This window comes from Clostridium sp. UBA7339 (genome assembly GCF_002470865.1).
In the GTDB taxonomy this organism is placed as follows: domain Bacteria; phylum Bacillota; class Clostridia; order Clostridiales; family Clostridiaceae; genus Clostridium_J; species Clostridium_J sulfidigenes.
The window spans coordinates 57,672-115,342 of the sequence record NZ_DKPI01000006.1; the positions used below are offsets into that span (position 1 = coordinate 57,672).

A 57,671-nucleotide genomic window follows, 5' to 3' on the forward strand; every position below is an offset into this window, starting at 1 on the left:
TTAATCTTTTGATCTATTTTTCCTTATAAATAACTGGATTGCCTTCAAAACTTACATCCACATATCCCTTCATCTCTCCAAGGGTCCCACTTTCTATTATGCTAAACCCCCTAGCAACTTTGCTATTAACTTTATCAACAGTTCCAAGTTTCATGTGTAAATTATTTACGTATAATTTTAAGTCTACAAAGTCATTAACTTCCAATTTTATTATGTTATATTTTTCAAACAAACTATTTTCTTTTATAAATTTATGAATATTGCAAATTGCCTTTATTTTATCTTCGTCTATATTTTTAATCTGTTCGCCTATTTTTAAACATGTTTCATCAATTCCTTCAATCTTTAAAGCTTCTATACCTTCGATAGATTCCTTTTTTTCCAAAACCACACCCTTATCATCAATCACATAGAAACCTCCTGATATTTCTGTGTAGAAAGCAATCTTTCTCTCATTGATAGCAATAGAGAGTTTGTTAGGGTATTTTCTAATAATGGTTGCTTCTAATATGTAAGGGTTTTTCTCTAACTCTTTTTCTATTTTTTTTGTTTTTATCTTGAATATATTGGTACCCTTTTGAAGCTTTGTAGTTGTTTTAACACCGTCTTCAGATAAATTTACCAACCCACTAACTAAAATCTCTGATAAATTAAAAGTAGGTAAAGTTAAAGCCAAAGTTATTAAAATAGAAATCATTACTACAAGTAGTAACATGGTCTTTTTTAATTTAATTATTTTTTTCTTTCGCTTTAATATCTCTTCTTTATTATCTATTATATAATTACCATAACTCTGTTTAGTTTTTTTTGCCACATCTTCACCACCAAATTACAATATATGAACATGAAAGTAAATTAATACACCTTCTATCATACCATTTTTATATTACAAATTCATTACAAAAATATTAAATATTATGGCTCTGTTGAAAATTACAGTGATAGAATATACATGCTATGAGAATATTGGTGGACGTCCCTTAAAGTTCGTGCTGAAACAAGGCTTTGTGCCCCTAAAAAAATATAGGCGTAGCCTCATATTTTGACTCTATGTATTTAAAAAGAAACATATAATTACTAAGATACTTAGTTGAAACACCTTTATAGGGCCTCATAAAACTTTTTACCTTGCTATGAAGGTTATTAATTCTTTGGATATTATATGAACCTACTCTGCGAGAACCCGTAGGGATTGCTATATGTTTTGATTTACTATAGGAAGATAGTGTGCTTGTAACAAAACAGTGAATCTGTTACAAGCACACTATCTTTTTTATTACTCTTCCTAGTACTCTTAAAAGATCACTACTTTCTGGACGTCCCATACAGCTAGGCTCAATATTAAAACATCATTCATTGTTTTACTTATTTCTAAAATTAGTTTTAATCTTTCATTTTCTTTTACTTCTCTAGCTAACGCTAACACTTCGTGATAATTTGGCGAACTCATTATCAATCCTCCATAATTAATGTTCCTATAAATCGTCTCCATGATTTATCACTTTAATCAACAACAGAGCCAAAATAATAGGACTGAAGATGCTTTCTATTCTTCAGTCCTATTATTTCTATGAAGTTTTTTTATTGTTCTGCCGAGTTATATTAAGAAGTATTCCCATAAATAGCATATTAATTACTAAGGAAGACCCTCCATAGCTTATGAATGGTAGAGGAACCCCTGTTACTGGCATAGAGCCTGTAACAACAGCAATATTGATTAAGCTTTGAATAACTACTACAGAAGTTATTCCTGTAGCTAATAGGGAACCGTACATATCCTTTGCCTTAGATGCTGCAATAACTCCCCTCCATAGAAACAGTATAAACAATATAATTATAAAGGCACAGCCTATAAAACCTAGTTCTTCACCTATAACTGACAATATAAAATCATTATGAGGTTCAGGAATATAAAAACACTTTTGTCTTGATTGACCTATTCCAACACCAATAAGTCCTCCAGAACCTAATGCTAAGAGAGATTGTACCAATTGATATCCATCTCCTTGAGAATCACTCCAAGGATTAGTAAAACTTAAAAGTCTTCTAAGTCTATATTCCTCTGTTAAAATAAAAACAGCACCTAAAACTCCTACAGTTCCTATTAGTCCTCCCATATGAATAACTTTAGTTCCAGCTACAAATAACATTATAAGACTAACCACCATGGTGACTGTGGCAATACTAAGATTCTTTTCAAGAAGAATCATTCCTGCTATAAAACCTGCAAATAAAAGGTTAGGCACTACGCCCTTCCAAAACTTTTTTATATTTTGGGGATTGCTTGATATATATTTTGCTACAAAAAGCACTACCACGTACTTTGCAATCTCCGATGGTTGAAAGGATAGAGGTCCAAGTCTAATCCACCGCTGAGCTCCCTTTACTGGTGGAAATAAAAACACTAAGCAAAGGGCTATAAATGTAAAGATTATTAAAATTCTTGTATACTTTTTATACTTATGGTAATCGATATTCAATGTGATCATCATTCCAATAAGTCCAAGTCCAGCCCACTGAAGCTGTTTCCATAAAAAGAATTCTGCATCATCATATTTAAAGGCTGAAAAATATGAACTAGCACTATATACCATGACAACTCCCACTGTAACTAACATAATAATTACAGCAAAAAGTAGAAAGTCCACATCTCCCAATTTCATTTTGGGTTTTTTCATATTAAATTCCTCCTACGCCATTTTAATAAGTTAGTGCAAGGAATCCTATTAAACATAGTATAACTGTTATGATGGAAAATACTGCTACTATCTTACTTTCATGCCATCCCTTTAATTCAAAGTGATGATGTAGAGGTGCCATCTTAAATACTCTCTTTCCAGTAAGTTTAAAGGAAGCAACCTGAATAATTACTGAAAGAGTTTCTAATAAATAAACTCCACCTACAATTATTACTATAAGCTCTAGCTTTAATATCATAGCAATAGCTGCAACAGCTCCTCCAAGAGCTAATGAACCACCATCTCCCATGAAAATTTGTGCTGGATACGAGTTGTACTTTAAGAATCCAAGAATAGCTCCAGCTAGAATTCCACAGAAAATTGCTAAAGTATAATATGCCATGCCAAAACTTACAAGAGCAAAGAAAGTCATAATTAAAAGGGTAATAGAACTACAAAGCCCATCTAATCCATCTGTAAGATTAACCGCATTAGTTACTGCTGCAAAGTATACTACTATAAAAGGTATAAATAGCACTTTTAAATCCCAAGTTACTGTACCTAGGAAAGGTATCATAATATCCGTTCCTATTTTATCCTTAGCATAATATCCAAAGACTATAGATACTATTACCAAAAGCAACATTTTTTGATAACTTTTTAAGCCTTCATTCTTCTTCTTGATTATCTTTAGACCATCATCTAAAAATCCTATAGCTCCAAAGGCGATAAGGGCATAAAGAGCAAGCATTGCTTCATCATGAGGATTTCTAACCATTAATATCATAGTAATACAAGTAGAAATAATAAATATTATTCCTCCCATCGTTGGAGTTCCCTGTTTTTTTAAATGACTTTGTGGTCCATCTTCTCTAATGTTTTGGCCAAATTTCAACTTGTGTAATCCTGGTATTATAAATGGTGCTATTGCAAAAGATATTATAAATGCTACTAAAATAGAATATATTAACTTATTCATATTCCATCCCTCCCTATATATTTTTCTTTTGTAATTCTTTAATTATATTTTCAAATTTCATAGATCTAGATGCCTTTATTAATAAAATATCATCACTTTTAATAGTTTTCTTTAATTCTGCTATTAGCTCCTCCATGGAATTAAAATCCATAAAATTTTCACTGCCATAGCCCTTTTTAAAGTTCTCATTAAACTCTCCTAGGGTAAATAATAAATCTATGCCCCTTGCCTTTGCATAAGCTCCTACCTGCTCATGAGCTCTAGCAGAATCCTCACCTAGTTCCTTCATGGTTCCAAGTACAGCAATTTTTCTTCCATTATATTGTTTTAAGACCTCTAGAGCAGCCTCCATAGAATCTGGACTTGCATTATAAGCATCATTTATTATAGTATAGTTATCTAAATTTAAAACATCCAATCTCATAGATGTAGCCTGTAAATTTTCTATTCCTCCTTGGATTTCTTCATAGGTAACCTTAAGCTCTCTAGCTACAGCTATTGCCAATAATGAATTAAGCACATTATGTTTTCCTGGTACTGGTACTTTTATAGTAGCATTTACATCCTCACCATTTTCCTTAACACCAAACTCTATACTGTCCTTATTTATAATTATTCTACAACCTTTAAAATTATAATCACTATCTATACCAATTTTTACAATTTTATATTTATCTGTGTAATAATTGTGAAGCATATCATTATCTCCATTTATAATTAACACATTTTCTTCTGTAAAATTATTTGCTATTTCTAGTTTAGCTTTTAAAATATTTTCTCTAGTCTTTAAGTTTTCTAGGTGAGATGTACCTATGTTAGTTATGACCCCTATAGATGGTTTTGCTACTTTTGCCAAGGTATCAATTTCTCCCAAATCACTCATACCCATCTCTAAAATTGCAACCTGGTAAGTTTTATCTAATTTAAATATCATCAAAGGAAGTCCAATATCATTATTAAAATTCCCTTGGGTTTTAAACACCCTATATTTTTTGCTAAGAGCTGCTGCCATTAAATCCTTTGTGGATGTCTTACCAGTAGAACCAGTAATTCCTACCACATTTATATCTAAAGTACTAATATAGTAGGATGCTAAATCAAGAAGGGCCCTCTTAGTATCCTTAACTAAAATTATAGATAAATCTTTTTCATCTAAATCTTCATATTGTTCTTTTTCATGTACTATACAAAGTTTAGCTCCACTATCTATAGCCCCCTTTACAAATTTATGACCATCAAAGTTTTCTCCCTTGATTGCTATAAAAATATCTCCCAAAGAGACATTTCTACTATCTATGGTTACATTAGAAAACTCTTCTGTAGCTCCACTAATTAATATTTCTCCGGATATAGCCTCAGCTATTTCCTTTAACCTTATAGTTTCCATCTAAAGCTCCAACTCCTCTATCAATTCTAATACAACTTCCTTTTCATCAAAATGAATAGTTTCATTTTTAAGGATTTGGTAAGTTTCATGTCCTTTTCCTGCAATTACTATAATATCATCTTTTTCCCCGAGGAGTAAGGCTGTTTTTATGGCTTCTCTTCTATTTTCAATAAGTTTATAGTTAGATTTCTCAACCCCAGCCTTAATATCTTCTAATATCATATAAGGATCTTCGCTTCTTGGATTATCAGAGGTTATTATGGCTATATCACTGAGTTCTGTTCCTATTTCACCCATGATAGGTCTTTTGGTTCTATCTCTATCACCACCACACCCAAAGATACAAATCAACTTTCCTTTAGTAAGTTCTCTAAGATTTTCTAAGATATTTTTTAAGCTATCTGGAGTATGAGAATAATCTCTAATTACTTGAAAACCTAAGTTCATCCCTAAAGTTAAGTTCTCACATCTTCCAGGCACAGTAACCTTAGAAAGTCCTTCAACAATAGTATCCATATCTATACCTTCATCTAAGGCAGCTCCAATACAACCTAGTGCATTGTAAACATTATATCTACCTGGTATAGGCAACTGAACTTTATATGTTTTTTCATTTCCTTTTAAATTAAATATAATTCCCGTAGATTCTAAATTAATGTCTGTTCCCCTTAAATCACTTTCTTTTTCAATAGAATAAGTTGTTACCCTTGAATTTATTTTTTCAAGAAGCTTAATTCCATAACTATCATCTACATTTACCACAGAATGTTTACAAATTTTAAACAACTTGCTTTTTGCATTGAAGTAGTTTTCAAAGGTTTTATGGAAATCTAAATGGTCTTGAGTTAGATTTGTAAATATCCCTTGTGAAAATTCAATCCCATAAACTCTATCTAAGTCTAAAGAGTGAGATGAAACTTCCATAACACAATAATCTATATCACTGTCTACCATATCCTTAAAAAGCTTTTGCAATTCCAAAGATTCTGGAGTAGTTTTTTCTGTATGAATCTCCTTATCCCCTATATAGTTAGCTATGGTACCTATTAGCCCAACTTTATACCCCTTTGCCTCTAATATTCCCTTTAACATAAAGGCAGAAGTAGTCTTGCCATTGGTACCAGTTATACCTATTATTTTCATCTTTTTGCTTGGATTATCATAAAAGTTTGAAGCTGCTATAGCTAATGCCCTTCTACCATTTTCAACTTTTATAAACGTTATTCCTTCAACAAGAGTCACATCTTTTTCAACCACTACAGCTTTAGCACCATTTTCTATAGCCTTTGATATAAAATTGTGTCCATCTACATTAAATCCTCCTATTGCAAAAAACATATCTTCACATTTTATCTTTCTACTATCATATTGAGGATCATTAATTTCTATACTCTCATCTCCACTTAACACTGTATAGGTTGATCCCTTTAATATCTCTTCTATTTTCATCTTGCTCACATCCTTAAAATACTTTTCTTTCTAATTAAAACATTGTCCAAAATTTAATTTTTATACCTTATAGCATATAAAATCCGGTAGCACAAGTCAACCTGTAACTACCGGATAATCTAATCTACTAAGGTGCCAAGATGGAAGGTTACCGTGGTTCCTTTTTTAATTTCTTGGTTTCCTGCAACACTTTGTTCTACCACTAGACCTTCACCTATAAATTCACTCTTTAATCCTAAATCATTGAAAAGCTTTATGATACTTTCCTTTGTAAATCCCTTTAAATCAGGAATTATAACTGTATCTGCGCTTCCATTACTGCCTCCTGCATATAGGATTATCTCTTTACCTTCCTTAAGAGTAAACCCTGGTTTTGGATTTATATCTGTTATAGTGCCTCCACTACCTTCTACTCTAATAGTTAACCCTGCATCAGTTATTACTTTTTTAGCATCTGCAACTGATAGTCCCCTAACCTCAGGAACAATTACATCTGCTTTTAAACTTTCATCAACTTCCATATAGCTTCCATTAGGCTTCATTTCTGTATAATTAAACAAATCATTAAATAACTTTTGTCCAACTGGGGCAGCAATTTGTCCCGCATAGTACCAAGATGGATTTGGTTCATCAATAGATACAAATACTGTATACTTTGGATTATCAGCAGGAGCCATCCCTGCAAAGGATGATAGATACTTACCATTTGCATATCCACCATTAACAGTGTCTACCTTTTGTGCTGTACCAGTTTTACCAGCAATTCTATATCCATCAATTTTAGCCTTTGATCCTCCACCTGCACCAACTACTTGTTCTAAATGAGATCTCATTTCAGTCATAGCCTCTGGAGTAAAACGTTGTTGCTTTTCTATCTTATAGGTTTCATCAACTACTAGCTCTTTTTTATCATCATAATGATTTATTTCCTTCATTAAATGAGGTGTTATCAAATATCCACCATTGGCAATTGCATTGAAAGCTCTCATAAATTGAACTCCTGTAGTTGTATTGCTTTGTCCAAAGGATATAGTAGCTAAGTCTGTTACAGATATATCTTTTGTGGCTTTAACTATACCAGCTGATTCACCAGGTAAATCAATTCCGGTTTTATGTCCTAACCCAAACTTTTCAATATATTCGTTAAGATTTGCAGCACCTAATCTTTCTCCTAAAACCATAAATCCAACATTACAAGAATTTTTTAATATTTCTTCAAAGGTTTGAGGACCATGACCTGAAGTCTTCCAACAGTGAATATTTCTTCCCCCAATATTAAGGGAGCCTCCACAATTAAAAGCCTCTCCCTCTGTAAGAATCCCTTTTTCTATGGCCGCCGTGGCTGTAACTACCTTAAAAATAGAACCAGGTTCATAGGCATCACTGACTAATCTATTTCTCCACATCTGCTGAATGTCATCATCTGATGTTCCCCCAACCCACGGATTATTAGGATCATAATCTGGCTTATTTGCTAAAGCCAATATTTCTCCTGTATTAGGATCCATAACCATAATTGATACTGCTTTAGCCTCATTATCTGCCAAGGCCTCTTCAGCTAACTTTTCTGCAAAGTTTTGTATATTTTCATCAATGGTAGTAACTACGTTTCTTCCATCAATAGGTTCTGTAAATTCTGAGATTGTATATGGTAATCCCTCACTCTTTTGGTCAATTTCAGCAACTTTAATTCCTGGAACTCCAGATAGATACTTATTATAATACAGTTCTAACCCTGTGAGTCCTTCTCCATCTGAATTAGTATGACCTAATATATGGGCAGCAAAATTACCATTTGGATAATACCTTTTCGTATCAGGTGATATTACTATACCATTTATGTTATTATTTTTACAAAACTCTCTTATGGCATCTGTTGCATCCTTTTCTATTCTTCTCTTTAATATTGCAGAGCCTCTAGGTTTTCCATTGGGAAGAGGATTAGTTAATATGTGTAACACGTCAGCCTGTTCTTCTCCAATTATTCCACTTAGAGTTGTTGCAACTTGTTCCATGGTCATTCCATTATTTTCTATATCTTTTCTTAAAGTGTTCAAATCTAAGTCCGCTCTATAAACATTAGCACTTATTGCTAGCTCATTACCATTTCTATCTAATATCTTACCTCTTTTAGCATTTATCCTAACATCACTGGTCCATTGCTGTTTCGCCAAAGACTTATAGGTTGATTCTTCAACAAACATAACATAACCTAATCTTATACTTAATCCTAGGAAAACTAAGAAGGCTAATAGCATAGCTAACATCATTCTCTTTTTCATTAACACCTTATCAACAAAATATTTCTTTGCCACCTACAATTACCTCACTAACTAATTAAATAATAAGTTTTTAATTTTATTTAATAAACTAACCCCTTTTTCTTCATTAGTGCTACTTGTAGCTATCTCTTTAATTGCATCAATATCACAATAGATTGCATTAGTACTCTTTGGTTCAATCATTTTTAATTCTTTAGTGGCAACTTCTTCTATGTAGGAAAAATTGTTAAACTTAAGTAGTTTTATTCTCAAATCTTCACTCTCTTCTGTTAGCGTTTGTATCTGCTCTTGAAGAACTATTATTTCCTTTTGATTATTATATATAGCACTGTATCTAGATACAATAATAGCCCCAACTAGTCCTACTGCTACTATACTTCCATTAAGCTTTAAAAATTTTGCTATCTTTTGCTTTCTAACTTTTCTTAATTCTTCTTTACTAGGGCCTTGTTTAGTAGGAGTTTTTACCCTTTCTCTAGGTAACGGATTTACCTGAGAAGCTAAAGCTGTATTCCCACTTACCGTATTTTTTCTATTTTCTACTACCATTTTACTACCCCCATCTAGTTTTTAGAACTAAATCTTTTTACATCCCCTTAACTTGGCGCTTTTACTTCTTGAATTATTAGCAAGTTCTTCCTTAGTGGCTTCTATAGGCTTTTTGTTAATCAATTTAATTATTGGCTTTTTCCCACAAACACACATAGGAAGATCCTTAGGACATTTACATGGATCCACTAAATCTCTAAACTTATTTTTTACAATTCTATCTTCTAAAGAATGGAATGTAATTATTGCCATAACTCCATCCTTATTTAAAGCTTCTATGCCATCTCCTATGGCTCTATCTAAAATACTCAATTCGCTGTTTACTTCTATTCTAATACCTTGAAATGTTCTTTTAGCAGGGTGTCCACCCTCCCTTTTAAACTTGGCAGGTATGCATTCATCTATAATTTTTACAAGTTCAAGGGTAGTTTCAACAGGTTTTACTTTTCTTTTTTCTACTATCCTGCTCGCAATTCTTCTTGAAAACTTCTCCTCCCCAAAATCTCTAAGAATTCTAAAGAGTTCATCCTCACTATATTCATTCACTACATTATAGGCTGAAAAAGCTTCTTCCCTATTCATTCTCATATCTAAGGCCGCTTCCTTCATATAACTAAAGCCTCTTTCACCTTGATCCAACTGATAAGATGAAACTCCTAAATCCATGAGTATACCATCAACTTTTTCTATTCCTAAAGACTCCAATATGTCCTTAATATTATAAAAATTATTGTGTACATAGGTAATGTTATTAAAATCCTTTAGCTTTTCCTTTGCAGCCTTAAGAGCATCTAAATCTTGGTCTATTCCTATTAATCTTCCCTTTGGTGAAAGTTTCTTTAAAATTTCCTTTGAATGACCTGCTCCACCTAAAGTACAATCAACATATATACCATCTTCTTTAATATCTAACATTTCTATGCATTCTTCTAACATTACTGAAAAGTGTTTAAATTCCATTATATATTCTCCTTTGTTTCGTCTATGGTTTATAAAATATAAACTATAGAATCCATTTATACACTTTTCATTGTACCATAAATAATTCTATAAGTTTACATAAATTCCTTTTAAATATTCCCTAAATGAAAAACTTTTTTTAAACAAATTTATAGATATATATAAAGAATCTCCAACTAATTTCAAATATATTACATTTATATAATATAGTTCCTTATTTTTCTACGGTTTTTTCTCTATTACTCTATATAACTTGTAGAATTATTGAAATTCCCTTTTCTGTAGAGTATAATTTAAAAGAATGAAATTTTTAAGTAATAAGCCACATGGTTTACATAGAAAGGACGAGTATTATATGAAATTAGGAATAGTAGGTTTACCTAACGTAGGAAAAAGTACATTATTTAATGCCATTACAAAAGCAGGAGCAGAGTCTGCTAACTATCCCTTTTGTACTATAGAGCCAAATGTAGGAGTTGTTAGTGTACCTGACAACCGTCTTGATGTATTACAAAAATTATATAATTCTAAAAAACAAGTGCATACTGCCATAGAATTCTATGACATAGCAGGATTAGTTAAAGGAGCAAGTAAAGGTGAAGGACTTGGAAACAAGTTTTTATCTCATATAAGAGAAGTAGCTTCAATTGTTCATACTGTTAGATGTTTTAAAGATGATAATGTTGTTCATGTAGAAGGATCTGTATCACCTATAAGAGATATTGAAACTATTAATTTAGAATTAATTTTTTCTGATTTAGAAGTCCTAGAAAGAAGAATGGAAAAGTCTATAAAACTAGTACGCTCAGGGGATAAGACTGCAAAGGTTGAATATGCAATTATGGAAAAAATTAAAAAACATTTAGAAGACAATATGCCAGTTAGAACTTTAGAGTTTACAGATGAAGAAGATGAATTTGTTAAATCTCTTTTCTTAATAACTTCTAAACCTGTATTATATGCATGCAATGTAAGTGAAGAAGACTTAATGGAGTGTGGCGGAGAAAACGAAATGGTAAAAGAAGTAGAAGCCTATGCTGCTAAGGAGAAATCTGAAATTATCATAGTATGTGCTAAATTAGAAGAAGAATTATCTACATTAGATGATGAAGAAAAGAAAGACTTACTTTCAGAGTATGGTCTTGAAGAATCAGGTCTTGATAAACTAATCCATGCAAGTTATAAACTTCTTGGACTAATGAGCTACTTAACTGCTGGTGTTCAAGAGGTAAGAGCTTGGACAATTAAAATAGGTACAAAGGCACCTGCTGCTGCCGGTAAAATTCATACCGACATTGAACGTGGATTTATCCGTGCTGAGGTAATTTCCTTTGATAAGTTAGTTGAATGTGGTTCTGAAGCTGCAGCTAAAGAAAAAGGCTTCTACAGACTTGAAGGAAAAGAATATATAATGCAAGATGGAGATGTAGTAAACTTTAGATTTAATGTATAATTATTCTAAAATTAAATTCTTTATATAATTTGAAAATGTATGAGTGAAATTAACTCATACATTTTTTATATAATGTATTATTCAATTATAAACTTTGAAATCTCAAATTTTAAAGTTTCAGATAATTCATTTAAATTTTGAGTATATCTTGAAATTTCATCCATATTAGCAGTAATTTCTTCTGTAGAAGCTGATATTTCTTCTGTGGCTGAAGCAGTGCTTTCTGAAATTGATGTAACATTTTCTATTTCTTTTACTACATTAATTTTTTCATATTGAATATTCTCAATAGATTTTTTAATTTCACTTATCTTACTTGATAACTCAAGTACACTTCCAGATATGTTTTCAAAAATTTGTGAGGTTTCACTTACCATTTTTCCTTCTTCATCTACCACTTGTTGAGAGTTATTTATAGCAGATACAGCTAACATAGATTTTTCTTCTATCGCTTTAATCATAACATTTATTCTATCAGTTGAACTCTTTGATTGATCTGCTAATCTTCTTATTTCATTAGCTACTACAGCAAATCCCTTACCTGCCTCGCCAGATCTAGCTGCCTCTATAGATGCATTCAAAGATAATAAATTAGTTTGTTCTGTTATATCAGAAATTGTTTTAGATATAAGATTTATTTGATCCATACTTTCATTTACTTCTTTCACTATATTTCCAACAACTTCAAAAGTATCTTTTATTTTCGTTGAACTGTTTATTAGCTCTGAAACTATTTTGCTTCCTTCAATACTATAATTCTTTGTATCTTTAGATATACTATCAATTTCTGTAGAGGAGTTTTCTATATTATCAATTCCTTGGGCTAAATCCTCCATATGGCTTGCACATTGAATAGTACTTTCAGCTTGATTAGATGCACCTGAAGCTATTTCATCCATGGCTATATGCGTTTGTGAAAGGGCAGTAGTAGTTTCATTAGACATTATAGCTAAATCAGCTGCAGTTTTTAATACCACCTGAGATGACTTGTCCACATTTTTCATTAACAGTGCAATTGATTCCATCATATTGTTAAAGTAATCTCCTAATTCTTTAAAGTCATCTTTGGACTTAATTTCTACTTTACCTGTAAAATCTCCTTTGGCAGCTTTAGATATTACGTTCTTAACCTTTTTCATATTTTTAGCGATGCCTTCTCCTAAAATTACGCTTATAATTATTGCAACTATTCCTATTACAATTATCCCTATTATTAAAAAGCTTCTAACTGCATTAGTATCTTTTAATAATTCTATTTCCGGTATAAATGCCACTAATTTTATGTTTTCTAAGGAATTCAAATTATAAACTACAAAATTTCTTTTTCCATTATTACTTAATTCTATAAAACCTGAATTATCATCTACTACAGATTTAAGTTCCTCATCTACCTCTATTAAATTTTTACCTATTAAGCCTTCATCTGTATGAGATATAATATCCCCATTACTACTACATACAACTACAACCCCTTCATCACCTATTTTTATGTTAGATATACTTGAACTAAAAACATCTAAAGATAAATCTAATCCAACAACTCCAACAACCTGTCCATCCTTTACCACTGTCCTAGCCAGTGTAACCGTAGTTTTTTGATCTTCAGCACTAGTATATGGAGATGTAATTATATAGGAGTCCTTATTTGCTGTAGCTAAAGTATACCATTCCTTCTCCTTATGATTATATCCATCTGGAAGATTAATTTTGTGGGAAGTATAAAAATCACCATTCTCTGTTCCATAAAACACTGTACTAATATTAGAATCTGATACTTCTACATTATTCATATGACTTATTATATCTTTAATGCTTTCACTACTATTGTCCAACTCAATAAACTTACTGTTAAGTGTTAGTGAATTTATTTGATTCGCTACTGTATTAAAATAATTTTCTATCCCTCTATTCACCTCTACCAGTGTTTGACCAGTGGAGTACTTTAAGTTATCCTTAAGTAAACTATAACATTCATTATAAACCAATAAGGCTATAAAAATTAAAGGGATAATAGATACTCCTAGCAACGAAATTATAAGTTTACTCTTTAAGCTGTTTAAATTCTTTTTCATATACCCATCCCCATTCAAAATTTATTAATATAAAGTTTTTCAAACTTTATATTTTAATTTTCGAAACATTCATAAAATTCTTTATATAGAATAATTATACTAATATACAATTATTAATTAGGTATGTAGTTGATTGAAGTTATAAAACTAAAATGGATGTTTCGAAGAGCAAAACCTATATAATTAAACTTCTCTTCCAAAGGCAATCGCTCTATTTTAAATAACTTAATTAAATATAAATGGAGGGTATTATTACAACTCATCACCTTAAAAGTTGCATAATACTCTCCACTTTACACTTATTGTATATTTATTCCCTCAATATTGAAAATATATGATATGCTAATACATTCCCATAAAACTAGCTAGTTATATAACAATATACCTATATTACTATTTCACTATATACCTATATACCTATATTAATTTTTACATATATAAATAGTTATATATGAATATAGTTAACTATTTGTTCTATTCATGGGGGTTTCAAGGAATTTGCACCATTCCTTTACCATCATTTCTTCTCATATTCTATACACTGCTTACTTATTAACTCCATTATATTATCCATAGTAATTTCTTCAGCATCAAATATTAACTCCATGGCATCTTCCACAGTTTCTATAGTATATATTTTAAATTCACCTTCAAAAATTGCTCTCTCAACTTCTCTTGAAAGTACTAAATCATCTTTATTAGATAGAGGAATAACAACTCCCTTTCCTTCCGTATCATCCATGATTTTACACACTTCGAAGAATCCTTCAATTTTTTCATTTACACCACCTATAGGCTGTACTTGACCAAATTGATTTATGGATCCAGTAATTGAAATATTTTGTTTGATAGGAATCTTGCAAAGAGCAGATATTATAGCTAATGCTTCAGCTACTGATGCACTATCACCATCTATAACTCCATATAACTGCTCAAAGCTAAGATTGAAATCTACTGGTAGAGTTTTATATCCTCCATTGATATTATTAATATATCCTTTTAAAATATTAATTCCCTTAGTATGAATTTTACCACTTAGGTTGGATTCCCTTTGAGCATCAATGATTTTTCCTTCTCCCTTAAAACAGGTACAGGTTATTTTAACAGGTTTACCAAAACTTGTATATCCCGTATCAATGACAGAAAGCCCGTTAATTTGCCCCACCTTGCTTCCCGAAACATCTATTAACAATCTTTTTTCATCATATAACTCTAGATATTCTCTTTCTATAGGTTCTTTCCTATAAGCAATGTTCTCTATATTATCTCCATCAATAAACTCCCTTGCCTCTTCTGCTGCTTTATAATTAGCTTGTATTATAAGGTTTGATAATTCATCATGGTCAAAATGTATCTTATTTTTATTTTCTGCCTTTCTAGATAAAAATTTTGCAATTTCTCTTATGCCACTAGATGTTATAGGTTTAATATTATTTTCCTTAGACAATCTATTTATTTCTTTTATTAATACAGTTTTAACCTTATTCTCAGCCTTCAATACTCCTCTATAATCAGCCCTCGTCTTAAATATTGTTCTGAATTCTTTATCATAGTTATACAATGCGTCATAAATATCATAATCCCCAATTATTATTACTTTAGTATTAATTGGCATAGGTACTGGTTTTAAACTACTTAAAGTAAATAGTTCTATATATCCTCTGTTGTAATCCAAGTCTACTTTTTCTGATATTATAGCTCTTTTCAAATAATAATAAGACTGAGAATTACTAAGTAGACTACTGGCTCTAAGAATTAGGCATCCCCCATTAGCTCTTAAATAACTACCTGCTCTTATGGATTTTACAGTAGATACATATATATTATTATGATTTTCATAATCTATAGATCCAAAAAGGTTAGATACACTAGGATCTTCTTCAAAGATTACTGGTGGATATTCAATATCTGAATTATCAACAATTACATTTACATCATATTTATATATAATGTCTCTTATAGCTTCTTCATCATCCTCGTAGCTTATAGAATAGTTTTCCTCAAGTTCACCCTTAATCTCAGTAATTAAGTAATGAATATAAGCCTTAGCCTCACTATCATCATTAAATTCTTCTTCTATTATTACATTTAACTCTTCCATTTCTTCTTTAAAAAAGTTATCCATTATCTCTCTAATTCTATTTATTTCATCATTTTTCATATTTCTTAACTTTTCTAATATGTCATTAGCATTTATCTTTAACTCATCCACTTTATTTAATATTTCAAATTTTTCTTCTTCCTTAAGATTATCGAATTCATCCTCTGTCATTTCTTTTCCATCAACTAGGGGTATAAATGTAAATCCATCCCCACTAGTTTTTATATCAAAACCATATTCTTTAGAAAGTTTAATTAAATCTCCAACTATTTTGCTACGCCTATCTTTAATAGTACTAATAAGGTGCTCTTTTTCTTTATTATCTATACCATTATAAAATTTAAATATACTTTCTGCATAAAATTCTTGAATTTTGTCTACTACCTTTTTAAGCTTATTTCCATATCCATTGTTAACAAACAAAGGAACAGGTTCCTTTACATTTCCTTTTATAACATAACATATATCCTTTGGTGGCTTTCCATCCGTCAATATATGTTTTACATAGCTAATAATATGTTTTACTCTATCCTTGCAAAATTCATCAACTAAGTAAATATTATATCCTTCCCCATTTAAAAGAAGTGAGGTTTTTATTTTATTATATGCATCCTTATATTGTGGCAATATAAATTCGCCTTCTATTTCTCTATCTTCAACAATTTCAAAATCGTACAAAACTTCACTGGGTTTTAAAACTCTTTTCATACTGTCCTCCCAAATAAAATCATTTAGTATATTAATATTCTTATAAAAGGACTTTTGGAACAAAAACATAAAAATTCATATTATAATTTTAAAAAATTCATGATATATTTTTAAAAATTAAACATAAACTTGTTATAACAACTTAATTATTATATAATAATGATATTGTGTAATATTATACACTTGAATACAGTCAGATATTATACGTAGTTATTTATTCTTCATGTAAAGGAGTTATTCATATGGGATTCAAAGACAAATTATCACAAAGTTATTCTAATGCTTTTATAAATAGATATGGTGATAGAATAACACAAGTTCAAGGAAGGGCTTTATCTGTTAAAACAGAGGAGAAATCTTTTCTTGGAATTTTAAATACTATTATTGTTACTATTGTAGTGAAACAAGACAGTGCTAGAACTATAGCAACTTGTGTTTATAAGAAAAAGAGATGGTTTAAAAAGCCAGAATTCATTCCTGTATCTCAAGGCCATTCTTTATTAATCCAAGGTTTAAAACCTGATTATTCTAAAAAGAAAAAGAAGAAAAAGAAAGTTAAGGACTACATAAGCATAATGAACGTTATGAACCTTACTAATAAGAGAGACTTAGTTCCTGTTGAAGGTGGTCAAAAGAAGATACAGAGAGTAAGACAAGATAGAAGATTTAAATAAGTAATGAAGCTCCCTTGGCTGGGGCGCAATTGGAAAACTTAACTTTTTAGTTAGCACAGGATACTATTTGTATCCTGTGTTTTTTGACATACCTATAAAAAAGATGTACAATTCTAAATTGGTAGTACCAATTTAGAAAGGGATGTTTATATGAAGTATTTTCGTCAATTTGGAATTATTTTGGCAGTAACTTTTATTGGAGAAATATTAAAATATATTATTCCATTACCTATTCCTGCTAGTATATATGGTTTAATTCTCATGCTTATAATTTTAAAAACAAAAATAATTTCCCTTGAACAAGTGAAGGAAACTGGAACTTTTTTAATAGAAATTATGCCTCTTATGTTTATACCAGCAGCAGTTGGTTTATTAGTTTCTTGGGATGTACTAAAGAATATTTGGATTCCTGTTATTATAATAACTATTTTAACCACAGTTATTGTAATGATAGTGACAGGTAAGGTTACCCAGTTTATGATTAAGCTAGAGAGGATGAATAGAAATTGAAGGATTTATTATGTAATTCAGCATTTTTCGGAGTAGTGGTCAGTATTCTAGGCTATGAAATAGGGTTGTTTTTAAAAAAGAAATTTAATAATGGGATCTTTAATCCCTTACTTATTTCAATTCTTTTTGTAATGGCAGCTTTAGTTATTTTTAAAGTAGATTTTGAAAGTTACAATAATGGAGCAAAATATTTAAGCTATTTACTAACTCCTGCTACAGTATGTCTAGCAATCCCTCTATATGAGCAACTGGATTTATTAAAAAACAATTTTAAAGCTATTATAATAGGAATTTTTTCAGGAGTAGCAGCCAGTCTTATAAGTGTATTTTTATTCGCCTTGCTTTTTCAGTTTACCCATGAACAGTATGTAACCTTGCTTCCAAAGTCCATTACCACAGCTATAGGAATGGGAATTTCAGAAGAGCTAAATGGAATTGTTACAATTACAGTAGCTGTCATTATTGTAACTGGTATTATTGGTAATATCCTTGCTGAAGTTATTTGTAAGGTATTTCATATCCATGAACCAATTGCTAAAGGAATTGCCATAGGAACCTCTTCCCATGCCATAGGAACTTCAAAGGCAATGGAAATTGGAGAAATAGAAGGTGCTATGAGTGGTCTTGCAATAGCAGTGGCAGGTTTATTCACAGTAATTGGTGCCTCCATATTTGCTAATCTTTTGTAATTGTTGGGCTCTGCTTAAAATTACAGCAATATATTTGTACAAGCTATAAGCATATAAATAGCCAAGGCATCTACAGTGATATGCTTCCCTTATGGTAGACAGTTTAAATAATAAAATTGTCTATTATAAGGATGAGAATATCAGAAAGTACCATGGCTATTTTTCACTTAAAATATTCTTAAGTTCTGTTTCCTACAAAAGTAGCAATGCTATTAATAAAGGATATTATTCCTGAGAAAAATACAATGATTGCCCACTGTCCAATACCTATAGACATGGTATGGAATATACCTTGTAACATAGGAACATATATTACTAATAAAAGTGCTGTCACTGAAATAATAACAGAACCCAATAAATACATATTGGTAAATGGATTGATTTCAAAGAGAGAATACTTTTCACTTCTACATTCAAATACGTGAATTAACTGTGAGCAAATTAAAGTTCCAAGGGCTAAAGTTCTACATACTCCTAATCCATATCCATAATACTTACCCGCTAAGAATGCAAGAACTGTACAAACACCAATTAATGCACCTCTAATTAATATCTTTTCTTTTAATCCCCTTGCAAAAACACTTTCGCCTTTTTTTCTTGGCTTTTCATACATTATATTTTTATTTGGTGGGTCTACTCCAAGAGCTATAGCTGGAAGTCCATCAGTAACTAAATTTACAAATAAAATTTGAATTGGAAGCAGTGGTACTTCTAAATAAAACAATGAAGCTAAGAACATAGTCAATACTTCACCTAAGTTACAGGATAATAGATATCTTATAAATTTTCTAATATTATCATATATAACTCTACCTTCTTCTACTGCAGTTACAATAGTAGCAAAGTTGTCATCTAACAATATCATAGATGCCGCTTCCTTAGTTACATCTGTTCCTGAAATTCCCATAGCTATTCCAATGTCAGCTTCTTTAATAGCAGGGGCATCATTAACTCCATCCCCAGTCATAGCTACAATATTACCTCTACTTTTAAAAGCTTTTACTATTCTTAATTTATGTTTAGGGCTAACCCTTGCAAATATTCTATAATCGTCTATGGATTTTTCAAGTTCTTTATCATTTATTCTATCAAGTTCAGCTCCTGTAATTACTTCCTTGCTTTCATTACATATATTTAGATCTTTCCCTATGGCAAAGGCTGTATTTTTGTGGTCACCTGTAATCATAACCGGTCTTATTCCTGCAACTCTGCACTTTAAAACTGCATCCTTTACTTCTTTTCTTGGTGGGTCTATAATTCCAGCCACCCCTACAAAAATTAAACCATTTTCCACCTTGTCTCCCTTAATTAAGTTATTATCTTTATATGCACCTGCAATGCATCTAAGCGCTCTAAAGGACATATCATCAATAAGCTTTTCTACACTTCTTCTATAAGGTATAGTTAATGGCTCTACCCTTCCATTTACTAATATATGTGAACATCTATCAAGTACTCGCTCTGGAGCTCCTTTAACATAACATACATCCTTCTTAGTAGTTACGTCCTTCACAATTACTGTCATCATTTTTCTTGTAGAATCAAAGGGGATATCAAAAATCCTCTCTACTTTACTATTAAATCTTTCTATTTCAGAAACCTTTTTAAAGAAGCCTTTTATTAAAGCAGTCTCTGTTGGGTCTCCCATTAAAGCCTTTTCCATGGAATTAGAAGAATAATTATAGTTACAATCATTACAATATACAAATATCTTTTTTAAAATATCATGGTCAAAACTTTTATCTTCATCAATATCATGAATTTTTCCATTATGAAGAAGTGCTGTTACCGTCATTCTATTTTCTGTTAAAGTTCCTGTTTTATCACTACATATTACAGAGGTACATCCTAGGGTTTCCACTGCTGGTAACTTTCTTACTAGGGCATTTCTCTTAAGCATTCTTGATACCCCTAAAGCAAGGGCAACAGTTACTATAGCTGATAACCCTTCTGGAATAGCAGCAACGGCTAAACTAACCCCAGATAAAAACATGTCATAGACATTTTCACCTCTATAAATACCTAAAAAGGTTACTACTGCACATATAGTTAAGCAAAGAACTACAAGTACTTTTCCAAGGAAATTTAATCTTTCCTTTAGTGGGGATGGTTCATCTTCTATAGAGTGAAGCATATGAGCTATTCTCCCCATTTCTGTATTCATTCCAGTTCCATATACCTTTGCTTTTCCCCTACCTGTCAATACGATAGTTCCCATATATATATTATTATCACTGTCCTCTGGATTCTTGTGCACTCCTACGGATTCACCAGTTAGAAGAGATTCATCCATCATAAGATTATTTCCTTCAACTAAAATACTATCAGCAGGTATCCTATCCCCACTTTCTAATATAACCAAATCTCCTGGTACTAAATATATGGAATTAATAACTTCAATTTTTCCATCCCTTATTACCTTAGCAGTAGGTGATGATAATTTTTTTAACTGTTCTAAGGATTTTTCAGTTTTATATTCTTGTACAAAACCTAAAATTCCATTCATTACTATAATTATTAGAATAGTTATAGCGTCTGCTTTATCCCCCATAAAACCCGATATAACGGTTGCCACCATTAGTATCCAAATAATCAAATCATTAAATTGTGACAAGAATATTTTTATAGGTGACACTTTTTTCTTACTCTGTAACTCATTTAGTCCGTATTCTTTCAGCCTATCTTCTATTTCATTGGTAGATAGCCCTCTATATTCTTTAGCACTCACATTTTTTCCCCCTTACAATTTTTTTATTTATAGTTAGAAATAATCTATCATTAAAATATATGTACCATCCTACCAGTATATGAAAACTTTAACTTTACATAAGGTAAATAAACCTTTAAAATACTAATTATAAATAAGAATAGATATTATAAAGGAAGGTTATTCATGGTAAATAAAGTATACATAACAGGTCATAGAAATCCTGACTCTGATTCTATTTGTGCAGCCATTGCTTATTCAGAGTTTAAAAATAAAACCCAACGAATCAATGCAATTCCAATTAGACTAGGGGAAATTAGTAGAGAAACTCAGTTTATCCTAGATTACTTTGGAGTTCAGCCACCACAGCTTGTTCAAACTGTAAAGCCTCAAATTATAGATTTAAAAATAGATACAGTAGCTCCTATTGCTTCAGACATATCCTTAAAAATGGCTTGGTCTATAATGAAGCAAAAAAACATTAAAACTCTCCCAGTTATATATCCTAATGAAAAATTAGCTGGAATTGTATCTGTATCAAATCTGGCAGCTAGTTATCTAGACATTTGGGATAATTACGTTTTAGCTAAAAGTAAAACAAGTCTAAGTAACATTTTAGAAACTCTATCCGCTAAAATTGTTTACTTATCAGATGAAAACTTAGAACTTAAGGGGAAAGTTGTAGTTTCTATGATGGAACCAAATGATAGAAATTTAATAGAAGCGGAAGATATTTGCATCTGTGGAGACCGTGAGTTAGTTCAAGAATTTGTATTAGATTGTAATGCTAGATTAATGATAATCACTAATAATACAAATCCCTCTGAAAAAATTATTGACCTAGCTAAAGAAAAAGGATGCACTATAATCACTACTCCTTATGACTCTTTTACTGCTGCTAGACTAATACCTCAAAGTATTCCTATAGAATACGTAATGACTAAAAATAATTTAATTACCTTCTCTACTAGTGACTTCATTGAGGAGATTAAAGATATTATGCTAGAAACTAGATATAGAAGTTATCCAGTTTTAGATGAAGATGGTTCCGTGGTTGGAAGCATTTCTAGATATCATTTAATAACCCAACAAAGAAAGAAAGTAATTTTAGTGGATCATAACGAAAAGACTCAGTCTGTAGACGGTCTTGAAGATGCAGACATTTTAGAAATTATCGACCACCATAGAATAGGAGATATTCAAACAGGTCAACCAATATACTTTAGAAATGAGCCTGTAGGAAGTACTTCTACCATTGTTGCTAATATTTTCTTTGAAAATGGAATTAGACCATCTAAGAAAGTAGCTGGATTATTATGTGGAGCTATTATTTCCGATACTCTACTATTAAAATCTCCAACAGCAACTATTGTAGATGAAATCATACTAAAGAGATTAGCTGAAATAGCAAGTATAGATATAGAAAAATTTGCTCAAGAGATGTTTAAAGCTGGAACTTCATTAGAAGGAAAAAGCTCAAAGGAACTTTTATACCAAGATTTCAAAATCTTTAATATGGGTAATTTTAAAGTAGGTGTTGGACAAATAACAACTACTTATATGGATGGATTTACTCCACTAATTAATGATTTAAAAACTGTAATGAATGAAAAAGCAAGTCAAGGAAAGTTTGACCTAATTATTCTTATGGTTACTGACATATTTAAAAGTTCTTCTTTATTCATTGTGTGTGGCGAACACAAAGAAGTATTCTCAAGAGCCTTTAACATTAAGTTAAACAATGGAACAGCATATATTGACCAGGTAGTTTCTAGAAAGAAACAAGTTATTCCACCTCTTACAGAGGTTATAAACCAAATTAAGTAATTCTTTAGCTCCAAAGGAGGCTGTCCCTAAAGACTGCCTCCTTTTGTTTACTGTACCACTAATTTTAGAATTGATCCCTTATTAATAATATAAATCCAAAATATAACAAAGAAAATAAAACACACTCCATATATCACAGTTAAAAAATCCTTAACACATAAATCATCAATCTTTCCTTGATACACCCCATAACTTTTTAGATAATGTACCCCCTTATCTTCTATGTAGTAAAAATTAACTGATTCAATATATGCAGCAAAAATATAAATGTTTAAAAGTGGATTAGTAAATAGATTTTTTAAAAAATCCCCCTTGAAATTAATTTTAAAGGTTTTATTTCTAATAATATAGACAATATATAAGAACATTCCACCTATTAGAGTTGGAATAATATTTAACACATTTAATATACCATTAATAAACTTTAGACTCTCATCGTCACTGATATAATATATTAATGTATATATTACTCCTCCTCCATTACCTATGATTAGAATATAAATTAAGGGTGCTAAAAAACCACAAATCAATGATTTGCTAATTAAGGATAAAGTATTGTAAAACTCCTTTTTTTCAGTGGATTTTTTAATTACTGTTTTTCTTTCACTATTGCTTATCTCAATAACGAAGAAAGCTACAATAGCATTAACAATCTCCCTATTAGATATAAGACTTATAATTATCCCTATGGTAGGTATAAGTATAAAGTATACCCATCGTAAAACTACTTTGCTTCTTATTTTAGCACTAAATTTCTCATTGACTTTTATTGCTAATCTATGTCTATCAAACTTCCAAAATAATATACTTAGCAAACATCCAAATAAATATCCTACCCCATAATATCACCCCTTCTATTTAAAATTTATCCTTTGTTAATGTTATATTATATGTTTGAAAATATAAAAAAAGAATGAAAAACTATGTCTTTCATTCTTTTCTATTTCCATTACTATCTTAAGTTATTTATCATTCCCCACATATCATCTGCAGTTTTTAATGCAGAGGAGCTTAATTGAAAAGCTCTTTGGGCTACAATCATGTCAGTCATCTCAGTAGACATATCTACATTAGATCTTTCCGTAAACCCTTGATAAATATCTCTATCCGTAGTCTCCAATACAGTAGCTCCTTCTATTGGAACAAATAAGCTTTGTCCTGCAGAAATAAAATCTGTATCACCTATGGTCTTATAAGTTTTAATATCTCCAACTTTTATAGAGTTTCCATCATTATCTAAGGATAAAGCCCCATTTGCATCTATAGAAAACTTATCTTTAGCAAAGTTAATTGGACCCCCTGGCACATTTATCTCATTACCATTAGCATCAGTTATAGATAATCTATATCCATTATTATCTACTAAAATTCCTGAAGCATCCACTTTGAAGTTTCCATTTCTAGTATAGGCTGCACTTCCATCTTGTTTATATACTTTAAAGAATCCTTCTCCATCTATAGCTAAATCTGTAGATATCTTTGTATTAGTTAAGCTTCCTTGAGTTTTTATTCTAACTTCATTAGTAGATTTAACCCCTGTACCAACATAAAGTTCAGTATTTGCATTCTTAGACCATGGTACTCCTAGTCTCTCTAATGAACTGGTATAAAGGTCTTGGAATGTAGATGTTACTTTTTTATATCCAATAGTACCGGAATTTGCTATATTATTTGATACTAAGTCTAATTTATTCTGTTGTGCTTCCATTGCACTTCTATTGGTGTAAAACATACCGTACATAAACTCACTCCTCAAATTTTTCTTTCTCTATTAATTCTATCTAGCTTTACCTATTTCATTTACAGCCTTGTCCAAGGTAGAATCTAAAACCTTTAAAATAGTTGCATTACTTTCAAAGTTTCTCATAACAGTCATCATGTTACTAGTTTCTTGAACTACGCTAACATTAGATCCTTCAAGGGATTTATTAACTACATAAGGATTATTAACAAAGGTAGGATTAACTCCTTCATAAAGATTATATGTAAATTCATTTAGATTTTCATATTTACCTTGGTTATCCTTTGGAAAATTAACTACAGCTAATCTGCCAGCGTCTCGTCCATCTACAGATATATTCCCAATATTGTCTGCAGAAATACTTCCTTCACCTATATATATAGGTGCTAATCCATTCCCACTCCTACTAAGAACCCTATCTCCATTAGAGGTCACTAAATATCCTGAAGTGTCTACAGCAAAATGACCATCTCTTGTATAATAATTTGTAGCTCCATTAGCGGTTTGTCTTTGAACTACAAAAAATCCTTCTCCCTGAAGGGCAAAATCAGTTGTTACTCCTGTATCCTTTATAGTTCCTTGTGAGAAATTAGTGGTTCGATCATTTATTTCTACTCCATTACTCATAGCTCCAATGGTTACTCTTTCATTGTTTTTTCCATCTTTATTAGAAATATATACCTCATCAAAACTCTTCATGGATAAAATCTGTGATTTATATCCTGTAGTGTTTATATTTGCTATATTATTCATAATAGCACTTTGATTTTTTTCACTGGTAATTATTCCTGAAGCTACTGTATACAATCCTCTAATCATTGTTTGCACCCGCCTTTATATCAATTTTAATCTGGTCTGGATAGGTCATTCCTAATTTTTTTGCTCTTATTTCAATTTCACCATCGCTAAGTTTATAATCTATTTTTGCAGGGATACTAAAAAATATTCCTAGTATTATGCCAATGCCTATACCAAATAAAATTTTTCTATCACTTAAAACTTTAATAAATTTTTTTATTTTAAATATAATTCCTTTATTAATAAGACCTCACCCTTTCCTATATTCAGCCGTTGTGCTATGCCTTCTTCACTTAAGCCTTCAGCTAATAAGGCTTTTACCTCTTCTACTTTTAAGCTATTACCCTTTATATCTTTTTTAGGATTACTATCTTCTTTTTCTTTTTTAGGATTACCGTCTTTTTCTTCTTCTTTTAAATCGTCCATTAATTCATCCATATTTTCTCCTTGAAGAAGAATATCATCATCTAAGGAATCAATCTTATCTACCAAGGTATTTATGTACTCATCATTACTAATATTTTTATCTGAATCATCCCTTTTTTCTAATAATTCATTTTTAATAAATACAGTATGATTTACTTTTTTTAAGTCATTTATTTCTCTTTGTAATTCTGTAATTGTTTTAGCAAACTCACTTCTTATTTCAACAAGTCTCATGTCTACTTCATCTATATTAGATTCTGCATCTATCATAGCTTTACTAAAGTTATTTTCTTCTCTCATTATAGCCCTTATATTTGTAGCAATTAAAGCCACTCCAATAATAATTAATAAAATATACATATTCTCACCTATCTTCTATGACTTAATATCATATTGGAGTTTCTCAATTTCTTTTCTTAAATTTAAAATAGCTCTACTATGAAGTTGACAAACTCTTGATTCTGATACTTCTAACACTGCTCCTACTTGTTTTAAAGTAAGTTTTTCAAAGTAGTATAGATTTAGTATAAGTCTATCTCTTTCCTTTAGATTATCCAGGCCTCTCCTCAAGTACTCTAGCATTTCTTTTTCTTCCAAAGACTTTTGTGGAGAAGGACTTTTAGTATCCTCTATGGAATTGATTAAAGACATTTCCTCATCATCACCAAATAAAATAGTTTCTAAGGACATCATTGAAATATAGTTTACATAACCTTGTATATCTGTAAGCTCCTTTAAACTTATTTCCATTCTTTCAGCTACTTCAATATCTTTTGGTTCTCTGTAAAGTTTATTTTGTAATTCTTCCACTACCTTATTGTATCTATTAAGCTTATCGATGGCTCTTTTAGATATAGGACTATTTTTTCGTATTTCATCTATAATACTTCCATTTATTCTTATGGCAGCATAGGTGGAAAATTTCATACCCTTAGTGTCATCAAACTTATTTATAGCATCCATAAGCCCAATCATTCCATAACTTATTAAGTCTTCATATTCAACATATTTATTTTTTCCTACGATAATCTTGGAAGCAATATACTTTACAAGAGGTATATTTTTTTTAATTATTTCTTCTCTAACATCTACATCACAAGCTACAGACACATCATTTCCCTCCTACTTTGTTTTCATTAACTTTCTCATATTCTTAAAAATAAACTGTATTATATTTTCCCTTACCTTATCATCAATAAATTGAAATTTTACTCCATATACATATTCATTTTTATTTTGTGTTTCATCTCTAACGATTTTACCTAAGGCTAATATATCTTCGTTATTAATCTTAGTATTCAACATGACTAGTTGCCCTAAATTAAGACTTTCCTTTACCTTTATTCTAATACCTCCACCACTTAAATCTAAAGTTTGTCCTTCCCTATAATCGCAGTTTTCAATATCCCTGAGGACACTTTCATTATACTTATCTATTGGTGAATATTTCATAGCATTTATAAATGGCAATCTTACATAGTCTCTTCTTTGTACCTTATGCAATTCACTTTCTCTTTCCAATGTAATCAAGGCTATTTTATCAAATTTTCTCCCTTTCACCTTAGCTTGAAAATTATATATATTACCTTTTCCATCATTATAATTACACTTAACTGTGTCTCCAGTACTTAAGGGATAGCTTATGCCATTTAGTATAGGTGTAGCTATAGCTATATATATACCATCTTCATCAATATCCTGAATTTTTGATTTTGCTAATTCTCGATTTTTTGTATAAATCTCTATTTTATTATTGATTTCCATCATATTATTAGCTTTCATACTCTCCTCCTATGAAAAAATATTAAGCATTTTTTTAAATATACCCTGGATGCTATTGCCCTTATTATAAGATATACCTTCTAACCCCTTTGCAATAGACTCAATGTTTTCACTTACTTCACTTTTAGGGAAAGACAATACCACAGGTCTTTGCATCCTTACAGCTTGCACTAATTTTTTATCTTCAGCGATGTTTCCTAAATGCACTAGATTAGCTCCTAGAAATCTATTTGCTGAACTATTAAGTCTATTAAAAGTATCATTTCCTTCTTCCTTGCTTAAAACCTTATTAACAATAATCTTTGCTCTATTTTTCACATTATGATTACATATGGTTTTTAATAAGCTATATGCATCCGTTAATGCTGTTGGTTCCGGAGTAGTCACAATAAAAACTTCATGACTACACTCTATAAAGGCCATAACTGTTCTATTTATGCCTGCTCCTGTATCAATTAATATATAGTCAAAATCTTTTATTTCTCCTAACTTATTAATTAAAACTTCTCTTTGCGACCTATTTAAGTCATCTAATCTAGAAAGCCCTGTACCTCCACATAAAATTTTTATACCTAAAGGTCCATTTATTACTACCTCATTAACAGATTTATTATTTAATATTATATCAAAAATGGTATATCTAGGTATAGTCCCTATTAAAACATCTACATTGCCCATACCTAAATCTGCATCTAGTACTAAGACCTTTTTCCCTAGTTTTTTAAGAGAAATTGCTAAATTAATTACCATGTTACTCTTACCTACCCCTCCCTTACCGGAAGTTATGGTAAAGATTTTAGTATTATTATTGCCTTCTTCCATAGTATCTTGCTTTTCAAATACCATTTGTCTTAATCTTGAAGCCTGGTCTAACATATACTATTTTCCCCTAACACCAATTTTATTATCTCATCCTCCAATGGTACCTTTATATCATCTGGTACATTCTGGCCTACAGTGATAAATTTAATAGGAACTTGAGTCCTTCTACATATATTTAGTATGGAACCATAAGTTGAAGTCTCATCTAGCTTAGTTAGTATTAGTCCCTTGTAATTTATATTAGAAAATCCATTAGCTATGATGTCCATGTCACCACTCTTAGTAGTAGCACTGACTACTAAATAAGCATTATCCACCTTAGCCCTATCTAGAAAAGCCTTCAATTCTAATACTTGCATAGTATTTTTACTACTCCTTCCAGTAGTATCTAATAAGATCACATCACAGTCTTTCATTGAGTTTATAGCTTCTTCCATCTCAGCTAATGAAAATACCACTTTAAAATCAATATTCATAATATCTGCATAGGTTTTTAACTGTTCTACTGCTCCTATTCTATAGGTGTCTACAGTAATTAAACCTACCTTTTTCTTTTTTACAAGAGCTAGCTCCCCTGCTAGCTTTGCTATAGTTGTAGTTTTTCCTACTCCTGTAGGACCAACTAAAGCTATGGTTCCATTTATTTCACTAGAATCTATTTTTATAATAGCGCCAAGTTCCTCTTTAATTCCATTCATGATTTCATCAACGGAAGACACTTGTTTATTTATTTTTATAGTTTCTATTAATTCTTCAATTATATCTTTAGATATATCTACTTCTCTAAGTCTTTCCTTGGCTTCTTTAAAATAAATTTCACTATTATTAGTCTTTTCTTGTTGCAACTCACTTTCTTCTTTGTTTTTGTTATCTAATTCTTCTGATTTAATTTCTTCATTTATAGAATTATTGCTTTGAGTAGAAAAATAGGAATTTATAAGACTCTTCATTGTTTCAACTTCTTGTCTTAGCTCCACTTCATCATTTTCCACTATATCTACTGGTAAAATACTCTTACTGTTTATTTCTTTATCATCCCAACTTAAATCATTAGATTTAGATTCAACAGCTGCGGTTATCTCCACTACTTTAGGAGAAAACAACCCTTTAATACCAGGCTTTCTTATAGCTCTCTGACTTATAATTACAGCATCTTTTCCTAACTCCTTACCTATCTTACTTAATGCTTCCTTCATGGTAGAAGCTACATATTTCTTTATAATCATTAGATAGATACAACTCCTTCGGTCCTTATCTCTACATCATTAGGTATTTCATTTAAAGATAACACTACAATGCTTGGAAATACCATTTCTATAAGCTTTCTAAAAGCTGGTCTAATTCTTGGAGAAACTAGAATTATAGGTATATTAGTTGGAAAGTGTGTACTTTCTAACATTCCCTTAATACTATTAAATATTTCTGTTGTAATATCTGGATTTATTGCTGGGAAAGAACCCTGCATAGATTTTTGAATATTACTTCCTATTAGTTTTTCTATATCTGGAGATATGGTTACTGCAGTAATTCTATGTTCATCATCCACTAGATCATTGCAAATAGTTCTACTTAATGAAAATCTTACATATTCCGTTAGCATTTCAATATCCTTAGTATTTCGCGAATTATCAGCAAGACATTCTAATATAGTTACCATGTCTTTTATAGATACCTTCTCTTTTAAAAGTCCTTGTAACACCTTTTGAATTTCTCCTATGGTCATAAGGTCCGGTACAAGTTCCTCTACCACAGTAGGATACTTTTCCTTTACAGAATCTAAAATAACTTTAGTTTCTTGACGTCCAAGAAGTTCATAAGAATGAGCTTTAATAGTTTCTGTAAGATGAGTAACCATAACTGTAGTTGGATCTACCACAGTAAGTCCCTTTATCTCTGCATCTTCTCTTTGATCCTTATTTATCCAAAGAGCTTCTATTCCAAAGGTAGGTTCTATGGTCTTTATTCCTTGAATATTTATATCTTCTCCAGAAGGATTCATACATAGAAACATGCTTGGCATTATGTCCGCTCTAGCTATCACTGTTCCTCTTATCTTTATTACATATTCATTATTTCTAATTTGCAGATTGTCTCTAATTCTAATAGGTTGAACCACAATTCCCATCTCTATAGCACATTGTCTTCTCACTGATGAGATTCTCTGCAATAAATCTCCTCCTGAGGATTCATCAGCCATAGGAATAAGTCCATAGCCTATTTCTACCTCTAATGGCTCAACAGAAATTAAATTCATCACATTTTCTGGCTCTCTACTCTCACTCTCTACAATTTCCTTTTCTTCTATTTCTATCTTCTGCTTAGCTTGTTGCTTTTCATCCTTATACATTAGATAAGCACTTGTTCCTGATGCTGCAGATAGAGCAAAGAATACTAGTGTAGGCATCCCTGGAATTATTCCAAGGATAAAAAGTACTAGAGATGCAATTGCTATAACTACTGGGAATGCTGTCAATTGTGATGATACCTGTGCTCCAAAGTTATCATCGCTTCCTGAACGAGTAACTAAGATACCCGAAGCTGTAGAAATTAACAGTGCAGGTAATTGACTTACAAGTCCATCTCCTATGGTGAGTTGTGTAAACTTAGCAGCAGACTCGCCTATGCTCATATCCATCATTACTGCCCCTATAACAATACCACCTAAAATATTTATTATAGTAATTATAATACCTGCTATGGCATCACCTTTAACAAATTTAGATGCACCATCCATAGCTCCATAAAAATCTGCTTCCCTTTGAAGGTCAAGTCTCTTTTTCCTAGCATCTTCTTCTGTAATCATTCCTGCATTTAAATCTGCATCTATACTCATTTGCTTTCCTGGCATTGCATCTAAGGTGAATCTTGCTGAAACCTCAGATACTCTTCCAGCACCACTAGTTATAACTAAAAACTGTATAATAACAATAATTAAAAATATTATTATTCCTACGAAATAGTTTCCACCAATTACGAACTCTCCAAAAGCTTGCACTATCTTTCCTGCATCTGCTTGTCCTAGAATAAGTCTAGTAGATGATACATTTAGTGCTAACCTAAATAGGGTAGTTACAAGTAATAATGTTGGGAATACTGATAGTTGCAATACATTTGTAGTAAACATTGTAAGTAACATTATAACTATAGATATTGAAATATTAATGGCAAAGAAAATATCAAGTATTCCTGGGGGTAATGGTATAATTATCATTAGTACAATAAGAATTACCCCAAATGCTACTATTATATCTAAGTTATTCTTAATACTAAATCCCTTATCTTTAAGCATAATTATCATCCTTTTTACATTATTTCTTCATTTTATAAACTAATACTAATATTTCTGCCACTGCCTTATACATATCAAAGGGAATTTCCTTATCTAAATCCACTTCTTTGAACATGAGTCTAGCTAATGGTTTATTTTCTATAATTGGTACATTATTTTCAATAGCCTTTTCCTTAATCTTTAACGCCACATACTCACTGCCCTTTGCCACAACTATCGGTGCTTTTCCACTATTTTCTTCATATTTCAAAGCCACCGCAATGTGAGTTGGGTTTGTAATTACAACAGTAGCATCTGGTACTGATTGCATCATTCTTCTCATAGCCATTTCTCTTTGCTTTTGTTTTCTTTTCCCCTTAACTATAGGGTCTCCTTCTTGTTGTTTATATTCTTCCTTTATCTCTTGTTTAGTCATTTTTAAATCCTTATTATGTTGGAATTTCTGATATAAAAAATCTATGCATCCTATTATTAATAAGGCTATCCCAACTTTAACAAAAACATTAATTATTAAACTAGCCAATTCTGTAAGTATTGTTCCTGTTTTAAGATTTCCAAAGTTCAAAAGACTATAGTAATTATCTATAACAAACTTATATCCTATATATCCTACAATAGAAACAATACCTAAATTTTTTACTAAATCCACTAAGGATCTTATAGAAAACATTCTTTTAAATCCACTTATAGGATTTAGTTTGCTAAACTTAGGTTTTAATGGATCTCCAGTATATATAAAACCAGTTTGAATTATTGATCCAATTACGCCTATAACCATAATAGGAACTGCCACTGGTATAAATATTTTAAATATATCTATGAATACCTTTATTAAAAGTCCTACTAAACTCTCTTGGCTTAATTGAAAATTTAAGTAACTCCCTAGATACTTTGTCATACTGGAGCTTAATACCTTTAGCACAAAGCTACTTAAGATAGCTATAACTAAAGTAGCTGCTAAAAGAGTTAAGGCAGAAGATAATTCCTTACTTTTAGCTACTTGACCTTTTTTCTTAGCATCTTGAAGTTTTTTAGGAGTAGGTTTTTCCGTTTTATCTCCACTATCATTAGATGCGGAAATTAATATAAAGGGCATCATAGTGAATATTTCCGAGAATATATGCTTAATAGCACCAAAATTTGAAGCTATAATTTTCATAATTAAAGGAATAGAAATTACAAAGGTTGCAAGTCCAACAAAAATCTTGATTGGCATTCCTAGTATCATAGCATTAAGCTGAGGCATAACTCTTGATACCAAGCCCAATACAATTTCCGTCATAAGTATTATAAGCATTATTGGCACTGCAATCTTAATCCCAATAGTAAAAAATTCAAATACAACTTGAATAATATATCCCAAAATTTCTTTATTAAAGGTTACAGTCCCTACAGGAACTGAAGTAAAACTATCTATAAGACACTGCACTAAAATAAGATGTCCATCAACTAACATAAATACAGCAAGACAAATCCAGTACATCAACCTTCCCATTACTGATATGTTTTCACCTGCAACTGGGTCAAATAGGCTCATCATAGAAAAGCCCATGGAAAAATCCATAATTTGTCCTGCCATTTGTACAACACTAAACAGTAAATTTACTATATATCCTAGACATATTCCTATAATTACTTCTTTACCTATAAGCACTATTAAAACAAACATATTACTTATTTCTGGTAATGCTTCAGTACTGATTATGGGAGATAAAATCATGGATATAATAAGTCCTACACCAATCTTTGCTATATTTGGTGTTCCTGTTGGGAAAAAGGTTGGCACTGTAAAAATCAAGGATGTTATCCTCATAAACACCATTAAAAAAGCTATAAACATTAAAATATCTACCAACGTTATCCCACCTAAGCTCCTATATTAGAAATTATTGAAAAAATTCTTTGAGTAAAACCTATCACTGTGTTTCCTATAAATGTGGCAGTAATTATTCCCACTATTGCCACAGCTATTATTTTAGGTACAAAGGTTAAAGTTTGTTCTTGTATCTGAGTTGTGGCTTGAAATATACTTATCAAAAGACCTACTACCGTAGCTGTAAGTAGTATTGGTCCAGCTGCCATTAAAGCTGTCTTCACCATATCCTGTAATATTGCAACCACCATAGTCTGTGTCATATTACATCACCTCTCTAAAATCCTAGTATTAAGGATTGACTTAACAAATTCCATCCATCTACTAATACAAATAAAAGTAATTTAAATGGCAGAGAAATCATAGCTGGCGGTAACATAAACATACCCATAGACATAAGAACACTAGCTGTTACAATGTCCACCAATATAAATGGTATAAATAACAAAAATCCTATTTCAAATGCTGTTCTTAACTCACTTATAACAAAGGCTGGTACAATTGTATAAAGTGGAACATTATCATAATTATAAGTTTCCTTACCATCTGCATCCTTTTCTACTTTAATAGCATCCTCTACCTTTCCAGCTTCAAGAAACAACTTTAAATCTTTTACTCTAGTTTGCTTTAACATAAATTCCCTCATGGGCTTTATCCCTTTATCTATAGCAACATCCATTGTTATTTCTTCCTTCATATAAGGCTGAACTGCCTTTTCATTAATTTCTGAAAAGGTAGGTGCCATTACAAAGAAAGTTAAAAATAAGGACAACCCAACAATTATTTGTTTTGGCAGTGATGTAGCTCCTATAGCACTCTTAAAGAAAGAAAGTACTGTTACAATTCTTATAAATCCTGTGGTCATTATAAGGATTGATGGAAGTATTGTAAGTACTGTTAGTACTAATAATAATTTTATATTGTCCACATATTCAGTAGGAGTTTTTGCATCCCCATCACCAAAAGATATATTTATATCTGGAATTGGCATGGTATCTCCAGTAGCATAAGCTACTTTACTACTAATTGAAATAACACAAAACACCAGTAGTATTAGCGTTATGGGTTTTATAAACTTTTTTAGATCAAATTTTTTCATATGTATTATCCCTTTATTCCTAAAATAATATTTTACTTTCTCCATTTAAGATACTTGTCTTTAAAAATTTGTTTTAACTCACTACTATTCTTTAATTTAATCATTTCAATTTCTTTATAATCTTCCCCTGCAACTTCTTCTACAATTTCTATTTTTCCTTGAGCTGAAGTTACTAAATAATATTTATCTCTTATCTTTACAATGAGCAGAGAGTTATCCTTACTAATGGTTAGTCTCTCTACTACTCTCATTGTAGATTTTCTGTTTATGTGACTATATTTCTCAACAGTCTTCCCTAGCCAAAGAATTAATCCTATAACTAATGGGAAAAATATTACAAGTTTTAATAAGGTTAAAATCAATTGACTATCCATAGGTCACCTATTGAACAATTATATCTGTGAAATAAATATTGGTTATCTTACCACTATTTAAAAGTTCATTTGCCTTTACGACTATCTCTTCTTTTAATAAAGCATCTCCCTCTGTTTTGAAATCCGTAGATTTCTTAGCTCTTAATACCTTATTTATACAGTCTCTTATTTGTGGAATCTTTGCTGTAAGTTCTTCTTGCAAATCCTTATTCTCTAAATTCGAACCTAAGGAAATTTTCACCTTTACAAATTTAGACTTTCCCTCATCACTTAAATTTACTAAGAACTCGTCTAAATTTAAGGTAGCTTCCTTTTCTACTACATTACTTTCACTAGTGCCATTATTATTTTTACCTACATTCTTTGTTGCAATGGTATATCCAACAAATACAGCTCCACTTATAAGTGCAAATATTACTATAGCGGTTACTATAATTAGAACTAATTTAGAACTTCCGCCCTTTTCTTTTTCTAACTCATTGCCATTACTATTTTTCTTGCTCATTTCCTTGCTCCTTTACATTAGTTACAACTATAATATTAACTCTTCTATTTTTAGCTCGACCTTCATCCGTATCGTTTTTTGCTATAGGTCTATACTCTCCACATCCCTGAGCTGAAAATCTTTGAGGATTTAAAATCTTTTTACTACCAAGAAAATAATCCAGTACGCTTAATGCTCTAGCAGAAGATAGATGCCAGTTATTTGGCATAGCTGGTGTGTTAATTGGTACATTATCTGTATGACCTTCAATTATAATCTTGTTATCTACCTTTCCAATTAAGTCACTAACCTTATCTAATACGTTTTTACTATCTGACCTTAGTTCTGCCTTTCCAGTATCAAAAAGCACCGAATCCTTCATCTGGATATTAAGACCTTTTTCATCTTCATATATTTGAACATCATTCTCTAAATCATTTTCCTTAATGTAAGTTAATACGTCCTCTAAAATTTCCAAGTCTTCATTTTCTTGAATATCCTCCACTGTAAGCTGTGGCTTTCCAACTATAGGTACATCACCACTACTTGAGTTAAATTCAAGTATGGACCTATCAGCCTTACCACTAAAAGCACTTTGCATGGCTACAGCTATCTGCTGAAATTTTTGTGAGTCTATAGTTGATAGTGAATAAAGTAAAACAAAGAAGGTTAATAGCAAAGTAACAGTATCTGCATAAGTAGCTAACCACCCATCAGTTTTTATGTCTTTCTTGGCCATAATTATTCACCTACTCTCCTTGATTAACACTACTTAAATACTTTACTCTATCCTCTGGTGATAAATATACTATCATTTTATCTTCAATTACCCTTGGGTTTACTCCTGATTGTATAGAAAGTACTCCTTCAATCATCATTTCCATTTGGTTTACTTCCTTAGATGTTTTATAATTTAGCTTTCCTGCTATAGGAAGTACAACTAAGTTAGCAAGCATTGATCCATAAAAAGTTGTAATAAGAGCCTTACCCATACCTGATGCTAAGTTGTCTGCATCTGATAGGTTAGCAAGCATTTGAATAAGTCCAATCAATGTTCCAATCATACCCATGGCTGGAGCATATGCTCCCCAAGTTGTGAACATAGATGCTGCATCTTCATGTCTTTTTTCTAATTCTTTAATTTCTAAAGTCATAACTTCTCTAATAGATTCAGGTTCAATACCGTCAACTATCATATTTAAGCCTTTTTTAACAAACTCGTTACTAATCTCTTGTATATCTTCTTCTAAAGAAAGTAGTCCATCTCTTCTAGCTTTTTTAGATAAATTAACAAATAGTGCAATATTATCTACCTTAGATGTTCCATCTTCTTTGAAAGCTTGTGCTGCAACCTTGATAAATCTTTTTATTTCATTCATTGGATAAGACATTAAAAGTGCACCGAAGGACCCTCCTACTGTTATAGCTAAGGATGGTACATCAAAGAATAGCTTTAACGATCCTCCATTTAGCATTCCATAAAATACAAGAACAATTGCAATCACAAAACCTATAGCTGTTAACATATCATTCTTCTTCATTGCTTTCCTCCAACCGTACATTTGCCCAGTATTTTCGTCTAAATTCTATAACCTTATCAACTATTTCTTTAGAACTTTCTTTAACTAAATACTTTTTTCCATTGACTAAGGTAATTACTGTCTCTGGGATTTCTTCAATTTTTTCAATGTGATTACTATTAAGAATAAATTTGTTTCCATTTAAGGGATTAACCTCTATCATATTCTCCTATACCTCCTATGATATAGTAAATTTACTTAAGCTAAGATCAATATAAGCACCGTCCTAGCCTAAGGAAAATCACATTTACATATTTAAATAAATTATCTTTTTAAATTTACAAGTTCTTGTAATATTTCATCTGCAGTAGTGATGATTTTACCGCAAGCCTGGAAAGAACGAGTTGCAACTATCATATCTGTAAACTGTGCAGATAAATCAACATTTGACATCTCTAAGAATCCATTTAAAACTTGTCCATAAGCCTTGCCATTGTCTTCTCTTGCACCTAAAGCAGCTTTATCAGTATATTTACCAACTCTAGCTAATGGATTTCCTGAGTTTGCTGAAGGAGAATACATATTATTTCCCTTTTGCTCAAGACCTTCATTGTTAGTAAATGACGCCATGGCAACTTGTCCAAGAACAGTAGTACTACCATCAGCAAGGACAGCCTTAATTAGTCCATCATTTTCTATAGAGAAACCTTGAATTCTAACATCTTCTCTTCTTCCTGTTGGATTTCCACCAGCATCTACTTCTGGATTTCCATCTTTATCAGTTACCAGCTTAGAAACAGTTTCTGGTATTTTAAGTGCTACTAATTCATTTTGATTAGCATTTAAGTTTTCGGATTCTCCATCTACATAATTAACTATTCCACCTAATGGAGATGTTGCTGTTCCATCACTTATAGCATAACCCATAATTCTATATCCATTAGAATTTAGAAGATTTCCCTTACTATCTACCTTAAATGAACCATCTCTTGTATAAAAGCTCTCTAAGGTTGTAGATTCCATACTTTGATCTGGATTAACTGTTATTGTGCCATTTTCTTTTCCTTTAGCTACTATAAAATATCCTGTTCCATCTACAGCTACATCATAAGGTCTTCCTGTTGGTTGCAGACTTCCTTGAGCCATGTTTGTTACTATACTTTGTATAGAAACTCCCATACCAACTCTAGAAGGGTTAACTCCTCCTAAGTTTAATCCTGGACCTGATGCTCCCTTATAACTTTGATACATACTATCCTGAAAAGTAACTGAAGATGATTTAAAGGAAGTAGTTCCTGAGTTAGCCACGTTATTTCCTATTACATCTAACTTTTTTTGATTTGCTCCTAAACCTGATATCCCTGAGTACATTGAATTTAACATATTATACTATCCCTCCGATTCTCTATTTTTTAATGTAATTTTATTAACCTTTTACTCCAATTACAGAGTCAAATAAGTAATCTCTGATTTCTATTTTTCCATCAACTTCAACTTCAACCTTAAGCTTTATGCCTTCTGCATCCCTATATACTTCTAGAACTTTCCCTGTAATACTCTTAGGCTTTACTGGCTTTTCTTCTTCCTTGCCATCTCCCTTAGGCTTTTCTACAGATGTATCTGCTGGCAATGCTATTTCAACAATTTTACCCATCAATGTTACTGCATTAGAGAAGGTTAAGTTATCCATATTTGGATCTCCCGAATCAATGACATCTGTAACTTGGCTATATTCATAATCTGTATATTTTCCATCTACACCTTCCACAGTAACATAAACGTCTCCCTTATGTTTATACACAGCCCTAACTACGCCACACTGAGGTACTCCATTAGCATCCAATGCATCTAAAGCTACAAATTTTCCAGTTAATCCTTGTGCAGATGAAAGAGTCATTGTAGAATTTAATGAACTCATCTGTTCAAGGGTTGTAAATTGAGCTAACTGTGAGACATATGCAGTAGTATCTTGTGATTGAGTTGGATCCTGATTAGAAAGCTCAGCAGCTAATATTTTAAAGAAAGAATTTTTGTCAAGTTCTGCCCCTGGTTTTACAATAGGCGTACCATTTTTAGTTTTGTTTCCTTCAACCCAAGGTGCTGTTGTATTATTAGTTGATATTGCCATTTCATCATCTCCTAAACTAGTAAATCTATCTCATTAGAGGCTTTCACATTAGCTTCAGGTATAACATCCTCTTCAACTATATTGACCTCTGACCCTTGTCTACCATTCTCACTACCTCTTTGTCCACCATTTTCATATGCTTTGCCTTGGTTGTTTCCATGAGCATAATAGGTAGTATCCTCTTCATAAAGTCCTATATCTACTGATTGTATTTTTATGTTGTTTCCATTTAGCTTTTCATTTATGTCCTTAAGTCCTAAAGCTAACATTTCTACAGTTTCCTTTGATGTAGCCTTAATCATTGCCTTTAAAGCACCTTGTTCCATACTTACAGATATGGATATTTCACCCAACTCTTTAGGATAAATCTTTACAGTTAAATCCTTAACCCCATTTTTATCCATGTATGATAAAGCTTTTATCACATCATTATTAAGATCACTCTTTGTAATAGCTATAGGCTTTTCACTAGATACTTCTCCTGATTTTTGTACACTATTTTCAAAGTATGACATAAAATCAGCAGCTCTTGTAACCTTTGAATCCTTCTCTTCACCATTAATTACTTTATTCAAAATAGCTGTTTCCTTTGAAAACTTACTATCTTTACTACTACTACTTTCTTCATTATCTTCTACTCTAGCTACTACACTACTTTTTTCTATAACATTAGCTTCCAGTTCTATTCTTCTAGGTATATTTAAAGGCTCCTCTTCTTTATTAGCATCTTTCATTGAAACTATTTTTTGTAACTGACTTATTAGATCATCATTATCTATACCTTCTTCTGCTGTTAATAGTTTCATAAGACTTTCACTACTATTGTCTAGCTCAGTAATATCTTCATTAATTAAAGTTAATAACTCTGTAAGTTTATTTTTCATGTCACTATTAATTGATGCTTCACTTAATAATTCTAATAAGCCATTTGCCCTTTTTTCACTTCCTAAAAGGTCTAATAAAGGTTGTAGTTCCACTTTACCTTCATTTCCACTGATAAGATCAGACGAAACCATTTCATCCTTAGAAGGATCCTTCTTATTCAAAAGAGCTATTATTAGATTTATTAGTGACTGCATATCTTCTGAGGTACTTAGCTTTTCACCTTCATGAACTTCCTCAGAGCTCAATATGTAATCCTTCGAAGGCTCTTTAACTTTTTCTTGCTTAATAGAATTTACTGATTTAGTTTTAGAGCTTTCATTATCTGTACTGTAGTTTTTAAGTTCCTTGGAAAATTCCTTATTAGAATATCCTTTATTTCCTTCAGACTTTTTAACTTTATCACTAGTACTACTACCTTTATACAGGTCATTTCCAACACTAAATTGTGCCATTTCCATCAAATTTATCGCCTCCCACACTCACGTATAAATCCATAAAGTGCAAATTCATCATTTTGAATTTGTTCTATTCGATTTTCTTCTTTTATAAATGCTGCCTGATCCTTATCTTTTAATATGCCTACAATCTTTTTATTTACTTGAGCAGTAACTAATTCTTTCCTAGTGAGCTTCACTCTTTCTTCATCAGTTTTAAGCTTTTCTTGTGTAATATCAATAGTACTATTTAATAGATTTAAATAATGATGCTGAATTTTTCTTTCAGTTACACTCATGTTATTATTCACAGTAGAGTATCTTTGGAAGCTATCCTCTAGACTTTTAAGTTCTTCTTCTACCCTGTTCTTATCCCTAAGGGCCTCCATAAAAACTATTTTTTTACCATCTTCTTCTTTTTCTCTTAAGTCCAATAACCTTTGTAATTTAAACTTATAAGTTTGTCCCAAAATTTACACCACCTTTATTTAAACATATTAATAAGCATGTCTTTACTAGCTTCAATTTCGCAACCTTCTTTTATCTCTTGAGTTAAAAATCCATTTATACTATCTATATATTCAATGGCCATATCTATTTTAGAATTACTTCCCTTTACATAAGCTCCTAGATTTATTAAATCTTCAGCTTCTTTATAAGAGGCCATTAAATCTCTAGCAAGTGAGGCAGCCTTTATATGGATTTCCTCTGCAATTTCTGGCATAAGTCTAGATACACTTTTAAGTACATCTATGGCTGGATAATGATTTTTAGTAGCTAACTCACGGCTTAAGACAATATGTCCATCTAAAATACCTCTTACCGCATCTGCAATTGGTTCATTAAAGTCATCTCCATCAACAAGGACGGTATAAAAAGCTGTAATAGATCCTTTATCAGACATACCGCTACGCTCAAGAAGTTTAGGTAACATTGCAAAAACCGAAGGAGTATATCCTTTAGTAGCTGGAGGCTCTCCTATAGCAAGACCAATTTCCCTTTGTGCCATAGCAAAACGTGTCACAGAATCCATCATAAGAATAACCTTTAATCCTTTATCTCTAAAGTATTCCGCAATGGCTGTAGCAGTAAATGCACCCTTTAGCCTAACAAGAGCCGGTTGATCAGATGTAGCACATACTACTACAGATTTCTTTAACCCTTCTTGACCTAGATCTTTTTCTATAAAATCTAAAACCTCTCTACCTCTTTCTCCTATTAGGGATATTACATTTACATCAGCCTTAGCTTCTCTAGCAATCATTCCAAGAGTAGTACTTTTTCCTACCCCTGAACCAGCAAAAATACCAATCCTTTGTCCTTCACCACAAGTAAGAAATCCATCAATGGCTCTTACCCCTGTAGGAAGAACTTCTTTAATTCTTCTTCTCTTCAATGGGTCTGGTGGCATAGCTTCCAAGGGATAATTCTTATAAAGTGACAATTCCTTTTCATCTAAAGGATTTCCAATTCCATCTAAAACTCTTCCTAAAAGTTCATCTGAACACTTTATACTTAACTGCTTTCCTGTTCTCTCTACTCTGCATCCAGGAGATATCCCTATTAGGTTTCCAAGGGGCATAAGAATCAAATTTCCATCTTTAAAACCTACTACTTCACAGACTATAGTTTTGTTTTCCTCATTATATATGTGGAAAATTTCCCCTACAAAACCCTTAACTCCTTTTACTTCAATGGTAAGACCTATTATGTTTTTAACTATGCCTTCCATATGATTAAAATTTGTTTTATTAATACTTTTTTCAATGTCTCCTATATTCAAATTAATCATAATACCATCTTCCTCTATGCTTCCATGAGAATTTCCTTTAGTTTCTCTATGCTCCCCTTAATAGTAAAGGTGGTTTTTCCATCATCCTTTTCAACAACTAAGGTTCCATAATCTAAATAATTATCCTGTAAAACCACAACTTCTCCTCTGATGCCCATACTATGCTTGAATTCTTCTATCTTTGTCTCTATTTCTTCTAAATAGTTAGGTGCTACCCTTATAATTATCATCTTGGCATTTTTCTCTTCAGATAGGATGTTGAAAAGTAATCCATTTAGTGCTTCCTTACTTTCAAGCTCCTTTTTAAGCATATTTTCTACGGCATTTACAATAATTTTTCTAATGCCCATCTCCTTAGACTTAAGAAATTTATCATACTCTTCCTTAGCTTGATAAAGAATAAAATTTGCATTTCGAATTATTTCTTCACCTTTTTTTACTCCTTCATCATAAGCCTTGTCATAGCCTTCTTTATAACCAATACTATGGCCTTCTTCATAACCCTTATTAAATCCATCTTCCTTGGCTTCATATAGGATTTCTTCTACTTTTGCATTTGCATTTGCAAGAATAGCTTCCCCTTCTTTATGGGCATTTTCAACTATTTCTTCACCCTTTTTCTTTAGTTTTAGATACTCCTCCATGCTCCTAGGATTAGTATCCTCAAGCTCTATAGTCTCCTCTACTATGGGAGCTGGCTCTATATAAAAGTCTGTATCTATTGCCTTGGTTCCACTTTCACATACATTAACACTTTTTATTACCCTATAAGATGAGTGCATCGTCTCCACCTCTTACAATTGTTATTTCTCCAGCTTCATCTAGTCTTCTAATTAAGGCAACAATTTTTTGTTGAGCTTTTTCAACATCCATAAGTCTTACAGGTCCTAAGAATTCCATATCTTCTTTCAATGTAGCTGCTGCACGTTTTGAAAGGTTTCTTGATATAGTTTCTATTACTTGTTCTGAAGTACCCTTTAGAGCCATACATAGCTCCTTATTATCAACCTCACGTAAAATTCTTTGAATTTCCACATCATTGATAGTAATAATATCCTCAAATACAAACATAGATTCCTTAACTTTATCTGCAAGTTCCATATCTTCCCTTTCAAGACCTTCTGTAATGTTTTTCTCTGTAGTCCTATCAACTTGGTTAAGTATATTAACTAAAGATTGAACTCCTCCTATAACACTACTTTCACTAGTAACCACTGAAGATAACTTACTATTTAATACCTCTTCAATTTCTTTCACTACCACCGGATATATATTACTCATAGTAGCAACTCTAAAAGCAACTTCACTCTGTAATTCAGATGGAAGTGCAGACATTATCTGTCCCGCTTTGTCCGGCTGTAGATGACAAAGTATTAATGCTATAGTCTGAGGATGTTCTCCTGAAATTACATTCATAAGCTGAGTTGCATCGGCTTTTCTAGCAATAGAAAAAGGTCTAAACTGCTGTGAAAACTCTGTAACTCTCTCTAGAATATCGTTGGCCTTTTGAGTTCCTAAAGCTTTAGATAAAACGCTTCTAGCATACTCTACTCCACCTTCAAGAATATAATCCTTAGCCTTATTTAATTCCATAAATTCATCTAAAACAGCTTGTCTGTCCTCAGCTTTAACCGATGACATATTAGCAATCTCATAGGTTATCTTTTGTATATCTCTTTCATTTAATCTTTTTATTATTGCTGCAGATGCATCTGGTCCCAAAGAGATAAATAATATTGCTGCCTTTTGAATACCTGTAAATTTTTCTGTTTTAGCCATTACTATCTCCCTTCTTCATCAGTCATCCATGATTTTATAATATCCGCTACCTGTTCAGGTTTCTTTTCTGCATATTTTTTAACTTCTTTCATAATCTTTTCTCTTTCAGTTTCTGCTTCTAAATCTAAATCTTTGTATAAATCCGCCACTGTTTCTAAAGTTTCATCTCCTACAACTACATCTAGCCCTTCTATAGCCTCTTCATCTTCTTCATCATCTTCTTTTCTCTTACTTCTAATAATAGAAACAACTACAATAATAAGTATAAGTGCTATAACTGCTCCTACTCCTAAAGCAATAAGCTTAATCCTTCTAGATTTTGCTTCTGCTTCCTTCATAGCGTTAATTTCTTCTTCAGCTTGTGTTTTATAATCATCATTAAATGTTAAGCTTTCAACTGAAATTCCATCACCTCGTGCCTCATCAAAACCAATGGCATCAGATACTAAATTTTTTATAGTATTCTTAGTTGCATTATCCATATCTCCATTTACAACAACAGATGTGGTAATTCTCTCCACTTGACCTGGTGCCTTGACAACTGTTTCTTCACTCTTAGTATTATTAAAATTTCTTGTTTCTTCCGAATAGCCTGCTTTTTCAGTATCTTTTTCTGCATCTTGCTCATTAGTCATATTATTATCTACAGTACTTCCTGAAGTATTTTCAGTACCCTTACTATTGTCTTTAATAATATGCTCACTTACTACTGCGGATCCCTTTGGATCATATGTAACATTATTCTGCTTTACAGCGTCAAAATTAAGCTGTGCATTTACAGATACTTTTACATTATCTTTATATATTGGTTCTAATACATTTAAGATTTTCTTTTCATATTCTTTCTCAACTTTTTTAGTTGAATCAATTTGATTTTCTGTACTAGTAGCTTGGGTCCCTTTTTCATTATCAAACAAGCCTTCCGTTAATAACTTTAGATTGTCTGATACTATTGTAACGTCTTCCTTATCTAAGTTTTCCACACTACCTGTTACTAAGTGTACAATAGCTTTAACTTGTTCAGGTGAAAGTTCATTTCCTGGCACTAACTTTACCGTTACTGAAGCACTAGCGGGAGTTGGTTTAGTTACAAAGGCTGAGTTGGTTGGTAAAACTAAGTTTACTTTTGCAGCCTCAACTTCTTCAAAACCCTTTATAGTTCTTTCAAGTTCTCCAGAAAGTGCTCTTTGATACATTATTCTTGATTCTTCATCTGTGGCCCCAATGCTACCCTTATCAAAAAGTTCGAAGCCTTGGCTTCCTTCTGTTATTTGAACCTCTGACAGCATTTCCATTCTCAGTTTATCTACTTGAGACTTTTCAACTAAAATGGAATTTCCTTCTATTTTATACTTAGTTCCTTTGCCCTCTAGATTGGCTATAATCTTTCCTGAATCTTGGGAATCCATATTTGAAAATAAAACCGTATACTTTGGTTTAAGTGATACATAAAGTAGTGTTCCTACTGCTATAAAAGTCACCACCGCAATTATCACTAAAGCTATCTTTCTAGTTTTCGACATGGAATTCCACTTATCTTTTATCTTCTTCATTAGCTCCGATAGCTTACTCATCTAATCCTTACCCCCATTATACTTGCATATTATTAAATTCCTTATAAGCATCAACTAGCTTATTTCTTATTTGAATAGCAAGCTCTAGGGACATAGATGCCTCTTCTGTAGCTAATACTACTTCATGGATACTTTTTTCTCCTGCAATATATCCTGTTACATTGTTATCTGCTTCAACTTGTAGATCGTTGACCTTTTGCAATTCATCCTTTATAACAGCTGCAAATCCTGTGCCACCCGAAGTGCTATTCTCTTCAGTATCCTTTTCTTTTACCCCATAAATTTCCCTTAGCTCATTTTGAAAAATTGTTGCATTTGGTATGTAATTGTTCATCATAAAGTACTACTCCCATCTTTTATTTACCTATTTCTAAAGTTTTTAAAAACATACTTTTTTGTGCGTTCATTGCATTGACATTGGCTTCATAAGCTCTACTTGATGCTATTAACTCCACCATTTCATTGGAGATATTTACATTTGGCATAGATACAAATCCTTCTTCATCCGCATCTGGATGACTTGGATTATATACTTTAATAAGTTCTGATTCATCATCTACAATGCCAACTGCTTTAACCCCATTTAACTTGTCCTCTACTTTTCCATTGCTTTTATTGTAGGCTTCCTTTAAGTTCTCTTGAAACATAGCAATCTTTCTTACATAAGGTTTCCCATCTTTTCCTCTAGTAGTTCCTGCATTAACAATATTAGAAGAGATAGTATCCATTCTTAATCTTTCTGCAGTAAGACCACTAGCTGAAATTCTCATTCCTCTAAATGCCTCCACTTTTAGTTCCCTCCTTTTATAACTCTACTTGTACTATTTAGCTTTCCACTGGCAAATCTAACTAAAGATTCATACATCATAGTATTAGCAGCTTGACTTGTCATTTCTGTTTCAATATCCACGTTATTACCATCTTCTCGCATAGATGCACTATCATCTCTTTTAACTTGTACATCTTTGCTTCCAATGCCTATATGTTTTTCATTTGTAGTTTTTAAATTACCATTAGCTGTTGACTCTTCCATAACCTGTTCGAAGGGAACATAATATCTCTTATAGTTTTTTATATTTACATTTGCAATATTATTAGCAATAACCTTATTAGCCTCAACAGTTACATTCATAGATTTTTTTAACAATCCATATACTTCATTTTGTGACATTTTATACCTCCATTTTCCACTTAAACATACTTAATGTTTATAAATTAGACATAAATACTTAAATCCCTTCTTTTTTTTGTTAGTTATACGATTTTTTATTTATTTTATACACTTTAAACTTACTTTAAATAGAAATAAATCTACAAAATTCATCATTAGTAAAAAACAGTATGGTAAAGATTGAATAATAATGGTTACATGTAATCTTATGTAAAATACTCATTGTAAAACATGAACCTGGGTAATCATTTACAATATGGTATATTTTGTAAAGCCAATTGCAACTTTTATACGAAAAACTATAAATTTTATATAAAAAAAGCTACTCAAAAAGAGTAGCTTTTAATTACAACAAGGTTAAAATAAAAATATTATTTACTTCTATAATACCTAAAACAAAAAGTATACTTACTCTTTGGCAACTGGCTGGCATACCCTTAGGCTTAGCCCCTATAGCTTTGCGTCACTAACTTTCGTCAATTTTGCCTATTTAATTTTTTCACATATCTGCATTATATACTATATTTTTCTTCCATTCAACCTTTTAAACGTAAATTATTTACTTTTTACTTAAAATTCCTTATTTGCTACACGAAATTACTTTTTCTCTACCTATTAGGATATACATTGCTCAATATTTGTAGAATATCCTGTGGAAATTCATTACTTTGAGCCATCATAGCCATACCTGATTCCACTAAAATTGAGTTTTTAGCATATTCAACCATTTCTAGTGCTATATCAGTACCAGTAATTTCACCTTCTGCTCCTTCAACCTTACCTACTATTTCACTGGTATAATCTGCAGTAGACTCCATTCTATTACTTAGAGCTCCATACTTTCCTCTTCCAGAATTAAGCTTATCTATAGCATCATCTAAGCGTTCTAATCCATCATTCATATTCTCCACACTTATTTTATTGCTACCGTCAGCATTCACAAGTCCTAGTCCTGTAGATGTTAAATTATATGTTGGCAGTTTAGTTACATAGTCACTAGTTGCTCCAATAAGTAGATCCACTGTATCACCTGGATTATTTTTATCGGCTAACAGCTTTACACCATTCATCTCCGTATTATTAGCAGTATAAGTTATATGTTCTAGATTCTCATCTATTTCCTTTTGAATAACTGCTCTATCTTCCAGCGTAGTTGCTCCTCCAGCTTGAACCATAAGTTCTCTAGCCCTTTGTAAGGCTTCACTTATACTTTGCATACCACCATCCATGGTTTGCATAAGACTTACACTATCTTGAATATTTCTAGTGGCCATTTGAAGACCTCTAATCTCTAACTTCAACTTATCGCTCTTAGCCTTAGCATTAGGATCATCTCTATAGGTCTGTATCTTATTACCTGAACTAATACTACCATAAGCCTTAGATTGAGCTACTAAATTTTTAGTATAGCTATTAAATATCCTCATAGCGGACATATTTCTACTTAATCTCATTATCTCACTCCTCACAAAAATTACCACGGGGTCTGACCCCCAGGAATTTTTTTCCTTGGGGTCTGACCCCATGGAATAAAGTTCCATTTATTTAAACTATGTTGACAACTAAATCCATTTTACTTATCGTCACTTTTTATTAATTACTTTATGATTAGCAAAAGCATTAACAGCTATTTTTAGCCATTAATGCTTTTCCATTCTTTCACAAGTGCCCGTCACCTAGAAAAGATAACTTTCCCTACCCTATCTATATGTTCCTTTAATTCCTTATGCTTTAAATGTGAATAATCAACTATGTCAAAAAAGTACGGCATAGGACTTTTTTCTTCCAGTATTGAATTAAGTTTTGATAAAATATCCAAATTTATATTTTCTCCATAGACAGCTATATCAATATCTGAGCCTGGCTTATAATTACCCTTAGCACGGGAACCAAATATAGATGCTTTTTCAATCTCATCAAATCCTCTTATAACACTAACTATATATTCTAAATCTAATTCTCTTAGCCCAAAACTCACTGTAATTCCTCCAATTTAGAATATAATTTTTTAATAATAGGATAATAGGATTTACGAATAAGCTCTACTGCTTCTTCAGCCACTTCTTCATTATAAGTATATGACATTAAGTTTCTCTTTTCCAATGCATCAATCCATATATGTCCATCTTCAATCAACTGAATTTGAAAAGCAGTTTTTATCGTTCCCCTTGGACTTTTTACTTCAAATCCTTCTAATTCAAGATAATCTTTCATAGTCTTCCATGCTAATTCAAAAGTATATTCAAAACATTTTATTAAACCTTGAACTTCAAATTTATTAAGGTCACCTTTTTCTATAAACTCCGTTAGTTGTGATGTAGCCTTTTTATAATTAGAAAATCTCTGTTTCCAGCGAATATCATTGTTCATATAAAGCCACCTGCTTTTTAATTATTTTTTCTCTTAAAACCATAGTATATTCATCTTCATACTATTTTATTATACCATGTAAAATGCAGGGATTGAACCATTCTTTTACAAATGCCTGTGACCAAATTTAATTGAAAAATCACCATAGGGTAAGACCCCCAGGAATTCTTTTCCTCGGGGTCTGACCCCGTGGAATATTTATACTGTAAATTTATTGATAATACCTTGTAGTTCATCTATAATATTTACCAATCCTTCACTACCATTGGCTATTTCTTCGATACTTGCTGATTGTTCTTCTATAGCTGCTGAAGCTTCCTCAGTTCCTGCTGCATTTTCTTCTGCTATAGCAGATAGATTTTGCATTAAGTCTACAAGTTTTTCTTTATTTTCATTCATTTTTTCTGATGATTCATTAAGCTTATCTATAACATTATTAGTTATTTCTATAGAATTTGATATTCTATGAAATTTTTCTTCAGTTTTTTCTACACTTTCAGATTGGGAATCAATTATCCCTTTTACTTCTTTCATTCTATTTACTGCATTTTCAGATTTTAATTTTAACTCTTCTATTACAGTTTTGATTTCTCCTGTAAAATTATTAGATTCTTCAGCAAGTTTTCTTATCTCTTCTGCTACTACGGCAAAACCTCTTCCATGTTCGCCTGCTCTTGCTGCTTCAATAGCTGCATTCAAAGCAAGTAGATTTGTTTGTTCCGATATAGACTGAATCATTGTACTTGCCTTTTCTATCTTTTCTGCACTTTCGTTATTACTTAATATAATTTCATACACCTGTTTATAAGCATTATTACTTTCTCCCGTTTTTAATACTAAATCTTTTAATATAATAAAACCTTCTTCTTTTTCCTTTTCTATATCCTTTGCTGCGTTATTTAATTCCTCTGTATATTCTTTATTCTCTTCTAGTAAACTACCCATTTCTTCTACACTTAAAGCTGCTTCTCCTGTATCTTGAGCTTGGCTACTTGCTCCACTAGCTATATTTTCTATAGTTCTTGATATTTCTTCAGACGCTATGGCTGATTGTTCTGCTGTTGCTGTTAGTTCCTGGGAAGTTGCCACTACCTTTTCTGCACCTTCTGAAGTTTTTATAACAAAGTCTCTTACATTGGCCTCCATAACCTTCAGAGAATTTGCCATAATTCCTATTTCATTTTTCCTTTTCATATATTTTAACGTTTCATCTTTTTCATTAAACTTAAAGTCTAAATTTGACTGTTTTTTTATAGTATTAGTTAAAGCAACTATAGGTTTTGTAATTGATGCCCCTAAGCTATAGCTTATAGCAACAGATATAAGTAGTCCAATAACAATTACTATAACTACCGATTTTATGGTAGATAATACACCTTCATTATATATATCTAAAATTGATTCTACAGATTTTCCAACATAATAAATACCAATGACTTCATTATTATCACCAAAAATAGGTGCATATTTTGTCATATACTTTTCACCTAATATATCAGCTTCTCCAAAATATTCATTCCCCTTTGAAATCTCTTCATAGGCTTTACCACTAGCATCCAATTTTGTTCCAATAATTCGTTCCCCTTTATCATCTCTAATTGTGGTCAAAACTCTCACATAATCATCACCAGACTTAGCAAAGACAGTAGCAAGTATATCCATACCTTCCGCTAATTCGTCAATAAACTCATAGTCACCATCAATGGGCTTACCATTAGAGTCTATAAGTTTCCCATCATCATTAAGACTTAATGTACCAAACTGCTCCTTAAGATAAATATCTAGCACACTATAACCTGAACCTATTGCATCTTCTGATTGTTTGTTTATAATATTTTTAGTAACACTAAATGACTTAAAAAGTCCCATAAACATCATAGACAACGAAATAATTATAATAATAGTAAGAATAATAGTAGTTATTTTCCATTTTAAGCTTTTCATAAATTTAATCTCCTCTGTCACAAAATTTTAGTAATATATAATTAAAATTAATAATATTATCGATATTTAACATTATAACTTTATGGTTTTTTTTAAACTTTATCACATATAAAAAGCATTAACAGCTATTATTAGCCATTAATGCTTTTTACAATTATCTGTTTACAAAAATAATTCTGGTTCTTTTCTATGTATAAAATTTATTTCTAATTCTTCTTTGTGCTTTAAATATCCAATATCATCAAAATACTTTGCTTCTACAGGACATTTTTTAATACATGCACAACATTTAATACAAATTCCATTAACTTTAGTCACATCTTCAAGATCAACAGAGCCCATGGTACAAACACTAGCACAAAGTTTACAATCTATACAACTATCCTTAGTTTTGGGCTTCACCTTTCTTATATCAATAGGCTCTCCCTTTTCATCCCTAGGCATATAATAATTTCTATAAGGCTTTTGTTCATTTATTAATAGATCCTGTCCATCTTCTCCAGCAGCAATTTTACTATATATTTTATCAGCAAAATTCCTAACTATATCCATATCCTTTTCATCAGGTCTATTCTTAGCTAAGGTTTTAGAAAAAGAATGTTGTCCTATAAATGCAGCCCCCACAATAACCCTAAAGCCATCTAGTTCTAATATATCTCTTAACTCTATCAAAGCATCATCATAATTTCTATTTCCATAAACCACCACTGCGACAGCCAACGCACCATTACCCACAATAGAATTTATATACCTTAAAAGCACATTAGGCACTCGCCCTGCATAAACTGGAACTCCTACAATAACAATATCATCCTTTGAAAAAGATACAGATTTCTCCCTTATCTTTGGTAAGGTAAAATCAATACTATTTATGCTTTCCTTTAGGTTCATATCTTCCGAAAGTCCTTCTGCTATACCAGATATTACTTTCTTAGTTGTATCTGTAGCACTAAAATATAGTGTGTTTAGTTTATAATGCAAATTTATCACCTCTTAATGAATGAAAGACCAGTATGAATATTCCATAGCATTATGCTGAGTGATATTTGACCTCAACATAATTAGCTCAATTATATATTTTGGGCCATAATATATTCTGCAATTCTAAAATCTAGCTCTGTATCAATATCTATTGAGCTTTCTCTACTCATAATGTATGCTTTGCTTTTCTTTCCGTAGAAATCCCTTTCGCTTAAATATTTTTCAACATTAGATATATATATTGAACCATTTATACGATAATACTTTTTGTCATCTTGCCTTCGAGTTGCACTGTTTTTATTTATAAAACCTTCTAAAGATAAACTATCACTCAATGTATTATATATACTTAAAGAATGTTCAGCCTCACAAACACTTACTACAGAATCTAATTTGTTTTCTATTAATAAATCTAATGATTTTTTTATGTCTAAAGCTTTTCTTAGGGGTGAAGTAGGTTGTAGTAACATAAAATAATCATATACTTTCCCTAACTCCTTTAATCTTTGAATGGTATACACAATCATATCTGTACTACTAGCTATGTCGCTAGCTAATTCATCTGGTCTTAAAAATGGTATACTTGCTCCATATCGTTTAGATATATTGGCATACTCTTCTGAATCAGTAGAAACAACTATATCGGTAAATATATCACTTTCAATAGCAGCTTCAATGGTATATGCTATTAATGGCTTATCATTTAATAATTTTATATTTTTATGCCTTAGCCCCTTAGAACCGCTTCTTGCAGGTATTATTGCTAAGATTCTTTTATTACTATACATTTATACCTTTACCTTTCACATCATATTTATATCGTAAAAAGTTTTTTTTAACTCTATCTCTTTGCTTAACGCTTTTTTTATTTCATATAGTATTTTGTTAGATGTATCTCCATCTCCATATGGATTTTCAATCTTTGATATTTTATCTTTAAATTCTTTACTTAGTCCTCTTTTTATTGCTTTAATAATATCACTTTTAATAGGGTCACAATTGATTACCGTTTTAGCTTGCAATCTTCCCTTTTGTCTATCACCAATATTTATAGTAGGGATATTAAAGGAAGGAGCTTCTATAATTCCACTAGATGAATTCCCTATTACCATACTACAATACTTCATAGCACTTAAATATTTTAGTTGTCCCATAGAAACAAAACCAATATATTTCTCTGGGTTTTTAGATATAAATTCATCTATCTTTCTATTTATTTTTCTCCCCTCATTATCAGAATTAGCTTTTGTAATTATAAATTTCATATCATCAAATTCTTCTAAAGCACCTAATAACTCTGTAATCTGTATCTCTGCTAATCCCTGTTCTAGTGTAACTGGATGAAATGTAACAAGCGCAAATTTTTTATTCAAAACAAAATTTATACTTTTTTCTATCTCTTCCTGGGATAATAATTTTAATACTTTAATATTTTCTATTCCTATAGCTCCAACATTGAAAACTCTATGAGGCTCTTCCCCTAACTGCATTACCCTCTTTCTATAACTTTCAGTACTTGTAAAATGAAGATAACTCAATTTAGTTATGCAGTGCCTAAATACATCATCCTGTGCTCCCTCGGTTATCTCTCCTCCATGTATATGTGCTATAGGAACATTAGCTACCATAGCTGAAATACTTGCAGCCAATATTTCATATCTATCACCAAGTACAATTACCATGTCAGGCTTAGTTCTATTAATATACTCACTAAAGCTAATAATAGCTAATCCCATTGCTTTTGAAGTAGCTACATGTGAATCTGAACTTAGTAATATTTCTATTTTTTCATCAATAACTATGCCATCTTCTTCAATCAATTTATATGTAAGTCCAAATTCTGTTGACATGTGCATTCCTGTAACAACCAATTTTAAATCTATCTCTTTATCATCTATCATTTTCATTATTAACGGCTTCAGTAATCCATATTCAGCTCTTGTTCCAGTAATCACACATATTCTTTTTACCATTGAATTAGATCATCCTTTCTATAATCTTTTTTAGAAACCATACCAATTATAGCGTGCCACATCTTGGGGTTTATTCCACTTGCAGGTCTCTTAACAGTTAAATTTTTTTCTGTGAAAACTTCACCGCATTTTATATCTACACTAGCAACGATACTTTTCCTTACTATCTTCTTATTTTCTTTTTCTACAGTGGTGGGATACTTGATTCCATCTCCAAGAGCCTTTTCTATATTTCTAATAGACTTAATCATCATCCTAAGCTCATCTGGATTTAAACTAGCTAAATGATCAGGTCCTTCCATAGTTTTATCAAGTGTAAAATGTTTCTCTATTACCTTTGCTCCCATTGCTACAGCTGCAATTGAAACCTCTATTCCTTCTGTATGATCAGAGTATCCAACATCAACCTTAAATGCTTCTTTTATTGTCTCCATTGCTTTCAAATTTACATCATTCATATTAGTAGGATAATCTGTATTACAATGTAATACAATAATTTCATTATTACCATTATTTCTTAGAGTGCTTAAAGCAAATTCTATGTCTGATAAATCACTCATTCCTGTAGATAAGATAATCTTTTTACCTATTCTAGCTACCTTTTCAAGGTAAGGTACATTTTCTATTTCTCCAGATGGAATTTTAAATACTTCAATTCCCAAGTTATCTAAAAACTCTATACTTTCTATATCAAATGGTGATGATAAAAACATTATATGTCTCTTTTTACAATATTCTACCAACTCTCTATATTCAGCGTAATCCAATTCTAACTTTTTCAGCATTTCAAACTGCGAAGTCTCTTCGCTTAAATTTCTTACTTGATATTTAGCTTGTTTAGCATTCTTAGTCACTAAATTTTCCGCTTTAAAGGTTTGAAACTTAACTGCATCAGCTCCTGCTATTACTGCTTCATCTATTAACTTTTTTGCTACTTCAACACTTCCATTATGATTAACACCAGCTTCTGCAATAATAAATACCTTATTCATATTCTTTCCCCCTTGCTGGATTTCCATATACTTTAGATACTTTATCTATTGAATTAATTACTACGGATCCTGCTCCAATTACAGTACTTTTGACTACACTTATTCCCTCAATAATAGTAGCATTTGTTCCTACATGACAATACTTTTCTATGGTCACTCCTCCGCTCAGAGTTGCTCCTGGAGCAATATGTACAAAATCTCCAACTAGGCAGTCATGCTCAACTATAGCTCCTGTATTTATAATAGCTTGTTTCCCTATTATAGCTTCTGCATTTACTATAGCACCTTTTCCTACAAAAGTTCCTTCACCTATACCACATTCTTCCGATACAATAGCCGTTTTATCTATTATAGCTGGAAATTTAAATCCTATTTTACTTAGCATATCATATAAAGTAATTCTTAATTTAGGATTTCCAATACTTCCAACTGTAATAAATGCATATTCAACACCTTGATTATGCATATCTTGTAATATATAATCCGTTCCAAGTATCTTAACATTAAGTATCTCCCCTTTGTCAACAGGATCTGTAATACCTACTATTTCAAATTCATTTTTACTTCTTATGGAGTCAATGACACTTTTACAGTGCCCTCCTCCACCTACTAATACAATCTTTTTCATTAACCTTCCTCTAATCTTTTCATCATTTCTTGCATTTCATCTGGTTGTCCCATATCCATCCAAGCTCTCTCTGTTATTGGATAAACTCCAACTTTCATTCCTTTATCCATACATTCTTTTGCTATATCAGGTAAGTGAATAAATGTGTCTTCCTTTATTAATTGTAGTGCCTCAGGCTCTATTATGTACATTCCTGTATTAGTTAAAAATGAATACTCAGGTTTTTCTACCATACTCTGTATATTTCCTTCATTATTTAAATTAACTACACCATAAGGTATTACCATATTTTTAACTGCACATACCATAGTAATAAAGTTTTTATTTTCTTTATGATACTCATACATGGCTTCATAATCACTATCTATTAATATATCACAGTTAGATACAAAAAATGTGCTCTTTATTTTATCTTTAAGAAAATAAAGGCTCCCTCCAGTACCTAGCGGTTTATCTTCTTCTATATAGTATATATTATAATTCTTAACTACTTCTTCAAAATATGCTTTAATCATATTTTTCTTATAATTAACGGTTAAATAATATTCATTACATCCAAATTCCTTAAATCTATTAATTATTCTTTCTACTATAGGTATATCACCAATAGGTATAAGAGGCTTAGGTAAAATTTTAGTGTAAGGATATAACCTAGTGCCTAACCCTCCAGCCATAATTACCACTGGTATATCTAATGAAGGCTTCTTCTCAACACTAGACATATCCAAGTCGTTCCAAAATATTATTGATTTTACTTCCCCTTCAATACTAACTACAGGTATAGAACTAATTGAATATTTCTTCATAAGTCTTTTAGCTTTATATCTCTCTGTTTCTGTTATATATTTAGGCGAATAGTTAGCAATTTCTTTTACAGGTGCCGACAAATCCCCACTCTTTAAAATCCATCTTCTTATATCGCCATCTGTAAGTATAGCCTTTAACTTATTATCTTCTGTTATAAGTAAAACCTGCTTGGCAGTTTTATCTAAAATCTTAGCAGCTTGTCTTATACTTATCTCTTCATTTATTATTATATCCTGAATATTCATAGCTATATCTCCCCATACTTAATAATGCTTTAAATACTATTCAAAACATTAATAACATAATTAACTTCTTCTTCTGTTAAATTGCTACTACATGGAATATTTATCACATTTTCTAAATAATAATTAGCTCTATCTATTTTATAAGCTCTTGATTCTCTATACGGTTTTTGAGTATGAATTAAATTCCATATTGGTCTTACTTGTATATTTTTTTCTTTAAGATACGGAATAATTTCTTTAACTCTTAATGGATATATATCATTATTTATTAATAAAGAATAAAACCAATAATTGGGTTGTATATTATTATTAAAATCAAGCATTGTTAATCCTTTAGTATTTTTCAATCCATTATTATATAACTCATAATTTTTTTTCTTAATTTCTATAAATTTATCTAATTGTTCTAATTGCGCAACCCCTAGTGCTGCTTGTAAATTAGTCATTCGATAATTATATCCTATTTCATCATGTATATAGTAAAGTTCATCATCTTTAGCTTGCGTAGAGAGGTATTTTCCTTTTGTTAAAAGTTCCGGATGATTTGATACTATCATCCCACCTCCACCAGTGGTAATTATTTTATTTCCATTAAACGAGTACACTCCAAAATCACCTATAGTTCCCGCATACTTTCCAATATATTTTCCTGAAATGAATTTAGTTCCTAATGCTTCTGTTGCATCCTCTATAACTTTAAGGTTATATTTTTGTGCAATATCCATTATCCTCTCT

The 57,671-nt window shown here is 31.3% G+C and carries 56 protein-coding genes and 1 riboswitch (1 of these 57 only partly in view); of the genes, 5 read left to right on the forward strand and 51 right to left on the reverse strand.

The features are described from left to right. Positions 1-13 precede the first annotated feature (13 nt). The 9 genes from B2S02_RS03685 to rsmH all read right to left on the reverse strand — a co-directional run bounded on the left by B2S02_RS03685 (position 14) and on the right by rsmH (position 10,284). The gene (locus B2S02_RS03685) at positions 14-814 is read right to left on the reverse strand and encodes a cell division protein FtsQ/DivIB (protein ID WP_346878729.1); all 801 of its coding nucleotides are present in this window, start codon (positions 812-814) and stop codon (positions 14-16) included. Between the two features lie 480 nt (positions 815-1,294). Beyond that, entirely contained in the window at positions 1,295-1,450 is a 156-nt protein-coding gene (locus tag B2S02_RS03695; RefSeq protein ID WP_346877397.1) for a hypothetical protein, read from the reverse strand. A 118-nt stretch (positions 1,451-1,568) separates the two neighbouring features. Continuing rightward, positions 1,569-2,678, reverse strand: a complete 1,110-nt coding sequence (gene spoVE / locus B2S02_RS03700; protein WP_035129299.1) for a stage V sporulation protein E — start codon at positions 2,676-2,678, stop codon at positions 1,569-1,571. A 22-nt stretch (positions 2,679-2,700) separates the two neighbouring features. Next, a complete protein-coding gene (gene mraY / locus B2S02_RS03705) occupies positions 2,701-3,657 on the reverse strand; it encodes a phospho-N-acetylmuramoyl-pentapeptide-transferase (protein ID WP_035129292.1) in 957 nt (318 codons plus the stop codon). 13 nt (positions 3,658-3,670) lie between these two features. Continuing rightward, positions 3,671-5,044, reverse strand: a complete 1,374-nt coding sequence (locus tag B2S02_RS03710) for a UDP-N-acetylmuramoyl-tripeptide--D-alanyl-D-alanine ligase (protein WP_346877396.1) — start codon at positions 5,042-5,044, stop codon at positions 3,671-3,673. Then, the gene (locus tag B2S02_RS03715) at positions 5,045-6,493 is read right to left on the reverse strand and encodes a UDP-N-acetylmuramoyl-L-alanyl-D-glutamate--2,6-diaminopimelate ligase (RefSeq protein ID WP_346877395.1); all 1,449 of its coding nucleotides are present in this window, start codon (positions 6,491-6,493) and stop codon (positions 5,045-5,047) included. It abuts the gene before it with no gap. A 119-nt stretch (positions 6,494-6,612) separates the two neighbouring features. Further along, a complete protein-coding gene (locus tag B2S02_RS03720) occupies positions 6,613-8,808 on the reverse strand; it encodes a stage V sporulation protein D (protein WP_346877394.1) in 2,196 nt (731 codons plus the stop codon). Positions 8,809-8,826: 18 nt separating this feature from the next. Further along, positions 8,827-9,324: a septum formation initiator family protein gene (locus B2S02_RS03725; RefSeq protein WP_346877393.1), complete on the reverse strand. Its 498-nt coding sequence runs from the start codon at positions 9,322-9,324 to the stop codon at positions 8,827-8,829. A 27-nt stretch (positions 9,325-9,351) separates the two neighbouring features. Then, entirely contained in the window at positions 9,352-10,284 is a 933-nt protein-coding gene (gene rsmH / locus B2S02_RS03730) for a 16S rRNA (cytosine(1402)-N(4))-methyltransferase RsmH (protein WP_346877392.1), read from the reverse strand. Positions 10,285-10,639: 355 nt separating this feature from the next. Here rsmH and ychF point away from each other — a divergent pair, with 355 nt between their 5' ends. Continuing rightward, the gene (gene ychF / locus B2S02_RS03735) at positions 10,640-11,737 is read left to right on the forward strand and encodes a redox-regulated ATPase YchF (RefSeq protein WP_346877391.1); all 1,098 of its coding nucleotides are present in this window, start codon (positions 10,640-10,642) and stop codon (positions 11,735-11,737) included. A 77-nt stretch (positions 11,738-11,814) separates the two neighbouring features. Here ychF and B2S02_RS03740 read toward each other — a convergent pair whose 3' ends face one another. Further along, positions 11,815-13,809 carry a methyl-accepting chemotaxis protein gene (locus tag B2S02_RS03740; RefSeq protein ID WP_346920313.1) on the reverse strand — a complete coding sequence of 665 codons (1,995 nt, stop codon included), beginning with the start codon at positions 13,807-13,809 and terminating at the stop codon, positions 11,815-11,817. A 517-nt stretch (positions 13,810-14,326) separates the two neighbouring features. Then, positions 14,327-16,618: an AAA family ATPase gene (locus B2S02_RS03745; protein ID WP_346847913.1), complete on the reverse strand. Its 2,292-nt coding sequence runs from the start codon at positions 16,616-16,618 to the stop codon at positions 14,327-14,329. 242 nt (positions 16,619-16,860) lie between these two features. Here B2S02_RS03745 and B2S02_RS03750 point away from each other — a divergent pair, with 242 nt between their 5' ends. The 3 genes from B2S02_RS03750 to B2S02_RS03760 all read left to right on the forward strand — a co-directional run bounded on the left by B2S02_RS03750 (position 16,861) and on the right by B2S02_RS03760 (position 18,491). Continuing rightward, a complete protein-coding gene (locus B2S02_RS03750) occupies positions 16,861-17,292 on the forward strand; it encodes a hypothetical protein (protein ID WP_035129279.1) in 432 nt (143 codons plus the stop codon). 150 nt (positions 17,293-17,442) lie between these two features. After that, a complete protein-coding gene (locus B2S02_RS03755) occupies positions 17,443-17,802 on the forward strand; it encodes a CidA/LrgA family protein (RefSeq protein WP_346847912.1) in 360 nt (119 codons plus the stop codon). Next, positions 17,799-18,491 carry an LrgB family protein gene (locus B2S02_RS03760; RefSeq protein ID WP_346847911.1) on the forward strand — a complete coding sequence of 231 codons (693 nt, stop codon included), beginning with the start codon at positions 17,799-17,801 and terminating at the stop codon, positions 18,489-18,491. Before B2S02_RS03755 ends, B2S02_RS03760 begins: the two co-directional genes overlap by 4 nt. Before the next feature lie 178 nt (positions 18,492-18,669). Here B2S02_RS03760 and B2S02_RS03765 read toward each other — a convergent pair whose 3' ends face one another. Next, positions 18,670-21,219 (reverse strand): calcium-translocating P-type ATPase, PMCA-type, encoded by a 2,550-nt coding sequence (locus B2S02_RS03765; protein WP_346920314.1) that lies wholly within the window; start codon positions 21,217-21,219, stop codon positions 18,670-18,672. Positions 21,220-21,384: 165 nt separating this feature from the next. Between B2S02_RS03765 and B2S02_RS03770 the strand changes: the two genes are divergently transcribed. Further along, on the forward strand, positions 21,385-23,025 hold the full coding sequence (locus tag B2S02_RS03770; RefSeq protein ID WP_346878723.1) for a putative manganese-dependent inorganic diphosphatase: 1,641 nt from the start codon (positions 21,385-21,387) through the stop codon (positions 23,023-23,025). 47 nt (positions 23,026-23,072) lie between these two features. Here the strand turns inward: B2S02_RS03770 and B2S02_RS03775 are convergent, their stop codons facing one another. The 39 genes from B2S02_RS03775 to B2S02_RS03965 form a co-directional block, all read right to left on the reverse strand. Beyond that, entirely contained in the window at positions 23,073-23,840 is a 768-nt protein-coding gene (locus B2S02_RS03775) for a hypothetical protein (protein WP_346847908.1), read from the reverse strand. Between the two features lie 137 nt (positions 23,841-23,977). Beyond that, positions 23,978-24,766: a flagellar hook-basal body complex protein gene (locus B2S02_RS03780; RefSeq protein ID WP_346847907.1), complete on the reverse strand. Its 789-nt coding sequence runs from the start codon at positions 24,764-24,766 to the stop codon at positions 23,978-23,980. A 36-nt stretch (positions 24,767-24,802) separates the two neighbouring features. Beyond that, a complete protein-coding gene (locus B2S02_RS03785; protein WP_346847906.1) occupies positions 24,803-25,585 on the reverse strand; it encodes a flagellar hook-basal body complex protein in 783 nt (260 codons plus the stop codon). A gap of 195 nt (positions 25,586-25,780) precedes the next feature. Beyond that, a complete protein-coding gene (locus B2S02_RS03790; RefSeq protein WP_346880488.1) occupies positions 25,781-26,350 on the reverse strand; it encodes a hypothetical protein in 570 nt (189 codons plus the stop codon). A 15-nt stretch (positions 26,351-26,365) separates the two neighbouring features. Continuing rightward, positions 26,366-27,100, reverse strand: a complete 735-nt coding sequence (locus B2S02_RS03795) for a FliA/WhiG family RNA polymerase sigma factor (RefSeq protein WP_346847904.1) — start codon at positions 27,098-27,100, stop codon at positions 26,366-26,368. A gap of 12 nt (positions 27,101-27,112) precedes the next feature. Continuing rightward, a complete protein-coding gene (locus B2S02_RS03800; protein ID WP_346847903.1) occupies positions 27,113-27,772 on the reverse strand; it encodes a flagellar brake protein in 660 nt (219 codons plus the stop codon). Positions 27,773-27,781: 9 nt separating this feature from the next. Further along, on the reverse strand, positions 27,782-28,648 hold the full coding sequence (locus B2S02_RS03805; RefSeq protein WP_346847902.1) for a MinD/ParA family protein: 867 nt from the start codon (positions 28,646-28,648) through the stop codon (positions 27,782-27,784). Continuing rightward, entirely contained in the window at positions 28,642-29,820 is a 1,179-nt protein-coding gene (flhF, locus tag B2S02_RS03810; RefSeq protein ID WP_346920315.1) for a flagellar biosynthesis protein FlhF, read from the reverse strand. Before flhF ends, B2S02_RS03805 begins: the two co-directional genes overlap by 7 nt. After that, the gene (gene flhA / locus B2S02_RS03815) at positions 29,820-31,883 is read right to left on the reverse strand and encodes a flagellar biosynthesis protein FlhA (protein WP_346847900.1); all 2,064 of its coding nucleotides are present in this window, start codon (positions 31,881-31,883) and stop codon (positions 29,820-29,822) included. The genes flhF and flhA overlap by 1 nt, the downstream gene beginning before the upstream one ends. Before the next feature lie 19 nt (positions 31,884-31,902). Next, the gene (locus B2S02_RS03820; RefSeq protein WP_346847899.1) at positions 31,903-33,738 is read right to left on the reverse strand and encodes a fused FliR family export protein/FlhB family type III secretion system protein; all 1,836 of its coding nucleotides are present in this window, start codon (positions 33,736-33,738) and stop codon (positions 31,903-31,905) included. An 11-nt stretch (positions 33,739-33,749) separates the two neighbouring features. Next, positions 33,750-34,019, reverse strand: coding sequence for a flagellar biosynthetic protein FliQ (locus B2S02_RS03825; RefSeq protein ID WP_346847898.1), 270 nt, complete (start codon positions 34,017-34,019; stop codon positions 33,750-33,752). A gap of 14 nt (positions 34,020-34,033) precedes the next feature. Next, a complete protein-coding gene (gene fliP, locus B2S02_RS03830) occupies positions 34,034-34,855 on the reverse strand; it encodes a flagellar type III secretion system pore protein FliP (RefSeq protein ID WP_346920316.1) in 822 nt (273 codons plus the stop codon). Between the two features lie 32 nt (positions 34,856-34,887). Continuing rightward, positions 34,888-35,229: a flagellar biosynthetic protein FliO gene (locus B2S02_RS03835; RefSeq protein WP_346877382.1), complete on the reverse strand. Its 342-nt coding sequence runs from the start codon at positions 35,227-35,229 to the stop codon at positions 34,888-34,890. A 7-nt stretch (positions 35,230-35,236) separates the two neighbouring features. Further along, a complete protein-coding gene (locus B2S02_RS03840; RefSeq protein WP_346847895.1) occupies positions 35,237-35,734 on the reverse strand; it encodes a flagellar basal body-associated FliL family protein in 498 nt (165 codons plus the stop codon). Next, complete coding sequence (locus B2S02_RS03845) at positions 35,718-36,452, reverse strand: OmpA family protein (protein ID WP_346847894.1); 735 nt, start codon at positions 36,450-36,452, stop codon at positions 35,718-35,720. The genes B2S02_RS03840 and B2S02_RS03845 overlap by 17 nt, the downstream gene beginning before the upstream one ends. Before the next feature lie 10 nt (positions 36,453-36,462). Continuing rightward, the gene (locus B2S02_RS03850) at positions 36,463-37,254 is read right to left on the reverse strand and encodes a motility protein A (protein ID WP_346847893.1); all 792 of its coding nucleotides are present in this window, start codon (positions 37,252-37,254) and stop codon (positions 36,463-36,465) included. Next, on the reverse strand, positions 37,241-37,456 hold the full coding sequence (locus B2S02_RS03855; RefSeq protein WP_346847892.1) for a flagellar FlbD family protein: 216 nt from the start codon (positions 37,454-37,456) through the stop codon (positions 37,241-37,243). Before B2S02_RS03855 ends, B2S02_RS03850 begins: the two co-directional genes overlap by 14 nt. 101 nt (positions 37,457-37,557) lie before the next feature. Next, positions 37,558-38,616: a flagellar hook-basal body complex protein gene (locus B2S02_RS03860; protein ID WP_346877380.1), complete on the reverse strand. Its 1,059-nt coding sequence runs from the start codon at positions 38,614-38,616 to the stop codon at positions 37,558-37,560. 43 nt (positions 38,617-38,659) lie between these two features. After that, the gene (locus B2S02_RS03865; RefSeq protein WP_346877379.1) at positions 38,660-39,361 is read right to left on the reverse strand and encodes a flagellar hook capping FlgD N-terminal domain-containing protein; all 702 of its coding nucleotides are present in this window, start codon (positions 39,359-39,361) and stop codon (positions 38,660-38,662) included. 11 nt (positions 39,362-39,372) lie between these two features. Next, the gene (locus B2S02_RS03870; protein ID WP_346877474.1) at positions 39,373-40,704 is read right to left on the reverse strand and encodes a flagellar hook-length control protein FliK; all 1,332 of its coding nucleotides are present in this window, start codon (positions 40,702-40,704) and stop codon (positions 39,373-39,375) included. Between the two features lie 5 nt (positions 40,705-40,709). Then, positions 40,710-41,150: a flagellar export protein FliJ gene (gene fliJ / locus B2S02_RS03875; RefSeq protein ID WP_346877378.1), complete on the reverse strand. Its 441-nt coding sequence runs from the start codon at positions 41,148-41,150 to the stop codon at positions 40,710-40,712. Between the two features lie 14 nt (positions 41,151-41,164). Then, complete coding sequence (fliI, locus tag B2S02_RS03880) at positions 41,165-42,472, reverse strand: flagellar protein export ATPase FliI (RefSeq protein ID WP_346920317.1); 1,308 nt, start codon at positions 42,470-42,472, stop codon at positions 41,165-41,167. A gap of 14 nt (positions 42,473-42,486) precedes the next feature. After that, positions 42,487-43,254 carry a hypothetical protein gene (locus B2S02_RS03885; protein WP_346877376.1) on the reverse strand — a complete coding sequence of 256 codons (768 nt, stop codon included), beginning with the start codon at positions 43,252-43,254 and terminating at the stop codon, positions 42,487-42,489. Next, entirely contained in the window at positions 43,238-44,251 is a 1,014-nt protein-coding gene (gene fliG, locus B2S02_RS03890; RefSeq protein WP_346847886.1) for a flagellar motor switch protein FliG, read from the reverse strand. The genes B2S02_RS03885 and fliG overlap by 17 nt, the downstream gene beginning before the upstream one ends. A gap of 2 nt (positions 44,252-44,253) precedes the next feature. Then, complete coding sequence (gene fliF / locus B2S02_RS03895; RefSeq protein ID WP_346920318.1) at positions 44,254-45,825, reverse strand: flagellar basal-body MS-ring/collar protein FliF; 1,572 nt, start codon at positions 45,823-45,825, stop codon at positions 44,254-44,256. A gap of 16 nt (positions 45,826-45,841) precedes the next feature. Further along, positions 45,842-46,162 carry a flagellar hook-basal body complex protein FliE gene (fliE, locus tag B2S02_RS03900; protein ID WP_346877374.1) on the reverse strand — a complete coding sequence of 107 codons (321 nt, stop codon included), beginning with the start codon at positions 46,160-46,162 and terminating at the stop codon, positions 45,842-45,844. Between the two features lie 19 nt (positions 46,163-46,181). Further along, entirely contained in the window at positions 46,182-46,613 is a 432-nt protein-coding gene (flgC, locus tag B2S02_RS03905; RefSeq protein WP_346877373.1) for a flagellar basal body rod protein FlgC, read from the reverse strand. Between the two features lie 2 nt (positions 46,614-46,615). Beyond that, complete coding sequence (gene flgB, locus B2S02_RS03910) at positions 46,616-46,996, reverse strand: flagellar basal body rod protein FlgB (RefSeq protein ID WP_346877372.1); 381 nt, start codon at positions 46,994-46,996, stop codon at positions 46,616-46,618. A gap of 414 nt (positions 46,997-47,410) precedes the next feature. Further along, a riboswitch (cyclic di-GMP riboswitch) is annotated at positions 47,411-47,493 on the reverse strand. Between the two features lie 111 nt (positions 47,494-47,604). Next, a complete protein-coding gene (locus B2S02_RS03915; protein WP_346920319.1) occupies positions 47,605-48,450 on the reverse strand; it encodes a flagellin in 846 nt (281 codons plus the stop codon). A gap of 218 nt (positions 48,451-48,668) precedes the next feature. After that, positions 48,669-48,974: a nucleotidyltransferase domain-containing protein gene (locus tag B2S02_RS03920; protein ID WP_346920320.1), complete on the reverse strand. Its 306-nt coding sequence runs from the start codon at positions 48,972-48,974 to the stop codon at positions 48,669-48,671. Next, complete coding sequence (locus tag B2S02_RS03925; protein ID WP_346920321.1) at positions 48,971-49,366, reverse strand: nucleotidyltransferase substrate binding protein; 396 nt, start codon at positions 49,364-49,366, stop codon at positions 48,971-48,973. The genes B2S02_RS03920 and B2S02_RS03925 overlap by 4 nt, the downstream gene beginning before the upstream one ends. A gap of 198 nt (positions 49,367-49,564) precedes the next feature. Next, positions 49,565-51,310: a methyl-accepting chemotaxis protein gene (locus tag B2S02_RS03930; RefSeq protein ID WP_346920322.1), complete on the reverse strand. Its 1,746-nt coding sequence runs from the start codon at positions 51,308-51,310 to the stop codon at positions 49,565-49,567. Between the two features lie 162 nt (positions 51,311-51,472). Beyond that, positions 51,473-52,291 carry an EFR1 family ferrodoxin gene (locus B2S02_RS03935; RefSeq protein ID WP_346893231.1) on the reverse strand — a complete coding sequence of 273 codons (819 nt, stop codon included), beginning with the start codon at positions 52,289-52,291 and terminating at the stop codon, positions 51,473-51,475. A gap of 89 nt (positions 52,292-52,380) precedes the next feature. Further along, a complete protein-coding gene (locus B2S02_RS03940) occupies positions 52,381-53,079 on the reverse strand; it encodes an acylneuraminate cytidylyltransferase family protein (protein ID WP_346877366.1) in 699 nt (232 codons plus the stop codon). A gap of 15 nt (positions 53,080-53,094) precedes the next feature. Then, on the reverse strand, positions 53,095-54,264 hold the full coding sequence (gene neuC / locus B2S02_RS03945; protein WP_346877365.1) for a UDP-N-acetylglucosamine 2-epimerase: 1,170 nt from the start codon (positions 54,262-54,264) through the stop codon (positions 53,095-53,097). Beyond that, complete coding sequence (gene neuB / locus B2S02_RS03950) at positions 54,258-55,256, reverse strand: N-acetylneuraminate synthase (protein ID WP_346878716.1); 999 nt, start codon at positions 55,254-55,256, stop codon at positions 54,258-54,260. The genes neuC and neuB overlap by 7 nt, the downstream gene beginning before the upstream one ends. Further along, entirely contained in the window at positions 55,249-55,884 is a 636-nt protein-coding gene (locus tag B2S02_RS03955; RefSeq protein WP_346877363.1) for an acetyltransferase, read from the reverse strand. The genes neuB and B2S02_RS03955 overlap by 8 nt, the downstream gene beginning before the upstream one ends. Beyond that, the gene (locus B2S02_RS03960; protein ID WP_346877362.1) at positions 55,884-56,936 is read right to left on the reverse strand and encodes a nucleotidyltransferase family protein; all 1,053 of its coding nucleotides are present in this window, start codon (positions 56,934-56,936) and stop codon (positions 55,884-55,886) included. Before B2S02_RS03960 ends, B2S02_RS03955 begins: the two co-directional genes overlap by 1 nt. A 29-nt stretch (positions 56,937-56,965) precedes the next feature. Next, a protein-coding gene (locus tag B2S02_RS03965) for a LegC family aminotransferase (RefSeq protein ID WP_346920323.1) crosses the window boundary here: on the reverse strand, positions 56,966-57,671 show its 3' portion. 458 nt of this gene lie beyond the right edge of the window; only the last 706 of its 1,164 coding nucleotides appear in the window; its start codon lies beyond the right edge, outside the window; its stop codon occupies positions 56,966-56,968.

Bases quoted from the DNA above. Each gene is read 5' to 3' on its own strand.
- fliG (WP_346847886.1), bottom strand. From the start codon at position 44,251: ATGGCTAAAACAGAAAAATTTACAGGTATTCAAAAGGCAGCAATATTA.
- B2S02_RS03715 (WP_346877395.1), bottom strand. From the start codon at position 6,493: ATGAAAATAGAAGAGATATTAAAGGGATCAACCTATACAGTGTTAAGT.
- neuC (WP_346877365.1), bottom strand. From the start codon at position 54,264: ATGGTAAAAAGAATATGTGTGATTACTGGAACAAGAGCTGAATATGGA.
- B2S02_RS03835 (WP_346877382.1), bottom strand. From the start codon at position 35,229: ATGGATAGTCAATTGATTTTAACCTTATTAAAACTTGTAATATTTTTC.
- mraY (WP_035129292.1), bottom strand. From the start codon at position 3,657: ATGAATAAGTTAATATATTCTATTTTAGTAGCATTTATAATATCTTTT.
- B2S02_RS03845 (WP_346847894.1), bottom strand. From the start codon at position 36,452: ATGGCCAAGAAAGACATAAAAACTGATGGGTGGTTAGCTACTTATGCA.
- B2S02_RS03770 (WP_346878723.1), top strand. From the start codon at position 21,385: ATGGTAAATAAAGTATACATAACAGGTCATAGAAATCCTGACTCTGAT.
- fliP (WP_346920316.1), bottom strand. From the start codon at position 34,855: ATGAAAAAATTTGATCTAAAAAAGTTTATAAAACCCATAACGCTAATA.
- B2S02_RS03870 (WP_346877474.1), bottom strand. From the start codon at position 40,704: ATGGAAATGGCACAATTTAGTGTTGGAAATGACCTGTATAAAGGTAGT.
- B2S02_RS03800 (WP_346847903.1), bottom strand. From the start codon at position 27,772: ATGAAAGCTAATAATATGATGGAAATCAATAATAAAATAGAGATTTAT.
- B2S02_RS03840 (WP_346847895.1), bottom strand. From the start codon at position 35,734: ATGAGCAAGAAAAATAGTAATGGCAATGAGTTAGAAAAAGAAAAGGGC.
- B2S02_RS03745 (WP_346847913.1), bottom strand. From the start codon at position 16,618: ATGAAAAGAGTTTTAAAACCCAGTGAAGTTTTGTACGATTTTGAAATT.
- B2S02_RS03885 (WP_346877376.1), bottom strand. From the start codon at position 43,254: ATGCACTCATCTTATAGGGTAATAAAAAGTGTTAATGTATGTGAAAGT.
- B2S02_RS03780 (WP_346847907.1), bottom strand. From the start codon at position 24,766: ATGTACGGTATGTTTTACACCAATAGAAGTGCAATGGAAGCACAACAG.
- B2S02_RS03790 (WP_346880488.1), bottom strand. From the start codon at position 26,350: ATGTATATTTTATTAATTATTATTGGAGTGGCTTTAATTGCTACAAAT.
- B2S02_RS03740 (WP_346920313.1), bottom strand. From the start codon at position 13,809: ATGAAAAAGAATTTAAACAGCTTAAAGAGTAAACTTATAATTTCGTTG.
- B2S02_RS03805 (WP_346847902.1), bottom strand. From the start codon at position 28,648: ATGTTAGACCAGGCTTCAAGATTAAGACAAATGGTATTTGAAAAGCAA.
- B2S02_RS03825 (WP_346847898.1), bottom strand. From the start codon at position 34,019: ATGACACAGACTATGGTGGTTGCAATATTACAGGATATGGTGAAGACA.
- B2S02_RS03695 (WP_346877397.1), bottom strand. From the start codon at position 1,450: ATGAGTTCGCCAAATTATCACGAAGTGTTAGCGTTAGCTAGAGAAGTA.
- fliE (WP_346877374.1), bottom strand. From the start codon at position 46,162: ATGATGAACAATTACATACCAAATGCAACAATTTTTCAAAATGAGCTA.
- spoVE (WP_035129299.1), bottom strand. From the start codon at position 2,678: ATGAAAAAACCCAAAATGAAATTGGGAGATGTGGACTTTCTACTTTTT.
- B2S02_RS03955 (WP_346877363.1), bottom strand. From the start codon at position 55,884: ATGAAAAAGATTGTATTAGTAGGTGGAGGAGGGCACTGTAAAAGTGTC.
- flhF (WP_346920315.1), bottom strand. From the start codon at position 29,820: ATGATTATAAAGAAATATGTAGCTTCTACCATGAAGGAAGCATTAAGT.
- fliI (WP_346920317.1), bottom strand. From the start codon at position 42,472: ATGATTAATTTGAATATAGGAGACATTGAAAAAAGTATTAATAAAACA.
- B2S02_RS03850 (WP_346847893.1), bottom strand. From the start codon at position 37,254: ATGAAGAAGAATGATATGTTAACAGCTATAGGTTTTGTGATTGCAATT.
- rsmH (WP_346877392.1), bottom strand. From the start codon at position 10,284: ATGGAATTTAAACACTTTTCAGTAATGTTAGAAGAATGCATAGAAATG.
- fliF (WP_346920318.1), bottom strand. From the start codon at position 45,825: ATGAGTAAGCTATCGGAGCTAATGAAGAAGATAAAAGATAAGTGGAAT.
- B2S02_RS03725 (WP_346877393.1), bottom strand. From the start codon at position 9,324: ATGGTAGTAGAAAATAGAAAAAATACGGTAAGTGGGAATACAGCTTTA.
- B2S02_RS03865 (WP_346877379.1), bottom strand. From the start codon at position 39,361: ATGGCAATATCAACTAATAATACAACAGCACCTTGGGTTGAAGGAAAC.
- B2S02_RS03710 (WP_346877396.1), bottom strand. From the start codon at position 5,044: ATGGAAACTATAAGGTTAAAGGAAATAGCTGAGGCTATATCCGGAGAA.
- B2S02_RS03930 (WP_346920322.1), bottom strand. From the start codon at position 51,310: ATGAAAAGCTTAAAATGGAAAATAACTACTATTATTCTTACTATTATT.
- ychF (WP_346877391.1), top strand. From the start codon at position 10,640: ATGAAATTAGGAATAGTAGGTTTACCTAACGTAGGAAAAAGTACATTA.
- B2S02_RS03925 (WP_346920321.1), bottom strand. From the start codon at position 49,366: ATGAACAATGATATTCGCTGGAAACAGAGATTTTCTAATTATAAAAAG.
- flhA (WP_346847900.1), bottom strand. From the start codon at position 31,883: ATGCTTAAAGATAAGGGATTTAGTATTAAGAATAACTTAGATATAATA.
- flgB (WP_346877372.1), bottom strand. From the start codon at position 46,996: ATGTCACAAAATGAAGTATATGGATTGTTAAAAAAATCTATGAATGTA.
- B2S02_RS03755 (WP_346847912.1), top strand. From the start codon at position 17,443: ATGAAGTATTTTCGTCAATTTGGAATTATTTTGGCAGTAACTTTTATT.
- B2S02_RS03785 (WP_346847906.1), bottom strand. From the start codon at position 25,585: ATGATTAGAGGATTGTATACAGTAGCTTCAGGAATAATTACCAGTGAA.
- B2S02_RS03860 (WP_346877380.1), bottom strand. From the start codon at position 38,616: ATGTTAAATTCAATGTACTCAGGGATATCAGGTTTAGGAGCAAATCAA.
- B2S02_RS03940 (WP_346877366.1), bottom strand. From the start codon at position 53,079: ATGTATAGTAATAAAAGAATCTTAGCAATAATACCTGCAAGAAGCGGT.
- neuB (WP_346878716.1), bottom strand. From the start codon at position 55,256: ATGAATAAGGTATTTATTATTGCAGAAGCTGGTGTTAATCATAATGGA.
- B2S02_RS03960 (WP_346877362.1), bottom strand. From the start codon at position 56,936: ATGAATATTCAGGATATAATAATAAATGAAGAGATAAGTATAAGACAA.
- B2S02_RS03750 (WP_035129279.1), top strand. From the start codon at position 16,861: ATGGGATTCAAAGACAAATTATCACAAAGTTATTCTAATGCTTTTATA.
- B2S02_RS03915 (WP_346920319.1), bottom strand. From the start codon at position 48,450: ATGAGATTAAGTAGAAATATGTCCGCTATGAGGATATTTAATAGCTAT.
- B2S02_RS03855 (WP_346847892.1), bottom strand. From the start codon at position 37,456: ATGATAGAGGTTAATCCCTTAAATGGAAACAAATTTATTCTTAATAGT.